General features: G+C 57.2%; 64 protein-coding genes and 1 tRNA gene (2 of these 65 cut by a window edge). 40 read left to right on the top strand and 25 right to left on the bottom strand.

Annotated features, from left to right (window positions below; all coding sequences use genetic code 11):
* Positions 1-1,163, bottom strand: partial view of a replication factor C large subunit gene (locus ACAM_RS04835; protein WP_022541699.1) — the 5' portion only. Its footprint begins 265 nt before the window's first position; the window shows 1,163 of its 1,428 coding nt (coding positions 1-1,163); the start codon lies at positions 1,161-1,163; the stop codon falls past the left edge of the window.
* 4 nt (positions 1,164-1,167) lie between these two features.
* Positions 1,168-2,127 (bottom strand): replication factor C small subunit, encoded by a 960-nt coding sequence (locus ACAM_RS04830; protein ID WP_148706525.1) that lies wholly within the window; start codon positions 2,125-2,127, stop codon positions 1,168-1,170.
* A 211-nt stretch (positions 2,128-2,338) separates the two neighbouring features.
* Here ACAM_RS04830 and ACAM_RS04825 point away from each other — a divergent pair, with 211 nt between their 5' ends.
* Both ACAM_RS04825 and ACAM_RS04820 read left to right on the top strand, forming a co-directional pair.
* A complete protein-coding gene (locus ACAM_RS04825) occupies positions 2,339-2,743 on the top strand; it encodes a secondary thiamine-phosphate synthase enzyme YjbQ (protein ID WP_232502333.1) in 405 nt (134 codons plus the stop codon).
* A 90-nt stretch (positions 2,744-2,833) separates the two neighbouring features.
* Entirely contained in the window at positions 2,834-3,166 is a 333-nt protein-coding gene (locus tag ACAM_RS04820; protein ID WP_022541696.1) for a hypothetical protein, read from the top strand.
* Here the strand turns inward: ACAM_RS04820 and ACAM_RS04815 are convergent.
* The 4 genes from ACAM_RS04815 to ACAM_RS04800 all read right to left on the bottom strand — a co-directional run bounded on the left by ACAM_RS04815 (position 3,163) and on the right by ACAM_RS04800 (position 6,777).
* Positions 3,163-4,341, bottom strand: coding sequence for an inositol-3-phosphate synthase (locus ACAM_RS04815; RefSeq protein ID WP_022541695.1), 1,179 nt, complete (start codon positions 4,339-4,341; stop codon positions 3,163-3,165). The two genes, ACAM_RS04820 and ACAM_RS04815, sit on opposite strands and share 4 nt — an antisense overlap.
* 157 nt (positions 4,342-4,498) lie before the next feature.
* On the bottom strand, positions 4,499-5,137 hold the full coding sequence (locus ACAM_RS04810) for a CDP-alcohol phosphatidyltransferase family protein (RefSeq protein WP_022541694.1): 639 nt from the start codon (positions 5,135-5,137) through the stop codon (positions 4,499-4,501).
* Positions 5,121-5,861 carry an NTP transferase domain-containing protein gene (locus ACAM_RS04805; protein WP_022541693.1) on the bottom strand — a complete coding sequence of 247 codons (741 nt, stop codon included), beginning with the start codon at positions 5,859-5,861 and terminating at the stop codon, positions 5,121-5,123. Before ACAM_RS04805 ends, ACAM_RS04810 begins: the two co-directional genes overlap by 17 nt.
* A 4-nt stretch (positions 5,862-5,865) precedes the next feature.
* On the bottom strand, positions 5,866-6,777 hold the full coding sequence (locus tag ACAM_RS04800) for a GHMP family kinase ATP-binding protein (protein ID WP_022541692.1): 912 nt from the start codon (positions 6,775-6,777) through the stop codon (positions 5,866-5,868).
* Between the two features lie 97 nt (positions 6,778-6,874).
* Between ACAM_RS04800 and ACAM_RS04795 the strand changes: the two genes are divergently transcribed.
* The gene (locus tag ACAM_RS04795; protein ID WP_022541691.1) at positions 6,875-7,654 is read left to right on the top strand and encodes a CBS domain-containing protein; all 780 of its coding nucleotides are present in this window, start codon (positions 6,875-6,877) and stop codon (positions 7,652-7,654) included.
* Position 7,655: 1 nt separating this feature from the next.
* Here ACAM_RS04795 and ACAM_RS04790 read toward each other — a convergent pair whose 3' ends face one another.
* The 4 genes from ACAM_RS04790 to ACAM_RS04775 all read right to left on the bottom strand — a co-directional run bounded on the left by ACAM_RS04790 (position 7,656) and on the right by ACAM_RS04775 (position 10,783).
* The gene (locus ACAM_RS04790) at positions 7,656-8,120 is read right to left on the bottom strand and encodes a PPC domain-containing DNA-binding protein (protein WP_022541690.1); all 465 of its coding nucleotides are present in this window, start codon (positions 8,118-8,120) and stop codon (positions 7,656-7,658) included.
* Positions 8,121-8,137: 17 nt separating this feature from the next.
* A complete protein-coding gene (gene guaB, locus ACAM_RS04785; protein ID WP_022541689.1) occupies positions 8,138-9,436 on the bottom strand; it encodes an IMP dehydrogenase in 1,299 nt (432 codons plus the stop codon).
* Between the two features lie 40 nt (positions 9,437-9,476).
* Entirely contained in the window at positions 9,477-10,223 is a 747-nt protein-coding gene (locus ACAM_RS04780) for a KaiC domain-containing protein (RefSeq protein ID WP_022541688.1), read from the bottom strand.
* Positions 10,224-10,288: 65 nt separating this feature from the next.
* Positions 10,289-10,783, bottom strand: a complete 495-nt coding sequence (locus tag ACAM_RS04775) for a class I SAM-dependent methyltransferase (RefSeq protein WP_062661810.1) — start codon at positions 10,781-10,783, stop codon at positions 10,289-10,291.
* A 282-nt stretch (positions 10,784-11,065) separates the two neighbouring features.
* Between ACAM_RS04775 and ACAM_RS04770 the strand changes: the two genes are divergently transcribed.
* The 3 genes from ACAM_RS04770 (at position 11,066) to ACAM_RS04760 (ending at position 13,764) form a co-directional block, all read left to right on the top strand.
* Positions 11,066-11,467, top strand: coding sequence for a RidA family protein (locus tag ACAM_RS04770; protein WP_022541686.1), 402 nt, complete (start codon positions 11,066-11,068; stop codon positions 11,465-11,467).
* On the top strand, positions 11,452-12,687 hold the full coding sequence (gene ilvA / locus ACAM_RS04765) for a threonine ammonia-lyase (protein WP_022541685.1): 1,236 nt from the start codon (positions 11,452-11,454) through the stop codon (positions 12,685-12,687). Before ACAM_RS04770 ends, ilvA begins: the two co-directional genes overlap by 16 nt.
* A 90-nt stretch (positions 12,688-12,777) precedes the next feature.
* Positions 12,778-13,764, top strand: a complete 987-nt coding sequence (locus tag ACAM_RS04760) for an Lrp/AsnC family transcriptional regulator (protein WP_022541684.1) — start codon at positions 12,778-12,780, stop codon at positions 13,762-13,764.
* A gap of 128 nt (positions 13,765-13,892) precedes the next feature.
* Here ACAM_RS04760 and ACAM_RS04755 read toward each other — a convergent pair whose 3' ends face one another.
* Entirely contained in the window at positions 13,893-14,129 is a 237-nt protein-coding gene (locus ACAM_RS04755; RefSeq protein ID WP_022541683.1) for a ribbon-helix-helix domain-containing protein, read from the bottom strand.
* Between the two features lie 290 nt (positions 14,130-14,419).
* Between ACAM_RS04755 and ACAM_RS04750 the strand changes: the two genes are divergently transcribed.
* Complete coding sequence (locus ACAM_RS04750) at positions 14,420-15,400, top strand: aldo/keto reductase (RefSeq protein WP_022541682.1); 981 nt, start codon at positions 14,420-14,422, stop codon at positions 15,398-15,400.
* Between the two features lies 1 nt (position 15,401).
* Positions 15,402-16,010 carry a hypothetical protein gene (locus tag ACAM_RS04745; RefSeq protein WP_022541681.1) on the top strand — a complete coding sequence of 203 codons (609 nt, stop codon included), beginning with the start codon at positions 15,402-15,404 and terminating at the stop codon, positions 16,008-16,010.
* Here the strand turns inward: ACAM_RS04745 and ACAM_RS04740 are convergent.
* The 4 genes from ACAM_RS04740 to ACAM_RS04725 form a co-directional block, all read right to left on the bottom strand.
* On the bottom strand, positions 15,978-16,700 hold the full coding sequence (locus tag ACAM_RS04740) for a uroporphyrinogen-III synthase (protein ID WP_022541680.1): 723 nt from the start codon (positions 16,698-16,700) through the stop codon (positions 15,978-15,980). The two genes, ACAM_RS04745 and ACAM_RS04740, sit on opposite strands and share 33 nt — an antisense overlap.
* Positions 16,678-17,340, bottom strand: coding sequence for a precorrin-2 dehydrogenase/sirohydrochlorin ferrochelatase family protein (locus tag ACAM_RS04735; protein WP_022541679.1), 663 nt, complete (start codon positions 17,338-17,340; stop codon positions 16,678-16,680). Before ACAM_RS04735 ends, ACAM_RS04740 begins: the two co-directional genes overlap by 23 nt.
* 14 nt (positions 17,341-17,354) lie before the next feature.
* A complete protein-coding gene (locus ACAM_RS04730) occupies positions 17,355-18,377 on the bottom strand; it encodes a pyridoxal-phosphate dependent enzyme (protein ID WP_198407776.1) in 1,023 nt (340 codons plus the stop codon).
* A gap of 193 nt (positions 18,378-18,570) precedes the next feature.
* The gene (locus ACAM_RS04725) at positions 18,571-18,837 is read right to left on the bottom strand and encodes a hypothetical protein (RefSeq protein ID WP_062661819.1); all 267 of its coding nucleotides are present in this window, start codon (positions 18,835-18,837) and stop codon (positions 18,571-18,573) included.
* Between the two features lie 140 nt (positions 18,838-18,977).
* Here ACAM_RS04725 and ACAM_RS04720 point away from each other — a divergent pair, with 140 nt between their 5' ends.
* Positions 18,978-20,987: a 3-hydroxyacyl-CoA dehydrogenase/enoyl-CoA hydratase family protein gene (locus tag ACAM_RS04720; protein ID WP_022541676.1), complete on the top strand. Its 2,010-nt coding sequence runs from the start codon at positions 18,978-18,980 to the stop codon at positions 20,985-20,987.
* 122 nt (positions 20,988-21,109) lie between these two features.
* A tRNA-Gln gene (locus ACAM_RS04715) sits at positions 21,110-21,185 on the top strand.
* A gap of 27 nt (positions 21,186-21,212) precedes the next feature.
* On the opposite strand, the gene ACAM_RS04710 is transcribed toward ACAM_RS04715, so the two are convergent.
* The 3 genes from ACAM_RS04710 to ACAM_RS04700 all read right to left on the bottom strand — a co-directional run bounded on the left by ACAM_RS04710 (position 21,213) and on the right by ACAM_RS04700 (position 23,639).
* Positions 21,213-22,052 carry a D-aminoacyl-tRNA deacylase gene (locus ACAM_RS04710; RefSeq protein ID WP_022541675.1) on the bottom strand — a complete coding sequence of 280 codons (840 nt, stop codon included), beginning with the start codon at positions 22,050-22,052 and terminating at the stop codon, positions 21,213-21,215.
* Entirely contained in the window at positions 22,021-22,566 is a 546-nt protein-coding gene (locus tag ACAM_RS04705; protein WP_232502332.1) for an NUDIX hydrolase, read from the bottom strand. Before ACAM_RS04705 ends, ACAM_RS04710 begins: the two co-directional genes overlap by 32 nt.
* 155 nt (positions 22,567-22,721) lie before the next feature.
* Positions 22,722-23,639 (bottom strand): DUF389 domain-containing protein, encoded by a 918-nt coding sequence (locus ACAM_RS04700; RefSeq protein WP_022541673.1) that lies wholly within the window; start codon positions 23,637-23,639, stop codon positions 22,722-22,724.
* Between the two features lie 94 nt (positions 23,640-23,733).
* On the opposite strand from ACAM_RS04700, the gene ACAM_RS04695 reads away from it, so the two are divergent.
* From ACAM_RS04695 to ACAM_RS04685, 3 genes are all read left to right on the top strand, one after another.
* A complete protein-coding gene (locus tag ACAM_RS04695; protein ID WP_158318596.1) occupies positions 23,734-24,615 on the top strand; it encodes a LysO family transporter in 882 nt (293 codons plus the stop codon).
* Between the two features lie 463 nt (positions 24,616-25,078).
* Entirely contained in the window at positions 25,079-27,007 is a 1,929-nt protein-coding gene (locus ACAM_RS04690) for a 2-oxoacid:ferredoxin oxidoreductase subunit alpha (protein WP_022541671.1), read from the top strand.
* Positions 26,997-27,926 carry a 2-oxoacid:ferredoxin oxidoreductase subunit beta gene (locus ACAM_RS04685; protein WP_022541670.1) on the top strand — a complete coding sequence of 310 codons (930 nt, stop codon included), beginning with the start codon at positions 26,997-26,999 and terminating at the stop codon, positions 27,924-27,926. Before ACAM_RS04690 ends, ACAM_RS04685 begins: the two co-directional genes overlap by 11 nt.
* On the opposite strand, the gene ACAM_RS04680 is transcribed toward ACAM_RS04685, so the two are convergent.
* The 6 genes from ACAM_RS04680 to lysW/argW all read right to left on the bottom strand — a co-directional run bounded on the left by ACAM_RS04680 (position 27,923) and on the right by lysW/argW (position 32,560).
* Complete coding sequence (locus ACAM_RS04680; protein ID WP_148706428.1) at positions 27,923-28,288, bottom strand: preQ(1) synthase; 366 nt, start codon at positions 28,286-28,288, stop codon at positions 27,923-27,925. The two genes, ACAM_RS04685 and ACAM_RS04680, sit on opposite strands and share 4 nt — an antisense overlap.
* Entirely contained in the window at positions 28,260-29,069 is an 810-nt protein-coding gene (locus ACAM_RS04675; RefSeq protein ID WP_022541668.1) for a 7-cyano-7-deazaguanine synthase, read from the bottom strand. The genes ACAM_RS04680 and ACAM_RS04675 overlap by 29 nt, the downstream gene beginning before the upstream one ends.
* A gap of 229 nt (positions 29,070-29,298) precedes the next feature.
* Positions 29,299-30,384, bottom strand: a complete 1,086-nt coding sequence (locus ACAM_RS04670; protein WP_022541667.1) for an N-acetyl-lysine deacetylase — start codon at positions 30,382-30,384, stop codon at positions 29,299-29,301.
* Entirely contained in the window at positions 30,344-31,501 is a 1,158-nt protein-coding gene (locus ACAM_RS04665) for an aspartate aminotransferase family protein (protein ID WP_022541666.1), read from the bottom strand. The genes ACAM_RS04670 and ACAM_RS04665 overlap by 41 nt, the downstream gene beginning before the upstream one ends.
* Positions 31,502-31,529: 28 nt before the next feature.
* Positions 31,530-32,378 (bottom strand): lysine biosynthesis protein LysX, encoded by an 849-nt coding sequence (lysX, locus tag ACAM_RS04660; RefSeq protein WP_022541665.1) that lies wholly within the window; start codon positions 32,376-32,378, stop codon positions 31,530-31,532.
* Positions 32,375-32,560 (bottom strand): alpha-aminoadipate/glutamate carrier protein LysW, encoded by a 186-nt coding sequence (lysW/argW, locus tag ACAM_RS04655; protein ID WP_022541664.1) that lies wholly within the window; start codon positions 32,558-32,560, stop codon positions 32,375-32,377. Before lysW/argW ends, lysX begins: the two co-directional genes overlap by 4 nt.
* A 149-nt stretch (positions 32,561-32,709) precedes the next feature.
* Here lysW/argW and argC point away from each other — a divergent pair, with 149 nt between their 5' ends.
* The 5 genes from argC to ACAM_RS04630 all read left to right on the top strand — a co-directional run bounded on the left by argC (position 32,710) and on the right by ACAM_RS04630 (position 37,196).
* Complete coding sequence (gene argC / locus ACAM_RS04650) at positions 32,710-33,777, top strand: N-acetyl-gamma-glutamyl-phosphate reductase (protein WP_148706427.1); 1,068 nt, start codon at positions 32,710-32,712, stop codon at positions 33,775-33,777.
* Positions 33,778-33,794: 17 nt separating this feature from the next.
* On the top strand, positions 33,795-34,604 hold the full coding sequence (locus tag ACAM_RS04645; RefSeq protein WP_022541662.1) for a [LysW]-aminoadipate/[LysW]-glutamate kinase: 810 nt from the start codon (positions 33,795-33,797) through the stop codon (positions 34,602-34,604).
* Positions 34,604-35,029 (top strand): HTH-type transcriptional regulator LysM, encoded by a 426-nt coding sequence (gene lysM / locus ACAM_RS04640; RefSeq protein WP_062661820.1) that lies wholly within the window; start codon positions 34,604-34,606, stop codon positions 35,027-35,029. Before ACAM_RS04645 ends, lysM begins: the two co-directional genes overlap by 1 nt.
* Positions 35,030-35,176: 147 nt before the next feature.
* Complete coding sequence (gene merA / locus ACAM_RS04635; RefSeq protein ID WP_022541660.1) at positions 35,177-36,562, top strand: mercury(II) reductase; 1,386 nt, start codon at positions 35,177-35,179, stop codon at positions 36,560-36,562.
* Positions 36,563-36,674: 112 nt separating this feature from the next.
* Positions 36,675-37,196 (top strand): ferritin-like domain-containing protein, encoded by a 522-nt coding sequence (locus tag ACAM_RS04630; RefSeq protein ID WP_022541659.1) that lies wholly within the window; start codon positions 36,675-36,677, stop codon positions 37,194-37,196.
* A 282-nt stretch (positions 37,197-37,478) separates the two neighbouring features.
* Here ACAM_RS04630 and ACAM_RS04625 read toward each other — a convergent pair whose 3' ends face one another.
* Positions 37,479-39,977: a heavy metal translocating P-type ATPase gene (locus ACAM_RS04625; protein WP_022541658.1), complete on the bottom strand. Its 2,499-nt coding sequence runs from the start codon at positions 39,975-39,977 to the stop codon at positions 37,479-37,481.
* A gap of 262 nt (positions 39,978-40,239) precedes the next feature.
* On the opposite strand from ACAM_RS04625, the gene ACAM_RS04620 reads away from it, so the two are divergent.
* The 22 genes from ACAM_RS04620 to nuoH form a co-directional block, all read left to right on the top strand.
* On the top strand, positions 40,240-40,917 hold the full coding sequence (locus ACAM_RS04620; RefSeq protein WP_022541657.1) for a 50S ribosomal protein L15e: 678 nt from the start codon (positions 40,240-40,242) through the stop codon (positions 40,915-40,917).
* 103 nt (positions 40,918-41,020) lie between these two features.
* Positions 41,021-41,491: an RNA-binding domain-containing protein gene (locus ACAM_RS04615; protein WP_232502331.1), complete on the top strand. Its 471-nt coding sequence runs from the start codon at positions 41,021-41,023 to the stop codon at positions 41,489-41,491.
* 11 nt (positions 41,492-41,502) lie between these two features.
* Entirely contained in the window at positions 41,503-42,138 is a 636-nt protein-coding gene (locus ACAM_RS04610; protein ID WP_022541655.1) for an RNase P subunit p30 family protein, read from the top strand.
* 163 nt (positions 42,139-42,301) lie between these two features.
* Positions 42,302-43,078, top strand: a complete 777-nt coding sequence (psmA, locus tag ACAM_RS04605; RefSeq protein WP_022541654.1) for an archaeal proteasome endopeptidase complex subunit alpha — start codon at positions 42,302-42,304, stop codon at positions 43,076-43,078.
* 141 nt (positions 43,079-43,219) lie between these two features.
* Positions 43,220-43,927, top strand: a complete 708-nt coding sequence (rrp4, locus tag ACAM_RS04600) for an exosome complex RNA-binding protein Rrp4 (RefSeq protein ID WP_022541653.1) — start codon at positions 43,220-43,222, stop codon at positions 43,925-43,927.
* A gap of 4 nt (positions 43,928-43,931) precedes the next feature.
* Positions 43,932-44,672 carry an exosome complex exonuclease Rrp41 gene (gene rrp41, locus ACAM_RS04595; RefSeq protein ID WP_022541652.1) on the top strand — a complete coding sequence of 247 codons (741 nt, stop codon included), beginning with the start codon at positions 43,932-43,934 and terminating at the stop codon, positions 44,670-44,672.
* Positions 44,669-45,499, top strand: coding sequence for an exosome complex protein Rrp42 (rrp42, locus tag ACAM_RS04590; protein WP_022541651.1), 831 nt, complete (start codon positions 44,669-44,671; stop codon positions 45,497-45,499). Before rrp41 ends, rrp42 begins: the two co-directional genes overlap by 4 nt.
* Before the next feature lie 16 nt (positions 45,500-45,515).
* Complete coding sequence (locus ACAM_RS04585; RefSeq protein WP_022541650.1) at positions 45,516-45,776, top strand: 50S ribosomal protein L37ae; 261 nt, start codon at positions 45,516-45,518, stop codon at positions 45,774-45,776.
* 115 nt (positions 45,777-45,891) lie between these two features.
* Positions 45,892-46,491 (top strand): Brix domain-containing protein, encoded by a 600-nt coding sequence (locus ACAM_RS04580; RefSeq protein WP_022541649.1) that lies wholly within the window; start codon positions 45,892-45,894, stop codon positions 46,489-46,491.
* A 1-nt stretch (position 46,492) separates the two neighbouring features.
* Entirely contained in the window at positions 46,493-47,206 is a 714-nt protein-coding gene (locus ACAM_RS04575; protein ID WP_022541648.1) for a DUF432 domain-containing protein, read from the top strand.
* A 1-nt stretch (position 47,207) separates the two neighbouring features.
* On the top strand, positions 47,208-48,056 hold the full coding sequence (locus tag ACAM_RS04570; RefSeq protein ID WP_062661828.1) for a mechanosensitive ion channel family protein: 849 nt from the start codon (positions 47,208-47,210) through the stop codon (positions 48,054-48,056).
* Positions 48,040-48,312: a KEOPS complex subunit Pcc1 gene (locus ACAM_RS04565; protein ID WP_022541646.1), complete on the top strand. Its 273-nt coding sequence runs from the start codon at positions 48,040-48,042 to the stop codon at positions 48,310-48,312. Before ACAM_RS04570 ends, ACAM_RS04565 begins: the two co-directional genes overlap by 17 nt.
* Positions 48,313-48,337: 25 nt before the next feature.
* Positions 48,338-48,709: a prefoldin subunit beta gene (locus ACAM_RS04560; protein ID WP_022541645.1), complete on the top strand. Its 372-nt coding sequence runs from the start codon at positions 48,338-48,340 to the stop codon at positions 48,707-48,709.
* A complete protein-coding gene (locus ACAM_RS04555; protein WP_022541644.1) occupies positions 48,687-49,019 on the top strand; it encodes a hypothetical protein in 333 nt (110 codons plus the stop codon). Before ACAM_RS04560 ends, ACAM_RS04555 begins: the two co-directional genes overlap by 23 nt.
* Entirely contained in the window at positions 48,973-49,983 is a 1,011-nt protein-coding gene (locus tag ACAM_RS04550) for a DHH family phosphoesterase (RefSeq protein WP_158318595.1), read from the top strand. The genes ACAM_RS04555 and ACAM_RS04550 overlap by 47 nt, the downstream gene beginning before the upstream one ends.
* Before the next feature lie 108 nt (positions 49,984-50,091).
* Positions 50,092-50,838: an ERCC4 domain-containing protein gene (locus ACAM_RS04545; protein ID WP_022541642.1), complete on the top strand. Its 747-nt coding sequence runs from the start codon at positions 50,092-50,094 to the stop codon at positions 50,836-50,838.
* Positions 50,839-50,888: 50 nt separating this feature from the next.
* Positions 50,889-53,099 (top strand): elongation factor EF-2, encoded by a 2,211-nt coding sequence (locus ACAM_RS04540; RefSeq protein ID WP_022541641.1) that lies wholly within the window; start codon positions 50,889-50,891, stop codon positions 53,097-53,099.
* Between the two features lie 170 nt (positions 53,100-53,269).
* Positions 53,270-53,686 (top strand): NADH dehydrogenase subunit 3, encoded by a 417-nt coding sequence (locus ACAM_RS04535; RefSeq protein WP_022541640.1) that lies wholly within the window; start codon positions 53,270-53,272, stop codon positions 53,684-53,686.
* 17 nt (positions 53,687-53,703) lie between these two features.
* Positions 53,704-54,303 carry an NADH-quinone oxidoreductase subunit B gene (locus ACAM_RS04530; protein WP_022541639.1) on the top strand — a complete coding sequence of 200 codons (600 nt, stop codon included), beginning with the start codon at positions 53,704-53,706 and terminating at the stop codon, positions 54,301-54,303.
* Positions 54,300-54,890: an NADH-quinone oxidoreductase subunit C gene (locus tag ACAM_RS04525; RefSeq protein ID WP_232502276.1), complete on the top strand. Its 591-nt coding sequence runs from the start codon at positions 54,300-54,302 to the stop codon at positions 54,888-54,890. Before ACAM_RS04530 ends, ACAM_RS04525 begins: the two co-directional genes overlap by 4 nt.
* Complete coding sequence (locus ACAM_RS04520) at positions 54,875-56,119, top strand: NADH-quinone oxidoreductase subunit D (protein ID WP_022541637.1); 1,245 nt, start codon at positions 54,875-54,877, stop codon at positions 56,117-56,119. The genes ACAM_RS04525 and ACAM_RS04520 overlap by 16 nt, the downstream gene beginning before the upstream one ends.
* Before the next feature lie 30 nt (positions 56,120-56,149).
* On the top strand, positions 56,150-56,538 hold the start of the coding sequence (nuoH, locus tag ACAM_RS04515; RefSeq protein WP_022541636.1) for an NADH-quinone oxidoreductase subunit NuoH. It continues 646 nt past the right edge of the window; the window shows 389 of its 1,035 coding nt (coding positions 1-389); it begins with the start codon at positions 56,150-56,152; its stop codon lies off the right edge, out of view.

The following is a 56,538-nucleotide window of genomic DNA, read 5'->3' as shown; positions in this document are numbered from 1 at the left end:
ATGTAATGTAGGATAGGGAGGACCTCGGTCTTCACGGTTCTCTTGCTTGTTAAAAGCCTCTTGGCGAGGACCTCAGCCAGCTTCTCCCTAGTCTCCCTAACCCCGCGGAGCTGGGCCATCATCCTGATCTTCTCAGGGTAGGAGTATCTAGTCTTGAGGACCTCCCCCTCCATCCTAGCATAGGCTACACCCGGTCCCATTAGGTCGAAAACGTACGAAAGCAGCTCCCAGTTACCCCCGAACTTGGCCCTTCCGAGGAATACAGTCGCTCTAGCCAGGGCGTCGAAGGCCCTGAACAGGTCTGAAGGCTCTCCATACTTCCTGGGTATGTTGTCGTTTATCCAGCCTATCAGCTCCTCATAGTCCTTCTCGCTCTGGCTTACCGCCTTCCTCGCAATCCACGCCTGCCTGGGCTTGTAGAACACCTGGTTTAGCGTTCTCCAAATGTCTATGCTCTTCTCCCTCCCCCTGACTATCTCCCTGGCTAGTGTTAGCGTCACCCTCCCGTAGCCCTCGGCAACTGCCTGGAGGTCGTTTATAGCCGACCTGAGGTCGCCCTCACTCCTCTCAGCTATGTAGCGTAGGGCGTCCCTCTCGCACTCTATCCTTTCAGCCTCGCATATCCTCTGGAGGACGGAGATTATCTGGGTAAGAGTTAGCGGTTTGAACTCGACCAGGAGGCTGGCCTCCCTCAGGGGCCTCAGAAAGTCTTTCCACGGGTCGTTGGCCGTCATCACTATGGGGTTCTCTGTAGTCTTTATGATGGAGAGGAGAGCCTCTATACCCCCCGCGTCCTCCCTGGGGTTTATGCCGTCCACCTCGTCTAACAGGATCACAACACCCCTCCGGAACATGCTCTTCTTGCGGGAGGCAGCACCGACTATACGCTCGATATCGCTCCTCCTCCTATAGTCGCTCGCGTTAAGCTCTATCATCTCCAGGTTAAACTCGTTAGCTATAGCTTCGACGAGGCTCGTCTTGCCCACGCCTGGGGGGCCGTATAGGAGGGCGGCCCTCTTATCGGGTTTCCTCCCCCCGAGCCACGCTTTAAACCAGGGGGCAAGGACCTTCTTAGCCTGATCCTGGTTGACAACGTCTTCCACACGCCTCGGCCTATACTTTATAACCCAGGGTACCCGGGTTGAGCGTGCCTGTATCGGCAACCCACTATACCTCCAGCTTCCTCGCCATCATCGCGAGCCACGCGAGGAATGCCGAGAGCTGTATGTCATCGTCGCTACCCTCAACCAGCCTGTAGTGAACCTCTCCCAGGTAGTCGGCGGCTAGGACCCTGAGCTCCTCGGGCATCTTAAGCTCGGTGGAGAACAGCTCCCGGTGTATCTGCCGCGCAACATCCTCCCCGCTCATCCCATACTCTATCATGATCTTCCTGAGGAGGCTTCTAGCTGCTGTGAAATCTCCTTTCAGAGCAGTGGCGAGCATCTCCCTAACCTCTCTAGGCTTGGCCATGCCCACCACCCTGTAGACGGCGTCTACAGTCACCTTGCCGAGATAGCTTGCCGCCTGCAGTACGTTTATCGCCCTCCTCATGTCGCCCTCGCTTATCTCGTATATAGCGTCTAGCGCCTCTTCCTCATACTCTACCCCCTCGTTCTCGGCGATATATCTCAGCCTCTCTATCACATCCTGCTTCGAGAGGGGCTGGAACCTGAAGAAGGCACACCTGCTCTGAATAGGGTCTATAATCTTGCTGGGATAGTTAGCTATCAATATGAACCTGGTCACGTTGCTATACAGCTCCATAAGCCTTCTAAGCGCCTGCTGGGCGTCGCTGGTCATGTTGTCGGCCTCGTCCAGGAGCACAATCTTGAACGGTATCTCCGGAGGAGTCCTGCTGCGGGCGAACTCCTTAACCTTCTCCCTTATAACGTTGATACCCCTTTCGTCGCTGGCGTTCAACTCGAGCATATACTGCCTGTAGTTCTCGCCGTAGAGGTCGTGGGCGAGGGCGTGTGCTGCAGTCGTCTTGCCCGTCCCCGGCGGGCCGGCGAATAGCAGGTGAGGCATGTTCCTCTGCTTCACAAACTGTTTTAGCCTCTCAACAACATGCTTCTGATCCACAATATCGTCCAGCCTCCTGGGCCTGTATTTCTCCACCCAGAGCATCTCCAGAACGCTTGACAACAGTATCGCACCCTCTAGAGAGTATTTTGAGCGTGTAGGGTGTTATATTAGGTAAGCGGGTGAGCAACCGCCGCAGTCGGGAGAAGAATCGAAAAACTATGCCGCCGGGCCAGCGGCGGGACCTACACCTGCTAAAGCCGCCTAAATACTGTGCAGTATAACAGTAGAGAGTCTAGGGTGGCCGTGTTTGAAGGTGGAGACAGGGCACTTCACTGTTAAGACTGAGAGGAGACTCCAGGTTCTCGATGTGACAGGCAGGGTTGAGGAGTGGCTCTCTACTGTTGGCGGTGTGAACGGCCTCCTAGTTGTCTACGTCCCCCACACCACGGCCGCGGTCGCGGTTAACGAGGCGGAGCCGAGGCTTATGGAGGATATAGTAGAGTTCATAAGGGAGCTCACTAAGCCCGGAGGCCCGTGGAAGCACAACACTATCGACGTCAACGCCCACGCACACCTGGGCAACACTATAATAGGGGACAGCCGTGTCATCCCTGTTGTGTCGGGAAGGCTGTCCCTAGGGACGTGGCAGAGAATACTCTTCATAGAGATGGATGGCCCTCGGGAGAGGACGGTCAACCTACTCTACGTAGGAGAGTAGGCTTCTGGGGTGTAGGGGAAGAGCTATATAAGGTTGCCGAGCATACGGTAGTGTTGACTCCTGCAGCGGTGGGTGGGGTGCCAACTCCTGTTGTCTAGAGGCAGTGATAATGGGAGGGAGTCTCTAGAGGAGGCTCTCGAGAGGACGTTGGAGGAGCTGAGCCTGCTTATAGGCAAAAGGCTCGTCGGCGTAGCCCTTAGCACATACGCCCTTGAACTCGTATTTGAAGACTGCCGGATTGTAGCAGTTAGCCCTTCACCCGGTATACCGGAGCTTAGGGTATCAACCCTTGAGGAGGGGGAGTGTAGGTGCCTCAGGGAGTGCCTTGAGAAACATGGTATTGGCAGGGAAGAGACCCAGGACTGCATGGATGCTTGCATCGAGAGCACGTATAAAGAGGAGGGTGGGGAGGGCGGCGTCTAAGGCTGGCCACCGTTGATTCCCGTGTTGAGAGCCCCTAGCCCCTGCAAGAGCTTCACCAGGTTGTGGAAGGCTGTTATCCGTGCCATGTTGGAAGCCTCCTTGGGTCCAGGGTTTTTCATGAAGAACGCGTTAACCTCGTACACGGTACCCTTGTACCCCCTCTCTAGCAGGCTATAGCTGATCCTTGCAAGGTCGACCAGGAGGCCGGCTAGGGCGGGGCTGTCATTGATCCTCATGTTAACGACTAGCTCGTCCTCCAAGCCGTTGAAGGTCTTCCAGGCTATGTGCATTGCGACGAACTTCTTGTCCCCCAGGGGCTCCAGATAGCCTGTGGGCTTTATGAAGTGGGGGACATCATAGCCTAGTATGTCCCTAACAACGCTGCTCTTAGTCTTCTCCTTCATGAGGTTCTTTTCCGGGAGTGTAAGCGCGAGGAAGTCGAGGTTTCCTCCTATGTTGAACTGTGCTATCGAGAGGACCCTCCTGTTCCTCTCAGCAAGATGCTCCAAGAGGTCTGCAGTTAGGGGCGTGGCTCCCGTGGCTCCATCATCCCCTAGGACAAGGCTCTCGGCACTCTCGTACATGGAGACGATAGCCGGGTCGTTGGCCAAAGGCGCTGGTATGGCGTTGACGAGCGCGACCCTCCTAGCCTCCCTCTCAGCATATCTGAGCACGGCCAGGGCGTAGGCCTGGCTAGCGCTTACAAGACCCTTACTCACCCTCTCCCTAACACTCCCGACGGTCTCGAAAGGCTCCGCCTTCTCGGTTGTTATCACGTTTATAACCACGTCGGGCTTTAGATGCTGAAGCCTATCGGCAACCTTCTCTACAGCCTCCTCCATACCCAGCTCCTCATCAAGACCACGGGCACCCGGTATAAGGCCCTTCACGCTGCCAGCGTGTATACCCCTCTCAACCCTAACCGCCTCGAGGCTTCTAGGGACTGGCAGTTGGCCGCCGAGCATGTCCTGGGCAACCTGGTAGAGGGTCTTACCCACCTTCCTGGGATCGACGTCGAAGGATCCCACGATCTCTAGCCTACCCACGGGAATCTCGTACTCGAACCTATCCAGAGGAACCCCGATGGGCTCAAGCTCCCCGGACTTTATCCTCTCAAGGCCAACGGCCAGGTGCGTGGCGACGAGGCCTTGCCCCAAGATTGCTATACGCACCACACAGCACCACCCCGCTGACTGGGTACCAAAGTTATTTTAGGCTAATCAAGATCCCATGAGGCTAAACCCGGGTTTTCCAGGATTTTTTGAAAGCCTTATAATAAAAGTTTTCTCTTCAAGGATTTAAATGTTTACCAGTGAGCAGGTGGGCGACCAGCTATGCACCTCGGGACTTGAGCAGGGAGAATATGCTGGCCGACTTCACCGCCACGTATACGTGAGAGAGAAACGCCACAGCGGCTAGAGCCTCGAACGGCCTGGCAACGGCTGTAAGTACTGCAATAACGAGGAGCCTGACATCTCTCGAGGCCAGAGAGTCTAGAGGTCCCACAAGCGACGGGTGGACGCCCGCGTCTCTCTCGCCCCTTGTGTGGAGATAGCTCACCAAGATGTCTCCCGACACAGCTGCTACAGCCGCCAGGACAGCCCACTTCTCAAGACCGGGGATGCCTGATGCGGCGTAAGCTATTGCAAGGTAGATAACAGTATCCGCATACCTGTCGAGCATGGTGTCCAGGAAGCCTCCAGCCCTTGATGCAACGCCCCTCTTCCTCGCTACAATACCGTCTACACCGTCAAGAATAGAGGAGGCCTGGACGAGAATCCCGCCGGCGAGAAAATGTCCTAACGCTATAAGCACGGCTGCGGCTGTGGCTGTTAGGAAGGATATTAGGGAGAGCATGTTAGGTGTTAGGGGTAGTTGAAGAGCTATTATTGCCGAGGCTATTGCAGAGGCTATCCTCCTGTTCAGGAGTCTGGAGACCGGGCCGTCCGTGGGCTTAGAATCCCCACTCACCTCTGACAGCCTCCAACACCCTGGATCCAACCCCACTCAGCAGCCTCTCTAGATCCTCGGTAGAGTCGACCTCCGTCCAGGGCCCTCCACCGACGTCCACTAGGCTAAACCTGTATCCCCGCTGTGAGGCGCAGGTTATGACTTGGGACACTCCGGCCTCACCTTCGGGAGAAGGGTCTATACATCCTAGGGCGGCCAAGCCAGTATCCAGTGTGTGGAGTCCAATGTCAACGCAGCACCCATCGAGACCCTTCCCTAGCCTCAAGCCGCCGGGTTCCATTGAGACGTGTGTAGCCTCCCGCAAGTCTATATAGGCGGGCCTGGAGTCTACTCCGAGAGCGTTGCAGCCCGCTTCGAGAACCCTCCTAGCTATGCTGGGAGGGTAGATGTGGTCCCCCATGGAGACAGCTAGGCAACCGTAGCCTCTGGCACCAGCCTCCATCAGGCCCTCGACGAGGCTAAAGCCGTTTCCGAGGATGGAGAGGGGGGAGAGTATAGTGTCTGAGGCCTCGTATGGACACTGCTCAAGGGCGGACTCCACAATGTTTAGGTTGAACTGGGAAGCAACGACGAAAACCCTCTCCACCCCCGCTAGGATGAGGCTTGCTAGGGGATAGCACAGCAGCGGGTACCCCTTCACGCTAACCGCAACCTTGTGTAAACCAACCTCCCTGCGGAACCTTTTCGAGAAGCCGGCCGCCAGCACTAAGCCCGCGCCAGCCACCTTCTCACCCCGCCTCCAGCTTCAGCCCCACGTTTCTAGGCTTGGCCACTAGGACCTCACCTTCAATTCCACGTGAGCGGAGTATGGCCTTGAGCATGCGGGCATCGGAGGGGGCTGTAGACTCGTGGGATATGGTGTATAGGGTAGGCCCCCAGCTGGATTGGGCAAGCTTGACGCCGTTTCTCGACGCCTCGTCTATAATCTCCAGCAGGTCACGCCTGTAAACACCCCCCTGGAACCTCTGGAACATGAGGCCTGTTCCAGCCTGTATGGATGAGAGACCCTCCAACGCAGTGTCAAGGTCTCTCCTCGCGATGCCGATTGCCAAGAGGAGAGCCCCCCGCACCCTCAGATCACCGCCTTTAGCCGCTCTCAGGGCGGCGGCCTCCAGTATCGAATCCTCCATCCCCCCCTCCTCCAAACCGGGCTCCACCCGCGGCAACACCACCACGAACCTCCAATCACCAGGAATACTCAGGTGGGCTACTGGACGCGCCGACACTTCTCCGGAGTCGAGGACGAAGCCGCCGTGAGCGGCCAGGAGCGTGCCAACCGCTGAGAAACGCCCCCTACCCAGCTTGAGTGCTAGGCTAGCTATATCGGGGTTTAACCCTTTCAGGGCTGAGAGAGCCAGGGCGGCGGCCAGGGAGAGCTGGGTTGTAGAGCCGAGGCCTACATGCCTGGGAGGCCCGCTCAATACCCTAAGGCAGCCCCACATAAACCCGGCCCTCTCAAGGAGCCTGGAGACATCCTCGTCAACCTCCCACCGAGGCTCTCCACAGTCCCAAGCCTCAACCCTGACCCTCGGCTCGTCGATGTAGAAGCCAGCCCCACCCCACACCCTGCGCTGCGGGTCTACAATGTGGAACCCTGCGTGCAGCCTAGAGCCCCCCTCCACCGAAATTCTGCTCACCACCGGGAAGCGCCCCTATCTCTAATCCCGTGTAGCTCTAGGGGGCTTAGGTAAATTAGCCTGGTGGGTAACAGTATTACATTGAGGTGTATCCTAGGCTTTGGGCCTTAACGATAAGGTTTCACTATATGCTTCAGCCCCTGCTATAACGTTCGAGCCGTCGACAAGCCTTGGCGAGGCCGTGTCAGCATTGCTCGTGCTGCACAAACACAGGATACTGGTAGGGAGGGGCGTCGCCGTCACGGGTATCATAGAGCCGGGTGACATACCCGTTGTGTTCGAGAGGCTCGGGATCGGCGCGTGGAACACCCCAATTGCAGCCCTCGCTAAGAGCAGGCCACCCGTCATAGGTGAGGACACTACTGTGGGTGAGGCGGCCGAGCTTATGGTCAGGACAGGCCTCTCCACCCTTCTGGTCGATATGCGCGGGGCCCTGGGCGTGTTCACGAGCTGGGACGTTCTGCAGGCGGTAGAGCCGGAGGAACTGCTTGCTCCTGTATCTGAGGTTGTAGGATCTCTTCACCCTCGAGTTTCGCCAAACGAGCCGGTGGAGACTGCTCTAGAGTCTATGGCCTCCTCTGGGAGGAGCGTGGTTCTGGTTGGTGTTGAGAGCCCCTGGGGGTTCCTAGAGCCCCTCTCAGCCCTGAAAGCCGCTGTCGAGGGGTTGACCGCAGGGGATGCGGCGGAGCCTATCGACGTTTTCACACACTGTGAGGGAGCCTTGTCGGAGGTGGTAGCAGCTATGGTGGACGCGGCTTCGAGGCTCGCGGTTGTCCACTCCGGCTGGAAACCCCTAGCTTCGCTGGACGAGTTTGACGTAGTGAGGGCTGCTGCTGGCTTCTGGGTTGGCCAAAGGCTCCGAAGTGGAGGGGGAGCCTAGGTTATTGGCTGAGGCTTTTGTAGGAGGCTTTAAACCCTTCTCTATGGTCGAAAACGCTCGTTCCTGGCGCCCCCTGCCCGGACACGATCTCGACTATGAACACCTCCATGAAAGGCTTTGCAACACCCCTAACCAAATGGCCGGCTACACTCTCTCTCGGGGATGTGCCGAGAGTCACGTGTAGGTGGACGTTATAGCCCTCCGACGTCTTCAATATGTTGCCAGCAAGGCTCGCAACCTCGATCACCCTCCCGTCCGGGGGCCTAACATCTACTGTATAGTAGGTCGCCTCCTCGGGACTATAGTAGGCAACCGTCGCCTCAGCCATGCCACCTATACCCACAACCATGGCGAAGCCCAGGTCCTCGGCCTCCGCCAGCCCGGAGAGGGTTTTATGAACATCCTCACCCTCCTCTATCTTAACCGCGAAGACCCTGCCTGTAGACGCAGGGAGCCTGCGGACCATCCAAACTCCCCACTTTATCAAAGCAGTATGTCGTGGGGCTTTATCTCCCTGGAGCCGCTTGGAGTGACCCTTGCCAGCCTGGCCCTCCATGCCGAGATTATGTCCTGGGCTCCGGCGTAGCCGAGCGCCGCCTTGAGCCCCTCGGCGAGCTCATACAGCGTCTTGACGACAGGCCCTGTGTAGGGGACTAGCCCCTCCACACCCTCCTCGACAGCCTTAGCCTGCCTGGAGTACCTGTCTACTGCGAACCTCCTCTCCATGGCCCCCCTGCTGGCCATGCCGCGATACGGCTTGTAAAGCCTATCGCCAACCCTTATCCTGGGCCCGGGGCTCTCCTCAGCGCCAGCGAAGATCCTCCCGCCCATAACTGCTGAAGCCCCTGCTATAATTGCCTTTGCAGCGTCGCCAGCGTTCCTGACCCCGCCGTCGGCTATTATGGGTATTCTACCAGCTAGGCCCAGCTCTTCCAGGGCCTGGGCCGCGTTCATGACGGCCGTTAGCGTGGGGACGGCGGCTCCCGCCACCTCACCGGTGCTGCAGATGCTGCCGCTCGATATACCCATCCTAAGCCCCGCCACCTCCTCAGCCCTGGAGAGCGTGTCTAACACGCCCTCCTTCGTGCCAAGGTTCCCGGCGACCACGTCTATGGAAACCTCTTTCACTAGCCTCGCTAGGCTGGAGAGGGCGTTTGTGTTGTGGAGGTGAGCCACGTCTACGACGAGGAAGTCGGCGCCGCTCTTCTCAAGTAGCCTCGCCCTTTCGATGTCAAAGGGGCTGACCGCGGCTCCCACTATAAGCCTGCCATCACCATCTATCGTGGGCAAGGGCCTGATCCTGAGTAGATATAGGCTGAGGTATCTAGCCTTATCCAGCCAGAACTGGGCGTCAGGCCTCTCGAGGACTAGATACCCCTTTATGCCCCCAGCCCCGAAGACAACCGCTGCTCCAGCCTCAACCTCCTCCATGATGAGGGAGTAGTTGTCGAGGCCGTCGGGAAGCTTGATCCTGGGTACCTCGCTCCACGGCGATGGGGACAGGCCCTTGACAATACGCACCTGCCGCGCCTGCTCCTCACGCGGCATATTTCTATGTATAACCCCCACCGCACCCAGCCTTGCAAGGGCCGCCGCCATCCTCCACTCCGTAACCGTGTCCATGGGGCTTGATACGAAGGGTGTGCTGACGAAAATCCTCTTGCTAACCTTGGTGGCTAGGTCTACATCGTGGGGCTCGACAGTGCTTAGCCCAGGTAGGATGGCTACGTCGTCGAAGGTGAGGAGTAGCGTGTCGATCCCGTGGTAGCTATTCTCTTCCAATACCACGACCACCCTTGACAGCCCGCCAACAGCCTGCCCGCTACTCTATGGATACGCGGCGGCCGATTCTAACGACCTTGTCATGATAGACTATTATACCCTTGTCAGTTATCTCGAAGGGATGGCGCCTCATGCTATGCTTCGTACCCCTCATCTTCCAGATTATAAGGCTCCTGATGAGTTCTCCGTCAACCTCGTCCAGGTCAAGCCTGATAATACCGTCGGCCGCGTGCTCGACACCAGGGCCTCCGAACCCCCTCTCCGTGACGGAGACCTGGCTCACCAGTATGCTGGTGGTTCCGAGGCCGGACAAAACCCTCTTCAACAGCATCACCGTCCTCCTAGCCAGAACGGGTTTAGCCAGGTAGAGGGTGGAGACGCTGTCTATAGCGACTCTCTTAGCGTCAACATCCCTTATGGCCTCCTTCAAAACGTCGATCAGAAGCCCGACATCCTCAGGGTCTGTAACGACATACCTCTCCTTCTTCGCCGCCTCGCCGATGCCGCTGGTAAAAGCGTCGACGACGGCGAACAAGCCCTGCCTCTCATACTCTCTAACGTCCCACCCGAACTGCGCCATGTTAATCCTAACCTGCACCGGATGCTCCTCCAGGGCGACGAAAACTCCAGGCTCTCCCTCTCTAAGGCCGTTCCAGAGGTATTGATATGAGAATATCGACTTGCCCGTCCCTGGGCCTCCGCTTAGGAGGACTACATTCCTCCGGGGGATGCCTCCATAGAGGATCTCGTCCATGCCTGGTATGCCTGTCTTAACTCTATCGACCAATATACTCATCCTAATATGGGAGACTGTATAGCCTCGGGGTTAAAAGCGGTAGGAATAAAAGGGCTCTATCCCCTGTCTGAGACCCCTTTGACGTAGAGGTACAAGCTTCTCTGCCAACCGGTTGTAGCCGTTTCAACCTTAACCGGCTTCCAACCGGGTATGGGGAAGTCTAGGGTCACGATCCTGGCACCTTCACGGAGCTCGCGGGCGAGCTTAGGCTTTAAACTCTCGTTGACGCTGGTGAGGAGGTACATGTAGACCGCTGTAGCGTCCTTAAGGGGAGTCTTGAAGAAGTCGTTGTTGACGAACTCTATCCTGTCGGCAACACCCTCCTCCTCAGCCTTCATCCTAGCCTCCTTCAACAGGTCCTCCCTAGTCTCCACACACACCGCCTTCTTCACCCTAGTCTTCTTCACGGCCTCGATCACAACCCTACCGTCGCCGCAGCCTAGATCGTAGAAGACATCGTCCTCTCTAAGCTCTAGAAGCTCGAGGATGCGGGGTATAAGCTCGGGCCTCGTCGGGACGTAGGGGACTAGGGGGTTGGAGCCGAGAGTCAAAGCTATCCACCCTAGAAACGCGAGATCCTCGTCGAAACCCCGTTCCAATCTCTATCCTAAAAGTACTATTGGTGGATTAAAAGGTAGAATAAGCTTTACATGGGAAGGTGCAGAGCGGCGGTTCCCGACGGCCTGTGCAATTTGTTCGAATCCGTACTAATTAACAACAATATCATTAAGAAAGTTAAACATCAAAATCTGCATATACATCGTTATTGTATATGTATCTGGCTTCAACATTATAAGGGCTTATACCCAACTGTAGGATAAGGTGTTCCCCTGTTGGACAACGGGGGTAAAAAGGGAATTCTAGTGGAGTCGGCTCCTAAGCCTGTAGGCCCCTACAGCCAGGCTGTCGAGTCTGGTTGTTTCATGTTTGTCTCGGGCCAGATACCCATAGACCCCGAGACAGGTGCCCTGGAGAGGGATGGGTTTAGGGAGGCTGCTAGGAGGGCCCTGGAGAATCTAAAGGCTATAGTTGAGGGCGCCGGCTACAGTATGGATGATATTGTAAAAGTTACAGTCTATATCACGGACATTGAAAGGTTCTCGGAGTTCAACGAGATTTATAAAGAATATTTTAACAGGCCGTATCCAGCTAGAGCTGTGGTGGGCGTCGCCGCGCTACCCCTCGGGGCGCCCCTCGAGGTCGAAGCGGTGCTTTACACTTGTCGGAAGAAGTAGAAGCCCTTAGGCTGGCTGACGAGATTTATAGGCTTAGCTCCGAGGCCAGGAGGTACGTAGCCAGAGGTGCCCATGTGACACCCCTCGACAAGAGCTCCACCCTCTCGGCGATAGCAGGAGTGGAGGTTTACCTCAAGCTCGAGAACCTCCAGAAGACGGGGAGCTTCAAGGTCAGAGGGCCCCTGTTCAAGCTTGGAAGGGCCCTCGAGAGGGGCAATGTAGAGGGGGTTGTGGCTGCCTCCGCAGGGAACCACGCCCAGGGTGTGGCGTATGCCGCCAGCTTCTACGGGCTGAAGAGCGTCATAGTCATGCCTGAGCTAGCCCCCCCGGCCAAGGTAAAGGCTACTAGGTCGTATGGGGCGGAGGTTGTGCTGCACGGCCGTGTTGTTGACGAGGCTTTCAAGCTCGCCGAGAAGATTGCTGAGGAGAGGGGCTATATGCTTGTCCACCCGTTCGACGATCCCGAGATCATGGCGGGCAACGGCACTATAGCCTGGGAATCATACGAGCAGGGAGGCAGGTTCGACACCGTCATAGTACCAGTCGGCGGGGGAGGGCTCATATCAGGGATTGTCTCGGTAGTGCGGAAGCTAATGCCCGGCGCGAGGGTTATAGGTGTTGAGGCTGAGGCTGCGCCCAAGTTCGTGGAGAGCCTCAAGGAGGATAGGCGTGTTGAGGTTGAGGTTACCCACAGCCTGGCTGACGGTCTGGTGACCAAGAAGCCCGGCAAGCTGACGTACCCTATAGTGAAGTATCTCGTGGATAAGGTTGTAACTGTGGACGAGCACGAGATAGCCAGCGCCATGTACCTCCTCCTAGAGAGGTCTAAGATACTGGCTGAGGGGGCTGGAGCTGCGGGCGTGGCGGCCTTGCTGGCTAGGGTTGTGAAGCCTAAGGGAAGGACCCTGGTTATTGTTAGCGGGGGGAACGCGGATCTCACGAGCATAGAGAAGGTCATACTGGTTGGTCTTGCCAGGGAGGGTAGGATAGCGAGGATTACGGGAGTTATACCAGACATGCCTGGCCAGCTGTATAGGGTGCTCGAGGTGATAGCTGAGAAGAGGTGTAACGTAGTTGACATTGTACATGATAGGCTCCACCCGAGGATAAGCCCTGGGATGGCGAGGGTGACGATAGTTCTGGAGGTTCCCGAGCGGATGCTCCTCTTCGAGCTGCTGGAGGACCTGAGGGACATGGGCTACAGGTTCGTCATAGACTGATCCAGTCCTAGCTATACTAGTGCACAACCGATACTTACTCAGGCTTAACAGCCCGACTCTACATCCGACTAGGATTAGGGCTGTTAGGGTATGTCGGCCGGTGCCACGCAGCTGTTGGGCGAGAGGGATATAGACCTCCTTATGGAGCTCCAGTACAACTTCCAGATCTCCCCAGACCCGATAGGCGATGCTGCTAGAAGCGTGGGCCTCAGCCCGGAGAGGGCGGTGGAGAGGCTGAAGGAGCTTGCCAAGGCCGGTATAGTCAAGAGAATAGGCTTCTACTACAACTACCGCGCCCAGGGGAAGACGGCGGCTCTCGTAGCGTTCGCCGCGGGAGAAAAGTACCGGGAGCTGGCCAACCTCTTCCGGGGCGACCCGGATGTGACGCACAACTACCTCAGAGACCATCCAGTCTATAATGTTTGGATCGTCATCAAGAGGCCCACTAGGGAGGAGCTCCTAAGGGCTGTTGACGAGGCGGCTAGGAAGGTGGGGGTTGACGGGTGGATAGCCCTGTTCAGCAGGAGGACCTACAAGCTCAGCGTCAAGTACGATCTCAGGGAGGGTATATCGAGGAGCGGCCGCTACTGGAGGGTTGAGGAGAAGCCCCCGAGGCCCGAGGACCTCGGGGTAGACCCTATGCTACCCAGGCTCGTGAGAGTCCTCCACCTCAACTTAAACCCCTACCGCCACGCTGCTGACAGGCTCGGCATCACCGTGGACGAGGTCCTCAGCCAGGTTAAGCTCCTCCTAGATAAAGGGGTGCTGATGGACCCAGGCCTAGCCCTAGACGGCCACAAGGCAGGGTTCACAGAGAACGCGATGGTTGTAATGGAGCCCGAGGGGAGCGGCGAGGAGACATGCGAGAGGGCGGCTGAGCTTCCTTACAGCACTCACGTCGTCCTCAGGGAGAGCTACCCCCCTGGGGCGTGGAGGCACATATGCTATTTCATGGTCCACGCCACCAGCAAGGACAGGATAAACATGGTGCTGGAAGAGGCTAGGGAGAAGTGTAGACCGAGGGACGCCATGGCCATATTCAGCCTCGAGGACCTCAAGCCAGGCTACGTGAGATAGCCCTCCGTGACAGGGGCCTGGGACCCAGTATAAGCTTTGCACAGGGTTAGGAGAGCTTACCGCAGGGGGTAGGCGTCCTAGAGGCCCGCTCGAGACCCGGGCCCTAGGCTGGAGAGGATATGGGGATCCTAAAACTCGGGCTGCTGGATATGCTCGCCCTCAACCCCAGCACCGAGGGGCTCCAGGCCTATCCTAGCCAGGGGAAGGCCCACCGCCGGCGCTGCAGTCCCCCATAGCTCTCTTTTGAGCAGCTCTCTAACAGCTATCCGGATTACCTCACTCCGGCTGCTGTACCTACCGGCTCGGACAAGCTCGTCTATTCCCTTAACGTACATCTCGGGCATTTTCACCGTTACGAGCCTCATCCCGGCGCTTCACCGTGGTGTTGTAAGGGTTCTTAGAGTTTTAGGGGAATCCCGGGCTGCTATACGAAGGTAATACCGGGTGTTTTGCTATGTACAAGAGTATGACTAGGCTATCGTTAGTGGTTGTAGGAGTTAACTTCTAGTGGAAACCACATGATGTCTACACCCCCTAACACCCTATATACCCGCATACCCTCCCGGGTGCTTGCGAGTGTTTAGCGGTGTTAATGCACATACTTACGGGTGCTAAACAGCCCGCCCCCTCTTATCTCCAGGGTGGGTAGGGTCTGTTGGCCGGCTTCACAGGGCTGCCAGAGTCTAAGCTGGCCTATGGGGTTTACAGCCTGACGGGGATGTATGGTAGTGTGGAGCCGGGTGAGGCTGTCGAGGTCCTCAGGTTCGCGAGAAGACTGGGTGTGGAGCACTTCGACACTGCGGACGTCTACGGCAATGGCTTGGGCGAAAGCCTAGTGGGCCAAGCCTTCCCCCGGGGGGAGGGTGTTTTCGTGGCGACCAAGATAGGCTACGATTTCTATGGTGGAGGCAGGCCTAGGAGACGCCACGACAGGGAGTATCTAGAGAAGGCGCTGAGGAGGAGCCTCGAGAGGCTGGGAGTCGATAGGGTTGACCTCCTCTACATACACAACCCTCCCCTTGAGGTCCTGGAAAAGGGGGAGATCTACCGCTTCCTCTCCTGGGCCAAGGGTGAGGGGCTCATAGGCCTCGGCGGGGTCGCTCTAGGCCCTGAGACCGACGTCGCTGAGGAGGCTCTCGAGGCCATGTCCCACAGCGAGGTTGAGGCGGTACAGTTTGTCTACAACATGCTGGAGCAGGAGCCCGGCTACACGATAGCATTATGGGCCAGGGAGAGGGGCGTGGCTGCTGTTGCAAGGGTTCCCCACGCAGGGGGGGTTCTAGACGAGAGCATAACACCCCGGGAGGCTGAGAGGCTCAGGGACCATAGAAGCCTGAGGAGGGGGGGCTGGTACAGGTGGGCCTTCAGAGTATACAGCAGGATCAAGCCCCTACTCGAAGACCTACCGGGGACGCCGGGCCAGAAGGCAATAGCCTTTATCCTATCGAGCGCGCCGATAGACTCTGTAGTCCTAATAGCGAAGACTAGGGAGAAGCTGAGGGAATACACCTCCCCTGAGAGCACCATACGGCTGCCCAGTAGTGTTGTCGAAGAGATCAGGAGGATATACATGGAGGAGGTGAGGGAGAGCCCGGAAGCCCCCCTCAAGAGCTTGAAGCTAGCGGGGGTGTTGTAGAGTGGGGAGGATAGTTATTGTATATCACGAGCCGGGGGATCCGGCGTCGGTAAAACTCGTTGAAGACCTGGCCTCTAGGCTGGAGGACAGGCTTGGAGTAAGAGTCGTTACTGTCCAGATGAAGGATGTGGAGAGCAGGGGCGCGAAAGCCTTCAACAGCGGAGACACCGTGGTCAGCCTGCTCCCGGCAAGGGGGGGCCACCTCCACACGGTGGCCGAGGCGGCGAAGAGGGCGGGCGCGAAGCATGTAGGCCCCATACCCCCGAGCCTGACGGCGAGGGCTCTGATACCGGTGTTAAAGGGCTGCAGGGAGGTGGGGATCGTATACTGGCCCGCCAAGAGGTTTAAAGCGGAGCAGAGGGAGGACCTGGAGGAGGTGGCGTCGAGGCTAGAAGAAGGAACGGGCGCCAGGGTAGAGCTCGTCAGCATCGGGGATATAAGGTGTCTAGAGTGTATGGCGTCCTCGAGCCTCCTACCCGGAAGGGCGTCAAGAGCTGTGGAGTCATGCAACCCAGCGAGGAAGGTGCCATACCTCCTGGCAGCAGCTAGGCACCTAATAGAGGAGTGGATAGAAGGCCTAGCCACCCTTGAGAAGCCTGCAGAGGGCTAGAGCCGCTCTAGCAAGATCCTCCCTCTTCACAGAGGGGGGTATGCAGAGGGGCCTTGGCGGGCATGCTGAGACCGCCAGCGCCGTTGAAACGCCTATCGCGACATACCCCCCTGCACCCCCGCCCCCCTTCTCCAGAGCCCTGCAGTACATCCTCGCTATCTCACTGCTCGTAAGCACCGCAACGTCGACCTTGAGCCTCGCCGCCTCCTCCAACATCTCCCCCCGTATGACGGGCTCGTATATAGCAACCTCGACAACCCTGAGCCCAGCCCCCTCCACGCCCCTACCTAGCCCGGCCCTGCTCCTCGCCAGCACTATGCACTTCTCGCCAGCCCCCTCCGCCTCTCTAAGCATGGAGGACACGCTATAGCCTCCCCGGGGGAGTATGGGCTTCACACCCGCCATCTCCAGTAGAACCCTGGCCGTCTGGGGGCCGACGGCATACACCCTCTCCGCAGCCTCGAGGACCTCCGGAGACCTGGCCAGGAGCTCGGCACCCCTGGGGCTTGTTATCCCTAGCACAGGGCATCTGCGGAGGGCACTCAGCAGGGACTCCCTCCACCCCTCCGCCTCCCTAAACCCCATGACCGGTATCCAGAAGGTGCTGCCACCCAGGAGCTTATGGAGCTCTATAGCGAGGTCCTCGCTCGGGGTGAGGACGAGGTAGCTACACACCGGCTCCCGCGACACATCTAGCCACCTCCACAGCCCTCCTATAAGCCTCTTCAACCCTGCCCTCGCTACAGAGCCTCCTATACTCTCTGTCCTTCCAGAGAGACGCGTGTATAGCCATCCTAACCTTAGGATCCCCTACGCTCTCGAGAAGCATCCTCTTAACCCTCCCATGGGTTTTTAGAAGGCACTCGACCTCCCTGTCGCTCTCAAGCATCTCGACTATCTTTTCTAGCGCCCTCCTAGCTGCAAGGCCCGATACGCCCAGGCTCGTGACGCCCACGATAAGCCCGCCAGCCTCACCGGCGAAGGGGAACACGAGGTTCCCGAGCCTGTGGTCGGCTGCCATGTTCACAAGCTTCCCCGCCTCCAGAGCATGCCCCACAAACTCCTCAGCCTCCCTCGTGAGGGGAGTAGCGACGACGACTATAGAAGCCCAGGGGATGTGTCTCCTCGCCTCGTCGAACCCGCCCTCTACCAGCTCGACTCCAAGCCTGCCAGCAGCCTGCTGTAACTCCCTCGAGAACTCGAGGGAGACAACCCTGACCTTCGCGCCCTTGGAGGCTAGGAGCAGGGCCCTCCTACCCCCGACGCCGCCGCCCCCCACCACTAGGACCCTAGCCCCTCTAACCCTCACCACGAAGGGGTGATACCCCATCTCCCACACCCAGCCTATATGGCGCCTGCAGAAAGCTTCTCAAGAAGGCTGGCGTACTTCAAACCGCTGCCCGTCAAAACCAGTATAGTATCCCCGGGGAGAATACCCTTCTCCCTGAGGACCTCTAGGGCTGCGAAGACGGCGGCACTGCTTGGCTCTATCAGGAAGCCTTTACGAAGCGCCGTCCTCACCGCTCCCGGCACGGCCTCATCCCCAACCACTACAACACCTCCCCCGCTATCCACCACCGCACGCGCCATCTCACCGAGCCTCGGCGGCCTTGCAAGGAGTAGCGCGTCGAGGAGTTTACCCTCGCCTCCCCCGGTCAAGCCGAGCTCGGGCACGAGCCCCTTGAGGGAGTAGGCTGCTGGCGACTGGACAGCGATGAGTCTAAAATCCCTCCCGGCCTCCTTGACCCCCCTGTATATACCGAGCAGGAGGGTGCCGCTGCTAGCCGGAACAAGCACGGTAGAACCGCTTCTAGCCTCACCCGCCATCTCCCTCCCCAGGCTCTTGACCCCCTCTAGGAATAGAGGGCTAGTCGGGTGGGCAACGTGGAAGCACCTCTCAGCCTCGGCCTCCGCCAGCCTTGCAGCCTCCTCCCTGCTAGCCGCCTCCACAAGCTCGGCCCCAGCTGCCCTAATCAGAACCTTCTTACCGGGAGAGGCTCTACGCGGGACGAAAACCCTAGCCCTCAAGCCGAGCCTAGCACTGTAGACAGCCGTGCTCAACCCCGTGTTACCGCTTGAGTCAACTACCACACAGTCGTACCCTAGCATACTGGCCAGTCTAAGGCTGTAGCCAGCACCCCTGTCCTTGAAGCTGCCCGAGGGGTTCAGGTACTCCATCTTGGCACGGACGCCGCCGCCAACCTCCACTAAGGGTGTTGAGCCTTCTCCAAGCACCGGGCCAAGCCGGGGGAGCCCCTCAGCCTCCAGGGGCCCCTTACAGCGGGGGCACCAAGGCCTATACTCCCCCTCCCTAAGCCTCACTCCACACCTAGGGCACCACAGGACAAATCCCAAAGAGTCCGCCAAACCCCATTGCACCACATCACAAGGAGTCTGCATCACAGGGAGAAATAGGCTGACAGGCTGGCCTTGTTCAGCGGGGAGGAGTGGTTTACTGGCTGAGGAGCCCCGGAGGGGTTCAAGCTTACAGTAGTGTTAATTATAAAAGTGTTGCCCTCTGAGCCGCCTTCTGGCCGCGGGCCGGATGTCTCGTTCCGTCCTAGGAGGACACCTGCTTCTCCTGCGCCTCCAGAACGTTTATGATAGTGTGGGCTAGGTGCTCAGGCTTAGTATACCACTTGTCGTAGGAGTATTTCTTCTGCTTGTAGGAGAGCTCGACGACCTCCTGGGCGTCTCTGATGGTCATGACGATCTCGCTGCCCCTGACTAGGCTGAACTGGCTCTGGCCCCTGGGGAGTATCTTGAGCCCGTACTTGGCGAGGTGCGGCCTGAGTATGTCCTTCAGCTCGTCTAGATACTTGCTCATATCTAGATACACCGGATTCTAAAGGGAGATCCTGGGGGCTATTAAGGGTTATTAAAACGTTTACCGTGGCCTGTTATGTCGAAGGGAATACGTTGGGATTTAGACCCTCGTAAACAACTTTTCTAGCTGGCTTGGTAGCCTTGGCTGGGGAAGTTAAGACCATAACTGTCGTTGGCGCCGGGACTATGGGGCACGGTATTGCTGAGCTCGCGGCTATAGCAGGGTTTAAAGTGTATCTGGCCGACATTAACATGGACATCCTGAACAACGCCCTCCAGAGGATAAGGTGGAGCCTCGAGAAGCTGGCTGAGAAAGGGAGGATAAGGGAGTCTGTCAACACAGTCATGTCGAGGATCACTCCGATAGTCAGCGTTAAGGATGGCGGCTACAGCGAGGAACTGGCGAAGGCACTCTCGGAATCCGACTTCATGATTGAGGCCATACCCGAAAAGCTAGAGCTCAAGCAGCAGCTCTTCGCCTTCGCCGATAAGCACGCCAAAGAATCCGCCATACTGGCCTCAAACACCAGCAGCCTGCCTATAACCGAGATAGCCGCAGCCACGACCAGGCCGGATAAGGTGGTTGGAATGCACTTCTTCAACCCCCCGGTCCTCATGCCCCTCGTGGAGGTGGTGAAGGGGGAGAAGACGAGCGAGGAGACTGTCGCGGCGACGGTAGACCTTGCTAAGAAGATGGGAAAGCAGACGGTGGTTGTGAAGAAGGATGTTCCAGGGTTCATAGTAAACAGGATACTCGGCAGGCTCATGGAGTCTGCCTGCCTCCTGGTTGAGAAGGGCGGCTACACGGTTGTTCAGGTGGACGCCACGGCCAAGTACCTACTCGGCCTGCCTATGGGCGTTTTCGAGCTCGCCGACTACAGCGGTATAGACGTGTTCTACTACGTCTTCGAGGCTATGAGCAGGAGAGGCTTCAAGAGTGCGAAGTGCAGCATATTCGAGGAGAAGTTCAAGGCCGGAGAGTACGGCGTCAAGTCGGGCAAGGGCATCTACAGCTACCCAGCCCCCAACAAGTACGTGAAGCCTAGTATACCGAGGGACGAGGCTAAGGTTGACCCGCTGCTCCTGATGGCCCTGCCGATAAACGAGGCCGCATGGCTGCTTAGGGATGACGTTGCGACCAAGGAGGATATTGACAAGGCGGTGAAGCTCGGGCTGGGATGGCCAAAAGGCGTCTTCGAGTATGCTGACGAGTTCGGCCTAGACAAGGTGGTCGAAGCCCTACAGAGGATTAAGAGGGACTTCGGCGTCGAGCATGCCGAGCCCGACCCGCTCCTCCGGCAGATGGTTGAGGAGGGCAGGCTTGGGAGGAAGACTGGCAAGGGCTTCTACGAGTATGGAGAGGTTGAGGAGAAGAAGATGGAGACGCTCCTGGTAAGGGTGGAAAAGCCCATAGCCTGGATAGTCCTGAACAGGCCGGACAAGCTCAACGCCATATCACCCAAGATGATAACAGAGCTTTCCCAGGCTCTAGACGAGCTGGAGGAAAATGACGATGTTAGGGTTGTAATATTGACGGGCGCCGGGAGGGCCTTCAGCGCGGGGGCTGACGTGACGGCCTTCGCCCAGGTGACACCCATAGATATACTCAGGTTCTCCAGGAAGTTCCAGGAGGTCACGCTCAAAATCCAGTTCTACACTAAGCCCGTGATAGTCGCGATAAAGGGCTACGCCCTAGGAGGAGGCCTCGAGCTGGCTATGTCGGGCGACATCAGGATAGCGAGCGAGGACGCCATGCTAGGCCAGCCCGAGATAAACCTGGGCTTCATACCCGGCGCCGGCGGGACGCAGAGGCTCGCGAGGCTCGCAGGCCCTGCTAGGGCGAAGGAGCTGATAATGACTGGCGACATGATACCCGCCAGGGATGCGGAGAAGATGGGTATAGTCAACAGGGTGGTGCCTCCCGAGCTTCTGGAGCAGGAGGCGAGGAGCCTTGCCCTGAAGCTGGCTGAGAAGCCTCCGATAGCGCTTGCAGCAGCGAAGTACGCCATAGACTTCGGCCTGGAGAGCAACATATGGGCTGGCCTGCAGCTAGAGGCCTCCCTCTTCAGCGTCCTCTTCAGCACTGAGGACGTTATAGAGGGCGTCACAGCGTTCCTGGAGAAGAGGAAGCCAAGGTTCAAAGGAAGGTAAAGCGGGTGAAGACAGGACCCACCTTCCTTTCTTTTTAGGGTCTTCACCAGCCCCCTATTCTAATACCAAAGACCCTTTAGGCCCGGCAGCATCTATGGTAGACATGGCCCCAGAGGGGCTGTAGCCGGGTCGTCTAGCGGCCCAGGATGCGGGGTTTTGGCCCCCGTGACCCGGGTTCGAATCCCGGCCCGGCTACCACACGTTTACACTCAAGCCGGCCCGGCGCTAGATGTACTCAACCCTGGCGCCCGCCGCCTCGACGGCCTTCTCCACCATCCTCCTCTGCGGCGACTTCAAGCTCTTCTTCTCCACTAGCGCCACCTCCGCCCTCCCTGGGTAGCTCTTAAGCACGGCGTCCCTGAGGACCTCGGCCGTCGTGCCCCGGTCGAAAGCGTACCTGGGTATAGCGTGTCCTATGCAGTAGCTGCTCTCGAGCTGGAGCTTAGTGTGCTTGGGCACGTAGTGGGTTCCCCCAAAGCCGGCTGCAGGGGTACACCCCCTTTTGATCCTGGGTAGCATATCCAGCGCTGTTTCGACAGCCAGGGCCAGTGTCTCCCACCCCCGGGGGTTGCGCCAGTCCTCCTCCGTGCTACCGAGCTCCGCGAACACCACCGGCTTACTCTGGCTGGTCGGGCCGTGGTGGGTCGCCTCTAGAGTCACCTCATGAGTCTCCGCGAGACCCGTCTCCCTGGAGACCCTGGCTAGGGATATCAGGAGTGCCTTGGCGAGGGCTGGATAGGCTACCGCCAGCTCTCTAGGCCTCCCACCGAGGCTGTTGTCACTGGTTGGGTTGCCCGGGTGGTGGACTGTTAGGCTCTTCCTACCGCTCTCGGCCCTATGCTTGGAGAGCACTATAACAGCCTCGGCTTGCGGGTCCGGTGTGGCATCGAGGATCTCCAGCTTGACGGCCTCGGCCTTGAAGCCGGCGATCGCCAGGTCCTCGTGTCTAAAGCACTCCACGGCCATCGGGCAGTGGGCGGGTTTTGCGGATAGGAGGCGGGCCAGCGCCTGGGCGGCTCCGCGGCCAGCCGGGTCACCCGTGCTGTACGCCACCGCCAGCCTCAAGCCCTTGCACCCTCAACGCCGCTATCGTGACGAGGGCTATGGTTTTAAGATCCTCTATAACACCTGTTTCGATAGCCTTGAGTGCTTCCGAGAGGGTCATGTCAACGACTCCCTCAATAACCTCGTGCTCCTCGGGGCTCATCTCACCCTTATCCAGGGAGTAGGCTAGGAATAGGTGGATATACTCGGTGGAGTATCCCGGCGAGACGTGGCCTCCTCCGACCCTAACCAGAGCCTTAGCCTTAAGACCGGCCTCCTCCTCCAGCTCCCTCGCCGCAGCAGCCTCCGGCGTCTCACCCTCTTTAAGCGTCCCGGCGGGGGCCTCCAGGGTCCATTTCCCTATGGAGGGTCTAAACTGGCGCACAAGGATTACCCGCCACTCCCCGTCTTTCTCCACGAGGGGTAGGACGGCGACGCTATCGGGGAACATAACCCTGTCCACGAGTATCTGCCTTCCGTTCGGTAGAGTTTCTATCCTAGCCTCAAACCTAACCCTCCTACCCCTACACTCCACATTCAACCCTCTATACACCTCCCGAGCCGCTGAGGCGTGACCAAAGGGGGGTAGAGCCCTAGGTGAATCTACACAGCGGCCCTCTCTCCCGGTTTAATGATTGAATGACAGCTTTTATCTTTCCCTATACTCCCCCATGGAGCTGGGTGTAGGGTTTAGAACAGCCTCCTGAGAATGTTGAACGTTAGTGTGGAGCCAGCTAGAAGGCCCGCCGCGTTGGCTAGGGCTTTCGCCAGTGCAGCCAGGCCCAGCTTGTAGTCTAGTAGTGCTATCCCTAGTCCGAGGGCGGCGAGGGGCGGTATTAGCGCTGCGGCCACAGCCACCCCTATAAGAGGCTCGTTGAGCCTCGCCACTGCTGCAAGAGATACAGCCGCCCCCAGTGCGAGGCCTATAACCAGGTCTGCGGCGCCTGGGCTGTAGGTCTGGCGTAGGTGTTCTAGAGGCTGTGTTGCGGCCGACCCAGGCCATAGCGTGGAGACTATAAAGGCCGCCGCCGTGGATGAAGCTAGAGCTATGAGGGCTAGTATAGCCAGGGAGGCGGCGCCTCCTCCTGCTACCCTAAGCCTACCGAATGAGAGGCCAACGGCGACAGAGTATATTGGGGAGAGGATGGGCGAGAGGAGCATAGCCCCGACGAGGAGGGGGGTACTCCCCATAGTTAGGCCGGCTAGTGCCACGACGCCCGCTATAGCGGCTAGAAGCGCCTGCAAGAGGTCTATGGAGGATCTATCCTCAGCCTCATCCAGCACCTCCTCAAGAGGTCTACCCCTCAGGATCCTCACCCGTCTAAGGAACCTCCTGGATAGTATCCTCCTAGAAGCTCCTATACCCGCTTCAACCTTCTCCATGTAGACGGCGTTCTCCCTCCTCCTCAAGTCGACAGCCCTGTAGAGGCCGGGTAGAACGTCCTGGAGAGCCTCCTCGGGCGCATATATCTCGAAAGCGATGGCAGACCCTTCACCGTTGAATGTTGCGGCGGACTCATACCAGTAGAGTCTAGCCTCCCTGAGGACCTCTCTCACCCTCTCAGCCTCAGCCTCCGAGGCGTAGACCGTAACCCTGTAAAGCGGCATCGATTTAACACCCCACGAGGCCTAGGGACCACTTAGGGACTACTCATGTTTATATTCGCGGAATTCAAAGGGACTCCCTCTCCGGATGCCGGCTATGGAGCTTGCGCTACCAGCGGTTGCAGGTCTGCTGGCCGGGTTTTACATGAGAGGCGCCTACTCTCACCTAGTCGAGCGGCTTATATACCCTGTTGTCTGGGCTCTAGTTTTCACCATAGGCACGGGCGTAGGCTCGAGGATAGAGCCTGATGTCGCTGCAGAGATCTTATACGGCTCCCTCCTTGTGGCACTTCTCCCCGGCGCTGCAAGTGTAGCAGTTGCCTTTGTCCTGACTAGACTGGCCTCCCAGGGGGATGCTGAGGAGGGTAGACTAGTCGCCAGCAGCTATGGGGGGATAAGGAGCCCCGTTATTATTCTAGTTTTCCTCATTGCAGGCACTGCTGTGGGGCGGCTGGCGGGACACCCGCTGTCGCAGGATATATCCACTATGCTCCTCTACGTTCTCCTCCTCCAGGCTGGCTACCTTGTCGGGGGTTCTGTTGGGCTGAGAGGGATAATAAGCGGGGGTAGAGTGGGAGGCCTACTAGCCCTCTCATGCATTATCGGCGGCCTACTGGGCGGGGCGGCGGCCGCCCATATTGCCGGTTGGAGTGTGGGGAGCGGCGCCGCTATGGGTATGGCCTCCGGCTGGTACTCTCTCGTGGGCCCGATCCTCTACACGGAAGACCCCTATCTCGGTGTTGTTGCCCTACTAGGCAACATGCTGAGGGAGACTCTGCACATTATAGCCTACCCTATCTTAGCTAGGAGGATGCCGATAGCCGCGGTAGCGCTAGGTGGAGCAACAACCATGGACACGGGCCTCCCGGTAGTCCTGGCATCTGCTGGTGAGAGAGCCGCCCTCCCCGCCTTCGTTCAGGGGGCGATGCTCACTCTAATCCTAAGCGTCATCCTCCCCCTCTATGTCTCGATAATATAAGCCGGCCCGGCGATAGAGAGGGGCGTGAGCCCTGCTCGCCCAACGTATATTCACCATGATATACGCCCTCCACGCTACACAAGGTTGACTAGGGACTCTAGGGCTTGCCGTCGAGCTATGGCGGGAAAGCCGGTGGCAAGGAATCCTGCAGCCAGTGCTTCTACTGGTGGCCCCATGCACTATACCCAATCGTCGGCTACTGCAGTCTACACCGGACTGTGACCTTCGAGGACTACTGGTGCGAACGTTTTAGGGAGATGAGGGTTGAGGAAGGGCGTTTTTACTGGTGTCTAACGTGTAGAACACGTCTCTCGTGGGAGGAGGCTGAAACACATCTCAAACGCGGGCATAAAGTGTATAGATCTGCATATCTAGAGCCCGATATTAGGGAGGAAATATATGACGCGTTCTAGTAGAATTAAAAAGTAGGTATCGTGTCGCACGCCTAATAGGGTGGTATGTATTGGTCGACATTAGCCTCATAATAGGGGGTCCCCAGGGCGGCGGTATAGAGAGCGCCGGCCAGATTGCGGTTAAATCCATGGTGCTCCTGGGCTACGAGGTCCTCGGCTCGAGGGAGTACCATAGCAACATAATGGGAGCCCACAGCTACTACCACCTGCGCGTCCAAGAACACCGGCCCCGAAGCCTCAAGCTACCTGTCGACGGTGTTCTAGCTCTCGATGCGGAGAGCGTTTTCACCCACTTCCGCGACGTCAGGCCGGGGGGCATCCTAGTCTACGACCCCGGTACTAGGTCTACGAGGGTGGACGCTATACAGCCTATGGCAGCCCCTTTGAAGAAGAGGTTGAAAAGCCTCTTCGAGTCTAAGGGAATGCAGCCCATTGTCGAGTCCGCCGTCAAGCTGGCTGAGGAGGCGGGGGCTAGGATTGTCGGTCTACCTCTGAAGGAGATGCTCAAAACCCTATCCGAGAGGACGGGCGCCCCAGTAGCAAGGGTATCGAGGGCGCTGAACACGCTGGGCCTGGCGTCAATGCTCTACATGCTGGGGGTCCCCGTCGAGTATGTTGAGAAGGCTATAGCCCTCCAGTTCGCCGGTAAGGAGAAGGTCGTGGCCATGAACATTGAGGCTGTTAGGATAGCTGTGGACTACGTGAGGGAGGCTTTCGGCGAGCCTGTGGAGAGGCTTCCTCCAGGCCCGAGGCGCGGGCAGACTATGATAGTGGCTACGGGTAACGATGTCGTGGCTATGGGGAAGATTGTTGGAGGCCTAGGGGTGATAACATACTACCCGATAACACCCTCCTCAGACGAGGCCCTGTACATCGAGAAGCACAGCTACATAAGCATCGACGGCCCCCTAGCCGAGAAGCTCGGATACGATAAGATAGCGGTGGCGATAGTCCAGATGGAGGATGAGCTTGCGAGCATAAACGCGGTCCTGGGCGCCGCGGCTGCGGGCGCCAGAGCCTCGACAACAACAAGCGGCCCCGGCTTCAGCCTTATGAACGAGGCTATCAGCCTCGCCGTGGAGGCTGAGATCCCGGTAGTGGTTACACTCTGGATGAGGGCTGGACCCAGTACTGGGATGCCCACTAGGACCGGCCAGCAGGACCTTCTGCACAGCATATTCTCAGGCCACGGTGACGCTCCCAAGATAGTTGTTGCCTCCGGTGACCATGTGGAGGCGTTCTACGATGCAATCAAAGCGTTCAACTGGGCTGAGGAGTTCCAGACCCCTGTTATTCACTTACTAGACAAGTACCTCGCCTCAAGCATGGTCAGCCTGGCTAGGGAGGACCTCGACCCGTCGAAAGTATCCATAACCCGCGGGAAGCTCCTGGAGAACCCGCCCGGAGACTATAGGAGGTATGAGGTTGAGGAGGACGGTATCAGCCCTAGGGCTAGGCTAGGCTCCGCCACTATGGTGATAACGGGGTTAGAGCACGACGAGTATGGCTACGCCACGGAGGACCCGGTTATGAGGGAGATCATGATGTTTAAGAGGGAGAGAAAGTTCAAAGTTATCGAGGAGAGGATTCCGGACGAGGAGAAGGCCGTGCTCCACGGAGACGCGGACGCGAGTATAGCCCTCGTATCATTCGGCTCCACCAAGCAGCCAGTGCTTGAGGCCCTCGAGATGCTTAGGGCCGAGGGCGTGAGGGCCAGGTTCGCCCAGATACGGCTCCTCTACCCGTTCCCAGGCCGCCTGGTGGAGGAGATGGTAGAGGGTGCTGAGAAGGTGATAATTGTGGAGCAAAATATCCTGGGGCAGCTGGCAATGCTTCTCAGGGCACATACTTCAATTAAACCCGATTCGAGCATAGTTAAGATAAACGGTAGGCCTCTGTACTCGTTTGAGGTGGCTAGCGCTGTGAAGAGGATACTTGAGACCGGGGAGGAGCGGGTGGTGGTTAGCCATGGCTCGTAGCTGGCTCGAGTATAAGACCCAGGCCTGGGTACAGTGGTGCCCAGGCTGCGGCGACTTCGGCATACTCAACAGCATCTACAGGGCTGTCTCGGAGCTGGGCATAGACCCTGAGAATCTCGCGGTGGTTGGGGGGATAGGCTGCAGCGGGAGGACTACCTACTATGTGAAGGGGAGCAACTTCCACGCCCTCCACGGCCGTGCAATACCTGTGGCAACCGGGGTAAAGCTGGCTAACCCCAGTCTAAACGTGATTGTGGCAGGCGGGGACGGAGACCTCATGGGGATAGGCGGCGGCCACTTCGTAGCCCTGGGCAGGAGGAACCTCAACATAACGGTGTTGCTGTTTGACAACGCCGTCTACGGCCTCACAAAGGGCCAGGCAGCGCCGACACTGCCGGCTTGGATCAAGACTAAAGCGTTGTCTATGCCGAATATCCATGACAACATAAACCCTGTGCTTCTGGCCTTCGCCGCCGGCTATACCTTCATAGCCAGGGGTTACGCATACCACACGCAGCAGTTGAAGGAGCTTATAAAAACCGCTGTTAGACACAGGGGTGCGGCCCTCGTCGACATACTGCAACCCTGCCCGACGTATAACAACGTAATGACTAACAAGTGGTATGAGGAGAGGATATACTATGTCGACCAGGAGGATGGTTACGACCCTGTGATAAGGACCCCGGAGGAGTTCCAGAAGAAGGCCCCCACGATAGCTGCGAAGCTGATGGAGTTCGGGGACAGGATACCTCTCGGTATACTGTACTGGAACCAGACCCGGGAGTCTTTCGAGGAGAGGTTGGAGAAGATAATGCCGGGCTATATGAGCGCGCCTCCCGCCACTAGGAGGATAGAGTTGGATGGCAAGCCCTTCCTACACCCCTTCGACGTCTTCAAGGACAGGCTAATAGTCCCCTAGATGGGGCTCATCTCCTCAGCCGGGCTCGTGTCCTCACACTTTTCAACCACCATACCCACCCTCCCATGGCTGCCCGTCAGCTTCACGCAGACGTACTCGGGGTTCAGCAGCTCCTTTAGAGTCGACACTATCTCCTGCGCCAGCTGCTCCTGGCTTATCCTGACACCCCTAAACTTCTCGAGCCAGCTGGCTAGGCTCAAAGCCTCTAGGCAGGCCTCCCTGCTCACATACTCTACTTCAATGTCGTAGCTGTCGGGTGCTCCTGTGAAGGGGCATACAGCGTCTACAGAGGCCTCCAGCATTATGTGGAGGCCGCGTGGACAGGGGAATGTGTCAGGCTTCCCTGCAGCTCCTGTGGACATAGTAGTCGCCCCTAGCCTCAAACTCTTCCTCAGGGCCCGGCGGGTTTTCGTATCTGGTGCAGTCCGGTATCCCGGCTTCCTTGAAAGCGCGGTGCCTGTTTATGCAGGATTCACACCTGCCACAGTGATATCTACCGTTGAGGTAGCAGCTCCAGGTCTCGTAGATGAGGCTCCCAACATTGTTGTAGGCCCACCTGAGGAGGTCTGGCTTGCCGAGGCCCTCTCTCGAGGGGCTCCAAACCTCGAGCCTCCTCATACCCCGGAAGTGGCAGAGCCTGAAGGCTGTCTGGAGGGACTCTATACACTCTGGGCTGCAGTCCGGGTAAAGGGGCTCGCCCGTGTCGGGCCTCGGCCTTATATCACCCCTGTGGGCCCCGTACGTAACTACAACCCTCTCCACATCCTCCTCCTCGAGGATGCTGTAGGCATATGCTGCTGCTATCGAGAGCATGACCACATTCCTAATAGGCACTACAACGCTGGGCGTATAGTCGGCCTCTACCTCAACCTCCTCATCAGTAAGCTGCGTTCCCCTCCACAGGCTCTTCATGAAGCTTATATCAACAAGCCTATGCTCCAGAACCCTGCCCCAACCACGCTTTCTCGCCAGCTCATCAGCCTCCTCAAGAAGCTTCTTAGCTGTGTGAACCTCGCGTGTAGCCTTCTGACCGTAGTTGAAACTGAGAGCGTGCACGCTACAGCCGCGGGAGAGCCACAATAGGGTGTAGGTAAAGCTGTCTGGTCCCCCACTAACTATCGAGACCGCCCTGCAACCCGTCAACAAGACCGACCCTCTAACTCGGTGCGTTAGCGAGGACTCTAAAATCTAAACTTCGCAAAGCAGTGAGAGAATTCTCTCTGATCCTGAATAGATGATCAATTACATTAATACAGTGGGGGTTGTAGGGGGGCGTCAGTGCTTGAGACCCTCCCCATAGCCCGAGTTGCGGGGGCTTCGGAAGCAGAGACTCTCCATCCCCCCATTCTACGTTTCCTGGTGAGCTGTGGGTTTAGCTGTTAGGACCTAGTTTGCTTCGGCGGTCTTTCGTTAGGCTACACAGGCTGATCAGGGTTCTGGAGTAGACTCTCGCTGCTTTAACAATGTCGCCAACTCTTATGTGCTCGCGCCTGGTGTGGCTAAGCCGGGGGTCGCCGGGGCCGTAGGCTGCTATGCTCCTTGTCGCTAATGCTAGAACGTTCATGTCGCTTGTACCCCTCTTAACCACTATTCTCGGATTCAAGCCCTCGCTCCTCAGGCTCGTGACGAGGGCTTTTGCAGTAGGGTTTGACAGGCTAGTCTTTACAGGGTGGAGCAGGCTTATCCTAGAGCAGAAGCAGCCACGAGTATAGGTGGAGTCGCACAGCTCAGCCGCCGCTCGTAAGGCTTCTATAGCGGGCTCTTCGAACCTAAGGTTTACTGTTGCAGCCGCCCTTCCGGGTGTGACATTGGCTGCAGTACCGGCCTCGAGCCTGGTGACTGTGGCTCTGGCGTCATTATGGAGAACGTTGGAGAGGATCATTACAAGCGAGTCCGCCGCCCCCGCCCCGGGGTTTGAGGAGTGGCCCTCTTCACCCCGGCACTCTATCTCGACTGTTAAACTCCCCCTGTAGCCTATGGCTATGCCATCACCCCCCGTAGGCTCTCCCACCACTACGTGGAGAGGAGTAGCACCACGTGACACAAGACCCCAGGCCCCTGTGCTATCTCCCTCTTCACCCACAAGCCCGAGCACGGCTGAGCTACACGCTAGACCCTCTCTAGAGGCTATGTGAAGCCCCAATATCATAGCGGCGAGAGGCCCTTTAGCATCCACCGCCCCCCGCCCCCATACAGTGTCGCCCTGAAGCCGGGGCTCTAGCATCCCGGGGACCGTGTCCAGGTGGCCCACTAGCCCTAACACGGGGAGGCCGTCGGGGCCTGCCGATAACGTGGCGTTGCCACACGCATCCACCGAGAACCCAAGCCCCAGCTTAGACGCCCACTTCTCGAGGACGGGGTGCAACCTCTCCTCACCGCCTGTAGGGGTGTAGACTCTAAGAAGGTCTAAGGCTAGCCTAGCAGCCAGCCTCCCGGCATATACACTGCTCGAGGCCATACGCCACCATCTCCACGTCCCGACGTGATATAGCATAGGGTGGCAGGAGCCTCACTACCGTGGCTCCAGCCTTCAGGGCCAGGACGCTTTGAGACTCCTGTAGACACCTCAGCACCGGACCCGGATCAAACCTAAGCTCCACACCCAGCATCAAGCCCTCGCCCCGGATATCCCTTACGGGCCTTAAACCCCCGAGCCTCTCCTGGAGGAGCTGGGCAAGCAGAGCCCCGGCCCTTCGCGCCTTATCAGGGACGCCCTCCCCCCTCAGGAGTCTTGAGGCCGCTGCTACTGCAGCCATGGAGAGGGGGTTGGCCGCGTGGGTTGAGCCATGGCGCCCTCCGGCGAGGCTCTTGAGGACTCCATCCCTCGAGACAACCGCGCTGGCTGGTAGCCCGCCGGCTATGCTCTTTCCAGCAGTCATTATATCGGGCTCCACCCCCAGCTCTAGGTGGGCCCAGGTCCTCCCGGTACGCCCGAACCCGGTTTGGATCTCGTCGAAAATCAGAAGCGCTCCAACCCTGTCAGCTGCCTCCTTTAGAGCTTTGGCGAGCTCCGGGCTAACCCTTGTTAACCCCCCTTCACCCTGTATCGGCTCTATGATGATGGCTGCGGTATCCCTCGGAACCCTCTTATCAACATCCCCTGGGTCGATCGTGGGGCTTATGAAAGTCGCGTCGAGAACGGGCGCTCCGCTCCTATATCTCGGGTTCCACGTGACGCTGAGGCTGGCAAGAGTTCTCCCGTGGAAGGAGTTTTTCAGAGCGACAACCCCCCTTCTGCCTGTGGCCAGCCACGCCGCTTTCAAAGCGGCCTCGACAGCCTCGGACCCGGTGTTCAGGAACACTATTTCCTCCGCCCAGGGAGGGGCAACGCGGGAGAACTCGGCTAGAGCCTCCTCTAGGCTCGGCGTTGAGAAGCTTGATGAAGCTGCTATCAGTTCTCGGGCCTGGCTAGCCACCGCCTCCACTATGGTGGGGTTCGAGTGGCCTAGGAACGCAGCCCCGTGGCCGGCGTGACAGTCGATAAACCTCCTGCCCGTGTCGTCCCACACGTACTGCATGCTACCTTTAACGATCCTTAGACCCCTATAGCCGTAGAACCTCACAAGCTTCAGCATCCTCCAGGACACCCCATGGGAGGGGTTGCTAGCGCCTTGCCCTGGAGACAGCGTGCTCGGCGATGAGGGCCGCCACGTTAACCCCTGTAACCTTCACGGTGTTCTTAAACTCTGTGGAGGGGTTTACCTCTAGAACCAGGAGTCCCCTGTCGGGTGACTCAACTACATCCACACCCCCGACTTCTACGCCAACCGCTTCGCAGGCCTTAAGGGTGAGGTCCTCAAGCTCTCCTGTGACAGGGGCCGGAGCTGCTTTGCCTCCGGCGGCCATGTTTGTGGTGAGACTGCTGGCGTACCTGTAGATAGCTGCTGGGACTGTATCATCTATACAGAACGACCTTATATCCCTGCCGGGCTTCTCAACATACTCCTGCACCAGCCCCAGCTTTAGGTCGCCCTGAACATAGTCGAGGGCCCCGGCTAGGAGGGAAGCCTCGCCCTCGTCCCTAAGGAGGGAGACAAGCTTGCCCCAGCTGCCTCTAGCTGGCTTGTACACCGCGGGAAACCCTAGTGTGCTGGCAGCTTTGGGTAGGGCGGCCGGGTCTAGAACAGAGATGGAGCGGGGGGTCGGTACTCCACGGCGGGTCAGGAGCATGTGAGTCCACGCTTTATCCTGGGACGCCGCTATCGCCTGGCTGCTATTTATAGCTTCCAACCCCCAGCTCTCCACCGCCAGAGCGCCGTATAGCAGCCTTCTCCCGCTAACACCCCGTACAACCGCTAGATCAGCCTGTAAAGGAGGCTCGCCTAGGGGTAGGTATGCTGTGGAAGTGTGTATAGCCTCAACCCTAGCCCTCTTCCCCAGCTCCTCCAGCAGCATCTTCTCGTCCAGCCTTGCGATATCATACATGAACAGGATGGTGGCAGTACCGCTCATTCCCCCCAGTCCTCCTCAACGCCTCCAAAGACTCTTAGAGCAAACTGGCCTCCGCTCTCAACAACCTCAAGCACAACGCCGCAGTCATGCTCGATCAGCTCGCCACTCACAGCATCCTCGGGCAGGCTGACATCGAGGCCGCAGACGGGGCATCTTACAGTAGTCATGGTCCTCGCCTCCATCGGCTAGACCCTTGTTGTCCGCACCCTCCTGTTAAGCCTTCAATCATGGAGCATGGAGAGATATGGTTCCCGTTTCGAACCTTCATCTAGAATTTAGTGCGAACACAATAAAAACTGGTGTGTCTTCTAGAAGCCTTGGGTACTAGTGTATGGCGAGTCGGGTTCGAGTGGGTATTCTTGGAGGCTCGGGGATGACTGGTGGAGAACTCCTCAGAATACTGGCTACGCACCCAGGTGTGGAGGTGGCGTGGGCTACCAGCAGAGAGTACATAGGCAAGCCTATCCACGCGGCTCATCCACATCTAAGGGGGTTCTACCAGGGTCTGAGGTTCGAAGCGTTAGAGGATGTCGATATGGGGGTTGTCAACGTCGTTTTCAACGCACTACCACACAGTGTAGGCACTGTGATAGTTGCCGAGGCCTTTGAAACGGGGATTAGGGTTGTAGACTTGAGCGCGGACTACAGGCTCAAGGATCCAGACCTTTATCCCGCCTTATACGGGTTCAAGCACCCCAGGCCAGACCTCCTAGAGGAGGCCGTGTACGCGCTGCCCGAGATCTACGGGGAGAAGCTTAGGGGCGCCAGGCTGTCGGCTGTGCCCGGGTGCAACGCTACCGCAGCGATATTGGCCGCTGCGCCCCTGGCGGCGTCGAACATGATAGAGAAGGGTTACGGACTGATAGTTGATGTGAAGGCTGCGAGCAGCGAGGCGGGCTCCAGGCCCGGCAGGCACAACATCCACCCCCTCCGAGAAGGCTCCGCCAGGCCCTACAGCCCCTGGGGCCATAGGCACGCCGCCGAGGCCGCCCAGGTACTGAGGGAGCTCGCTGGCGAGGGCATCAGGGTGAGCCTGGTGCCCCACGCCGTATCGATGACCAGAGGCGTTCTAGCGAGTGCCCATGCCTGGTTACGGGAAGGCTATGGGTTCAGAGAGGCCGCCACGGCTTACGCATCCTTCTACAGCGGCTCGCCAATGGTTAGGATAAAACCTATGGCCCCAGGCCTGCCAGGCGACCCGCCGGACGTTAAGAACGTGCTGGGAAGCATGTACGCCGAAGTGGGGTTCGCCGTAGAAGAGGATTCCGGAAGGATCACAGGGTTTGCAGCTATAGACAACCTAGTCAGGGGGGCGGCGGGCCAGGCGGTCTACGCTATGAACGCCATGCTAGGCTTCGACGAGTGGATGGGCCTCCATACTCCACCCATCAGGCCTTAAAACGGGGGTTGTAGGGCTTGGCCAGGGCTAGTGTGGCCGTTGTCAAGATTGGAGGCTCTATAGTCTCCAGGCTTGGCGGGATTGCCGACGAAATAGCCTCCATAATCCGTGGAGGCTGGAAGCTGGTTATTGTGCATGGCGGGGGGCGTGTTGTCGACGAGTATTCTAGGAGGATGGGGGTGGAGCCTAGATATGTAGTCCACCCCTCTGGAGTCAGAAGCCGCTACACCAGCCGGGAGGAGCTTCAGGTATATGTTATGGTCATGGCGGGTCTACTGTCCACCGCAATCTCCGCCGAGCTGGCGTCCCGGGGGGTTAGAGTGGTAAGCCTCACCGGCCTTGACGGGCTCTCCGTCTATGCTAGAAGGAGGGAGCGGATCGTGGTTGTTAACGAGAGGGGGAGGCCGCAGGCGGTCCCCGGGGGTTATACAGGGAGGATTGAGAAGGTGGACCGCGGTTTCCTCGAGTCCATTCTCCAGGGGGTGGACGCTATCCTATACTCACCCATAGCCTACGGCGTCGTAGATGGCAGGGTTACAGTGCTGAACGTCGACGGCGACCAGATGGCCGCTGCCCTTGCCGCGTCACTCAGAATCCCCCTTGCCCTTGTCGCAGGCGTGCCGGGAGTGCTTTTGGGGGGTGAGGTTGTCGGGAGAATCCGTGTCGCCGATGCGAAGGGAATTGCCGCCAAGGTTGGCATCGGCATGAACCGGAAGATACTTATGGCAGCCAAGGCGGTAGCCGAGGGCTCCCCGTACGCGGTTATAGGGGACCCCCCACTCCACAGCCTCATAAACGGGGACAGGGGAACGCTGGTGACGATATGATGAAGCTGGCAGGGCTAGATGAGAAGGACCTCAGACTGCTATCCATACTCAAAAGGAACTCTAGAACTAGCTACAGCTACATCGCGAGGGAGCTGGGGATTACGGAGTCGGCGGTTAGGAAGAGAATCAAAAAGCTGGTGCGGTCCGGAGTTGTGAAGAGGTTTACAATCGAGTATAGCCTCCCAGGCAGCTTCACAGCGGTGATACTGGTGAGAACGAACAACACTAGACCCGTGCCCCAGGTGGCCGAGAGGATAGCCGCCTACACCCATGTTGAGAAGGTTATGGAGGTTACTGGGGACTATGACATCATAGCTATCGCGGCGGCACAGGATATCGAGGATATAAACAGGCTAATAGACTATATTCGGGGCATCGAAGGAGTGCACAGCACCTACACAATGATAGTCCTGAGGGAGCATTGATCAGGTGGGTCAAGACAAGCTTCGTCTCATATCAGGAGGTAAACATGAGTTTAAGGCTTATTTTCCCTGTGAGATCAAGACGGTGTAATCTATAGGGCCGTCCAGTATATGCATGTAACCCGGTAAACATAGTGTCTGGTGGCTGTTTTGCTGCGAAGCGAGTACGACATCATAGTTATAGGTGGAGGAGCGGCCGGCTTTTCAGCAGTCGTAGCCGCTGCAGAGCGCGGCGCTAGCGTCCTGTTGGTGAGCGAAGGACCCCTGGGCGGGACTTGCGTGAACTTCGGGTGCGTACCATCGAAGCACGTCCTCTACAGCCTCGCGACAGCCCGCAAGGCCGGCCTCAAAATTAGCCTCTCGGAAGCTTTAGAGGCGGCCCGCAAGATATCGGCTGACCTCCGGAGAGATAAGTATGAGTCCCTGTTGGAGAGCCTTGGTGTTGACTACCTCCGCGCTAAAGCTAGGTTTAAAGGGCCGGGGGTTGTTGAGGCCAGCGGCCGGGAGTTCAGCTACAGAAAGGCTGCTATAATTGCAGTAGGAGCTAAGACGTGGAGGCCGCCTATACCTGGGATCGCCGATGCCGAGAAGGCGGGTAGAATACTCGACAACGAGAAGCTGTTCAGCGAGGGACCTCCGCCTGACATGGAGAGTGTGGCCGTGATAGGGGGTAGGGCCCAGGGTGTTGAAGCAGCGCAGATATTCGCCAGGAGCGGCGTCAAAACGGTTCTGCTCCAGCGCAGTGGGAGGCTCCTGCCTAAGGACGAGCCGGAGGCTGGATTCTACATGAAGAAGGTGCTCGAGAGGGATGGTGTTGAGGTGAGGACCTCGGCTAAGCCCCTTAGAATCGAGCCCCTGGAGAGTGCGGTGAGGATAGACTACGAGACTCCAGCTGGCCCTGCATCCGTGGAGGCGGACCACATTTATCTCGCCACGGGTAGAAAGCCTGTTCTCCAAGGGCTCGGCCTCGAGAAGGTTGGGGTTCAGGTCGGTGGCGACGGTTTTATTGTTGTCGACGAGAGGCTGAGGGCGGCGCCCGGGGTCTACGCAGCGGGAGACTGTATAGGGGGGGTCCAGCTAGAGCCGGTAGCGGCTAGAGAGGGCTACATCGCTGCTCTCAACGCGCTTGGGGAGGACATTGAGATGGACTACACGGTTATACCTAGAGCGGTGTTTACAGACCCAGAGTTCGCTAGCGTGGGGCTAACTGAGAGTGAGCTAGCTAGGAAGCTCGGAGTATGTGCCTGCAGAACCGTTGACCTGACGCAGATACCCAGAGCCAGGATAATGGGCTATGACACGGGGTTTGTGAAAATGGTGGTGGACCCGAGGACCAAGAAGGTTGCGGGACTCCATATGATGGCGCCCAACGCTTCCGAAGCTATACACGGGGCGGCATACATACTGAAAGCTGAGATGACGGTGGACGACGTCATAGACACTATACACGTCTTCCCATCCATAGCTGAAGGAATAAAATATGCCGCTCTAGCCTTCTATAGGGACGTCTCTAAAATGCCCTGCTGCCTCCTTTAAACACCACCAACCCACTGCAACCAGCCCCCATGCGGCTGGATAGACGCATTAATACTTTGGCATTTGGCGTCCATAACAGCCGCCACTACGCCACAGTATTTCGGTGGCATCTATGGACAGCTGGTTCGGCGTCGAGCTCTCGCCCGGTGCGAATAGGGAAGAGATCGTTAGGAAGCTTCTCTCGGCCTTCGCCGACGAATGGGTGGCTGGATACTACTACATGTATACGGCAATGGCAGTGAAAGGACCCCATGCGGAGACCATTGCTGAGATATTCATGAAGGAGGCGCAGGAGGAGATAGGCAAGCATGCAAGAATGATAGCGGAGAGGCTGCAGGACTTTGACGTTGACCCGCCCAGAGATTTCGCCAGGCTATACGAGATATCTGGCTGTAAGTATCCTCAGCTTCCGGAGGATCCGTACGACGTCGACGGGTTCATAATAGCCGCGGTTAAGGCCGAGATATGCGCTATAAAAGCGTATAAGGATCTCTTCGACCTCACACACGGAGTAGACCCCGCCACCGAAGAACTCGCCGAGGACCTGTTGAGAGACGAGGTTAGACATAGGACTGAGATGGTTAACCTATTAACGAAGGATGGTATAGAGAGGCTGAGGAGGGAGCTGGGGTAGCCTACTTGGCCGCAGCCTCACCCCACGATGCACGCTACGCAGGGACCATTGCTGAGGGCTTTAGAGGGAGGCTTATCTCGCTAATCCTACCTCTTATAGCCGCTCTTGTCGTTGCCATTGTCATATCCTTGTTAACCCAGGGTTGAAGCTCGATCTCGAGGCACGTTTTCACATGTCACAGGGTGCCGGTGCACTATCGGGACTCTGGCCGCTGGGACATTAGGCTACCAAGCAGCATTACCAACATGCCATTCTTTTGTGAGGATTAAAGGTCCTGGCGCCTTACACTAGAGTTTCGGCAACGGCTTCCTCCTCCTGAACCGCCTTCGGCTGCTCCACCTGCCCCCCCTGCCCAGTTGGGGCCCGGTCGCCGGGAAGGCTTGGTTTCCACCTGCTCAGCCTATAGCTTATGCTTGTGACCGTTATGCTGCTTAGGGCCATGGCTGCTGCCGCGAGCTCTGGCCTGAGGGCCACTCCAGCCCAGGCGAAGGCTCCCGCGGCTACCGGTATTAGTGTTACGTTGTATATGAAAGCCCAGAATAGGTTGAACTTTATAGTGTTATAGGTTTTTCTCGATATCACTATGGCCAGGGGTACACGGCGCAGATCCCCCTTTATCAAGACTATATCGCCTGCTTCGACGCTAACGTCTGTCGCGTTCGCCACTGCTATGCCCACGTCAGCTCTGGCGAGACTCGGCGCGTCGTTGACGCCATCGCCAACCATAACTACAACATGCCCATTCTTCTGTAGCTCCCTTATAACATCGGCCTTACCCTCCGGGCTCACTCCAGCCCTATACTCATCTATCCCCAGCTCCCTCGCTACAGCCCTGGCTGTCCCCTCTGAGTCGCCAGTGAGCATCATAACCTTCAAGCCGAGCTTCTTGAGCCAGGCTATAGTATCTCGTGCCTCAGGCCTGGGCTCATCCCTTATCGCTATCACACCAGCGGGTTTACCGTCGACTGCTATGAACACTGTTGTCGCGCCCCTAGACTGCCATTTCTCAGCTATAGGCTCTAGTGGCCCTACGTCTACTTCAAACCCCTCCATAATCCTCTTGTTACCCACTATGACTGTGCGGCCCTCCACCTCAGCGTAGACGCCCATCCCCGGGAAGATCTCCGCGTTCTCAGGATCCCTCGGGCCCCTCCCCGCAATCTCCACGTAGGAGTCTATAATAGCCCTTGCCAGCGGGTGCTCACTCCACTTCTCAGCCGACGCCGCCAGCTCCAGGACCTCACGCTCGCTAAAGCCCTCCACAGTCTCTACAGCCGAGACCCTCGGCCTACCCTGCGTTAGGGTGCCAGTCTTGTCGAACACCACTATAGAGGCCTTTGCAAGCCTTTCGAATGCAACCACGTTTCTAACCAGAATGCCAGCCCTAGCCGCGACGCCCACGCCAGCGGAGCTTGCGGTGGGCGTCGCAAGTCCTAGGGCGCATGGGCAGGATATGAGGAATACGCTTGCAGCCCTTATTATAGCGGTCTCAAGCCCCCCGAGGATTAGCCATGCTGTGAATGTTAACGTGGCGATGCCGAGCACCGCCCAGAAGAACATGCCGGACACTCTGTCAGCCAGCCTCTGTATATCCATCTTACCCGCCTGGCTATAGGCTATCAGACTGGCTATCCTGTCTATAGCAGTGTCCCCAGAGGTTCTAGTCGCCGATATGTGTAGCCAGCCTGAGGCCACCATCGACCCAGCCAGCACTAGATCTCCAGGCTTCTTCTCAACAGGAACAGGCTCTCCAGTGAATACGCTCTCGTCTACATACGCCCTCCCCTGCACAACATAGCCGTCCACCGGTATTCTCTCGCCCTGCCTAACAACCACGAGGTCGCCAGGCTTGACCTCTCCAACATCAACTTCAACCTCTCTCCTGCCCCTCATAACCCTGGCCTTCTGGGGCTTGAGTCTTGCGAGGCTCTCGACCGCCTTGCCAGTTCCCTTCTTCACCCTGGACTCTATGTATCTCCCGATTAGCACAAAGCCTATTATGAGGCCGATGCCCTCATAGTAGAGCTCGCCCTTTATTATGTTGAGGGTCGCTGCTAAGCTGTAGAGGTATATGGAGAGGGTGCCGAGGCTGACTAGAGCGTCCATCCCGGGGGTGCCGTTCCTGAGGCTCCTATACGCCCCAACCAGGAACCTCCTGCCGGGGCCCAGCAGGACGGCGGCAAAGGCCACGGCGCCGTAGTATGGTAAAACGGCTCCCGCAACCTCCACCCCGGCAAGCCTCTCCAGGGCGAGCAGTATGTAGTATGCAACGCTTGCGGCGATGCTAATTATACCGTCCCTCAGGAGGCGCCGCTCATCCTCCACCTCGAGCGCGGCGAGGCTCCTACCCTCGGCGATCTCAGCCTTGTAACCGGCCTTCCGCAGCCCCTCCAGCACGTCATCTGGAGAAGTGGTGTGGGGGTTGTACCTGACAACCACAGTCCTGTTCGTGTGGGAGGCATAGGCCTCCGCCACACCCCTCATACGGAGAAGCGTCTCCTCGACAACCCTCTCATCGTCGACACTGCTCATCGAGGGAACCCTTATTATAGCCTCCGCCAGGACCACATCATAGCCCACAGCCCTGACAGCCTTCACAACATCCGAGAGCTTTACAGACCCGGGTTCGTATGCAATCACCGCTTCACCAGTCACAGGGTCTGCCGACGCCTCCACGACGCCTGGAAGGCTCCTCAGAGCCTTCTCCACCGTTAGACCGCAGGTGGCACAGTGCATCCCCTTTATCGAAAGCTTCTCCTTAACCAGCGTCACTCCCGACATTTCAACAGCACCCCACTACATATTTTCCGCTACTTCTATTAGCTCTGTAGTATTAAAAAATTTTTAGTAGTACGGTCTGTTGTCAAAATGCGTTGATGATGTAAAATCGGGGTCCTCAACGCCCGAGCTACCGTTCTCACTCAACTACTAGCCCCAAGCCCAAGCTTTGAAAACGGTATTGTTGGAACCCTACTGCAGCTGTGACTAGTTTTTAAGGCTTAGAGGCCGGAGTCTCTAGGTTTGGGTTTGCGGGGTGTAGTATATGGCCCTATCCATGTACCATTACATCGCCAAGGAGTGGAAGAGGCCTTACGATGGTCTTCACGGCGAGCTGATGAAAGCTAGGCTTCTTGAATGGCGCAGGCAGCCCGCTGTACTCAGGGTGGAGAGGCCCACTAGACTAGATAGGGCCAGGGCTCTGGGCTACAAGGCTAAGCAGGGGGTGGTTGTAGTCAGGGTCAGGGTGAGGAAGGGGGGTAGGAGGAAGCCTAGGCCAAATAAGGGCAGGAGGCCCAAGAGGATGGGAGTCTACGGCTTCGCCCCTGCCAAGAGCCTCCGGCTAATAGCTGAGGAGAGGGCCCAGAGGAAATTCCCGAACCTCATAGTACTCAACAGTTACTACGTGGGTGAGGATGGTAGATACAAGTGGTACGAGGTCATACTCGTCGACCCCCACCATCCAGCCATAAAGAGCGACCCTGAGCTGAGCTGGGTGGCAACGGGCAAGCACAAGGGTAGACCCTTCAGAGGCCTCACTAGCGCTGGCAAGAAGATGAGGGGCCTGAGAAAGAGCAGGGGCCTCAAAGGCACCCACAACTACAAGTGGAAGAAGAAGGAGAAGGAGAGGATGCTCAAGAAGAGGCATGAAGCCAGCAGGGGCGCCAGGCTAATAGAGCCTGACGAGATTCGAGAAAGGTTCCACAAAGGCGACCTACAATAATAAAATGCCAACCCCCGCTGGCTAGAATTCTTCAAGCCCCGCTCCCCTTCCTCCCCCTCCACAGGGAAGCGTTGGAGGGGGCTGTGGATTCCTATGATTGTCGGTGTCTGGCATGATGGGTGTTTCATGGCTCGAGGCCAGGGTCTCTGTACACGCCACTGAGGATAGAGATAAGGTAGTGAAGGCTCTCTCCAGCATCCTCCCCCTAACCGGCGGCGGCTTCGAGGTTGTTGAGGATGTTTTCGAGGGGCACTATGGCAACCAGATTAGGGTGATAACAGTAAGGCTAAGGGATGGTCGGACGGCGTTGAAGGTGTTGGAGGGTATATTGTCGAGGCTGCCGGTCCACGATAGGCGATACCTCCTGGATACACTTGAAGAGAGGGTTGACAAGAACGGGGTTCTCTACCTCAGGGTTTCCAAGCAGGACGCGTATCTAGGCGATGTGAGGGTGTATGAGGGTGACGATGTGATAAGGATTGCAGTCGGCTTTCAGGGAGGAAGAAAAAGAGCGATCCGCTTCTACAAAAGCCTTCTTGAAAGGCTTATCGATAGTGAGGGGAACCCGGGGTAGGGGCTCGAGTCTTGGGGCTTGTAGACGCCTCGATCAACCCCCCAACGGGATCATGCGGGGAGGTCCTCAGAGCCGCTAGGAGGCTCGGCTTTACAGCCGTTGCAGTTCCCGTAGAGTCTGCTGGAGAGTGCACAGGCCAGGAGACGGGGGATGCACCACGGGTTTACAGGCGGGGCTACGTTGAAGCCTCTACTAGGCGTGAGGTAAGGAGGGCTGTGGACAGTTTGTTTAGAAGTGTTGACTTCATAGTTGTCAAGCCTCTCACACTTGAAGCAGCTAGGTACGCGGCCGCCAGCAAGAGAGTTCACATGATTAGGGTGGATGGATCCAACCTCTGGGCCGCCGACCGGGGCACTGCGGAGATAATGTCGCAGAGAGGATGGGGGGCTCTGGAGGTGTCGCTAAAACCGCTAACCCTGGATCCAGGCTCACCATCGGCATGGAGGGTTCTAGCTGTGGCTTTGAGGAGGAGCTTCGCATATGGGGTCCACGTGTTCCTTGTGAGCGATGCGGCTAGGGCTCACGAGCTATGGAGCCCTTACTCTGGGGCCTCAGTGGCCGCCTTACTCGGCGTGCCCTGGGACCAGGCGATGCTGTACTTTAGCGAGGAGAGGCTCAGAATACTTCAGGAAGCCTCCAGGAGTTAGGATTGGAGGGCCTCGGTGGAGAGATAGAGTCGCCACGAGCCCGCTACAGCAGGCTTCGGTGGTCGGTCTCTCCCTCATCGGCCCCATTATGGTCGAGTATTAAATAGGGCTCAAAGAGCCTTTTAGGGAGAGGAGTTTGAACTGTTAGGAGGGTGGACTGCGAATGGCTTTCCCCATGCCGCCTCACCAGACCGCGTATGATAGGGCTGCCACAATCTTCTCCCCCGAGGGAGACCTGTACCAGGTGAGGTATGCTTTCGAGGCGGTGAAGAAGGGGTGGACAAGCCTTGGCATCAAGACTAAAGACGGGGTGGTCATAGCGGCTGAAAAGAGGTTCATAGGCCCTCTCGTCGATATCGATGATATAGACAAGATATATAAGATAGACGATCACATAGGAGTCGCTTTCGCAGGAATGGGAGGCGACGGGAGGATACTAATAGACTATGCAAGAATGTTCACAGTAAGGCACCGCCTCCTATACGGCGAGCCGCCGCCGGTCGAGCTCGTTGCCAAAGTGGTTGCAGATGTGAAACAGGCCTACACACAGCACGGCGGGGTGAGGCCCTTCGGAGTAGCCCTGATATTCGCCGGTGTAAATCCCGATGGTACTACCAAGGTCTACAGGACAGACCCGGGAGGCCAGTACTTCAGCTTCAAGGCTATAGCCATTGGGAGCGGGGAACAGGTTGCAAACGAGATGTTCGAGAAGCACTACCGCAGTGATATGAGCCTCGAGGAGGCCATCAAGCTAACTCTCAAGATACTGTACGCCATAATAAGGAAGACTGTTGAGGATACTGAGAAAGCCATAGCATCCTTGCCGGAACAGGTCGAACTCGCCTACATAACTGTTAAGGACAGAATGTTCATCAAGATGACGAAAGAACAGGTTAAGGAGGTTGTGGACAGCATTAGAGACGAGCTTATGCAGCTCTAGAGTCAGCCCCCACAACCATGACCTAACCCACACCCCACCACAGATCCTAACCCACATTCTGCAGAACAGTCTCTAACCCAGAGGCTTTCCATGTAAGCCAATAAAAGCCTCTACCCAACGGCTTCACTATCGGGTGCTGGAATGAGCGGCGAGAAGCAGCTAGCCGGCCATATAGTGGTCCCGGGCGAGCAGTTGCCGGACGAGGTTGAGGCGTCGCCCCCCTACGTTATCGACGATGAGGGGGTTAAGAGGGCTACTGTTGTTGGCCTGCTGAGAGAGAAGAGTGATGGCGGAGGCAAGGCTTTCGTAAAGCTCAAGGAGATATACATCCCCCAGCCTGGAGACGTGGTTATAGGGCTTATACAGGGTATTGGAATTATGAACTGGTTTGTCGACATCAACAGCCCCTACGTGGCAGTGCTCTCAGCGCAGGACTTCTTGGGCAGACCTTTTAACCCGTCTGTCGATGATATGCACTCCCTGCTGAAGGTCGGGGACTATATTAAGGCTAAGGTGGTCGCTTTCGACAAGACTAGAAGCCCCTTGCTCACGGTTCAGGGAGAGGGTCTAGGGAGGATCATAAGGGGGAAAGTCGTGGAGATATCACCTGCGAAGGTGCCACGTGTTATTGGGAGGAAGATGAGCATGCTGAAGACCCTCGAGGAGAAGACAGAGTGTAAGATATTCGTGGCGAGGAACGGAAGAATACATCTCGAGTGCCCAAACGAGGACTTGGAGGCAATAGCTGTCATGGCGATAAAGATCATAGAGGAGGAGGCGTACACCTCGGGGCTTACTAAGAGGATTATCAAGTTTATAGAGGAGGAGAGGAGGATAAGGGAGGTGTAGTGTGGTGGCGGGCCCAGTACCCGAGGGTGTTGAGCTGCTTCGAGATGGTAGGAGGCATGACGGGAGGCTGCCTGAGGACCTCAGGCCCATTAGAATGCAGGTCGGCATCCTCAACAACGCCGATGGAAGCGCTCTCGTAGAGTTCGGGAGGACGAGGGTTCTGGCGGCCGTATACGGGCCGAGGGAGCCTCACCAAAGATTCTACATACTGCCGGACCGGGCCGCCCTCAGGGTTAGATACCACATGGCCCCATTCTCCACCGACGAGAGGAAAAGCCCAGCCCCCAGCAGGAGGGAAATAGAGCTTTCGAAGGTCGTTAGGGAGGCGCTAGAGCCCGTTGTCCTGGCAGAGGAGTTCCCGAGGACTGTTATAGACGTTTTTCTCGAGGTGCTCCAGGCTGATGGCGGAACAAGGACTGCAGCGGTCACAGCCGCCAGCCTGGCCTTGGCGGACGCTGGCATACCTATGAGGGCTCTCGTGGGTGGCGTTGCAGTTGGGAAGATACAGGGTGTCCTTGTGGTTGATGTTGACGAGCTCGAGGATATGTATGGGGAGGCGGATATGCCTGTAGCCGCCGCGCCTGATATAGGGGAGATTACACTGCTACAGCTTAACGGCGTTCTTACGAGAGAGGAGTTTAGGACGGCGCTCTCTATGGCGTTGAGGGCGATAGATAGGGTTGTAGAGTTTGAAAAGGAGGCTATTAGGAGGACCTATCTCGAGGTTGGAGGTGGTCAGGAGTGAGTATAACGCCCCACAGGCTACCCGTGGCCCCAGTTATCGTGAGGGAGGCGTACCTCTCCCTCCTGCGGAAGGGGTGGAGGCTTGAGGATAGGGATTTGAAGACGCCGAGGAACGTTAAGATAGAGACAGGTATAGTGGAGAAGGCTGAAGGCTCCGCTCTGGTGAAGCTTGGGAAGACCCAGGTGATAGCTGGTGTTAAGGCTAGCGTGGGTGCTCCCTTCAGGGATACTCCGAACCAGGGCGTTCTAACTGTACACGCAGAATTCGTTCCCCTCGCCAGCCCTGTGTTCGAGCCAGGGCCCCCTGACGAGAACGCTATAGAGCTGGCCCGTGTTGTCGACAGGAGCCTCAGGGAGGTCGGTGCAATCGACCTAGAGAGCCTTGTCATAAGACCGGGCGAGAAAGTCTGGGTCCTATGGGTCGACCTATACATCATTGACCACGACGGCAACCTGTTCGACGCCAGCATGCTTGCAACCATGGCCGCACTCATGACGGCTAGGCTACCCAAGTATGAGGAGAGCGAGACGGGAGACATAGTGATTAAGAAGGGGGAGAAGGGAGAGAAGGTAAAGGTTAAAACCAGGGTAGTCACTGTCACCACCGCAAAAATAGACCGCTACATTGTGGTGGACCCGAGCCTCGAGGAGGAGACTGTAAGCGACGTGAGGCTTGCAACCGCTATAGACGGGGAGGGCAGGATAGTTGGAATGCAGAAGACGGGCATGGGAAGCCTAACGGAGGCAGACATAGAGACTATGGTGAACTACAGCCTAGAGGCCTCGAAAGTTTACTTTAAAGCCCTCGAAGAGGCAATCAAGCCCTAGTGGGGGTCGGTAAGGTATGGGCAGGACAAAGGTCGTGGGCCCCGCCGGGAGATATGGACCTAGGTATGGGGTCAGCGTGAGGAAGAGGGTTAGAGACATACTCATAAGACGCTACCAACCCCACGAGTGCCCCTTCTGCGGCTCCACCGGAACCGTGAAGAGGGTGTCAGTGGGTATATGGTCATGCCGGAAATGCGGAAACATGTGGGCGGGAGCAGCCTACACACCGAGAAGCGGCCTCGCTAAATACTTCAGGAGGTATATTGTGAGAACATAACTCAACAACGCTAGCCTCCACACCCCTGCCCATTGGAGTTTAAACACCGCATTACTACACCTCCCGACCCGCTTTAAACTCCTAGACTAACCCATGTTCTAACAGGCTACTGAGGTTGGGCGGGGAATCGTCGATAGATACTGGCGGCTATAGGATACTAGTCACAACGAGCAGGAGGCCCAGCCCGAGGGTTAGAAGCTTTGTGAAGGACATCTCAGCCACCATACCAGGGGCCTTCCGCTTCACAAGAGGCCACTACAGTATGGAGGAGCTCGCCAGGGAAGCCGTAATTCGAGGCGCTGACCGTGTGGTTGTTGTTGGTGAGAGGAGGGGAAACCCGGGTATTATGAGGGTCTACTCAGTGGAAGGCCCTGGCAAGCCCGAGAACATTGTTAGCTTTATAGTTAAGGGGGTAAGCCTATCGCGTGAGCGCAGGAGGGGGCTGCCCCAACTAAGGGGGGATGAGGTCCTCGTCGCCATGCCTCTCGACACAGGGGTTGCCTCGGAGTTTGCAGACGCATTCATAATAGCCTTCCACGCCCGCTTGAAGCCGCCGGCTAACAAGGGTTATGTTGAAGCCGTTATAGAAAGTCTAGACAGCAGGACGGCCGTCGTGACATTCCGCTTTAGAGGAGTCGAAGTCGGGCCCAGGCTCAAGCTAGGGAAGCCCGCCGAAATGGTAAAGAAGAATTTGGGGGGCAAGGAAGGGTGGTAATTTGGCGGCGGGTTATGGAGTCCCTCTAACATATGGCAGACACGATTTCGGGGCGTACAGGGTTGTTGTTGAGCCTGTTGACAGCGGGTTTGTGAGATACAGGCGTGAGGGCGGGGGCGCTGTAGAGCTTCTTCTCGACGGGGGCCTAGACATCCGGCCTATGCCTATGTATCCCATATTCAAGCCGATCTATGTCACCAGATTCATACTGCTGAGGGTAAAACCGGAGATAGTAGTCTCCCCCGGCTCCGAGAGAACCTTTTATACTCTCATCCCGGTGGATACCGCTGTCTACGCCTCACCAGGAGACGAGCCGAGTGTGGTTGACGTTATCCCTATGGACGATAAGCCTGGTCTCGTGCTCTACGGGACACCAGAGGCAGGTGTCGTGGCGAGGCTCGCAGTATGCAGCCCCTCCCCACGCCCGCTCGAGCCCAGGCTGGGGCGGGCTCTAGCCAAGATAGTTGTGAGGAACACCTCGGGAACTCCTGTCACAGTATCAAGGATCCTCCTAGACTCGGCTCCGCTAAAGCTCTACTATGAGCCCGGGGGGTGGAGGGCCTATACCCAGGAGCTGGTGGTGGAGGTGGATAGGTACCGGGGCGTCGTCATGTATAGACAGCCCTTCGTGGAGAAGGCGGTCCCGATAGCCGACCCGCCGGAGGTAAGACCACCTAGGTTCTTCCAGCGGACCGACATGATGTGGGGTGTATAGGGTGGCTATAGGCGGGTCTGCGGCTGAGGTCCTCTCTAGCCTCGCAAGCCTGCCTCTTGAGAGGGTGGGTCTGGCCCTGCTGATACTTGCCGTAGGGCTGGTTGCGGCTGTTGCTGCGAGAAGGGCTATCGAGAGGTATGGGTCGAGGGTTTTCCCCCGCGATATTACAGTTCTGCTGGCTAGGTCAACCTACTATATGGTACTGTTTCTAACGGCGGTGGCTGTACTCCAGGCTCTGGGGATCGAGCTTACAGCCCTCCTCGTCGCGGGAGGTTTCGCAGGTCTGGTGCTGAGCCTTGCTCTACAGCCCCTCTTCTCAAACTTCTTCTCAGGCCTCTACCTCTACGGGGAGAAGAGCCTTGTCATCGGGGATCTAGTCTCTGTAGGCGGTTTCATGGGGAGAGTGGTGGAAGTCTCCACAATGTCCACCAGGATCAGGACGATAGACGGCGAGGTGGTAAGGATACCTAACTCGAAGATAATAAACGACTACATGGTGAACTATAGCAAGAGTGCGGTTAGAAGGCTTACCTTCAAGGCTTCGATAGCCTATAGAGAGGACATAGGTAAGGCTATAGAAACTATCTCGAAAGCGCTCGGCGATGTCTACCTTGTCCTCAAGGATCCTGAGCCGGAGGTGTATGCTTCCGAGCTGGGGGACAGCGGTGTCATAATAGACGTTAGGGTATGGGTGCCCACAGACTATTGGTACCAAGCGACAATGCAGGTTATCAAGACTGTTAGGGAGGCTCTGGCTAGGGAGGGCATTGAGATACCGTTTACGCAGGTGGATGTGTGGTTCAGAACACCCCTCAGCATCGGGGGAGAAGGGCGTGAGATACAGGGCTAAGCTCAGGTTCTGCCTGGGCGAAGACTCCGAGACTGTCTATAGGAGCCTGGAGGCCGAGGCCAGGCAGAGGGGGCCTGCGAAGGGTGTCGTAAGACTGTCTATGGATGGTGGTTGTGTGGGGCTAGACATTGAGGCACGCGACCTGGCGGGTTTAAGGGCCATAGCAAACAGTTTTATCCTCCTCATACACGCCTCAGTATCAGCAATACGTGGATCGTATAGGGGTGGGGGGCTCAAGGATAAATCTCCCCATTAGGAAAGTGTATCCCGGTTGAACGGCTATGGTAGAGAGGCTACCGCCGGAGGTTGAGGCTAAATACACTAAGTATCTCAAGCTTAGGGAAACCCTTAGCGTTGTCATGAGGGAGAAGGCCACTGTAGAGGCTGGGCTTGCTGAGGTCGAGAGCGTGCTCAAAGAGCTTGAGGGGCTGCCGGACGACGCAGAACTCTATAGGCTCACAGGTTTCGTGCTCGTGAAGAGGAGTAAGAATGAGATAGTCGATGATCTCAACAAGAGGAAGGAGGATCTAGAGCTGAAGCTGAAGGTGCTTAAGAGCCAGGAGGAGCACCTTAAGAAGGAGCTTGAGAGGATAGAGTCTGAGCTGAGGAGGCTCTTGCAGGGAGGGGCACTTGGAGGGGCGAAGGGAGCATAGCCCGCAAAGCCTAGAGGAGGCTTTGGTGGAGTTAGAGGAGAGGATAAGGAGGAGGCTTCAGGAAGCCCTGGGCTCCTCTACACTGCATTTTACAATAGTGGTTAAAGCCTCGGGCGATGAAGCCGGGATATCCAGCCTTAGCGTGGAGGTGGAGGCGGTTAGGCCTGGTCTTGAAGGTCTGCAGGATATTGTGGATGCCATAGTTGAGGAGGAGGTTAGGAGGCTTGAGGAACGCCTCAAGACTGGTGGAAGCTTTAAGAGCGTTGGCAGGCGGCGGGGTAGGGAAGAGGTCGGCGGTGATAACGCATAGAAACGCCGATCCCGACGCTGTGGGGGCTGCTCTGGTTATTCGCGAGGTCCTCAAGACCCTAGGACACATCCCCTGCCTCTACAGCCCTGAGGGGGTTTCAAGGCTTTCTAGGAAGCTCCTTGAGGCTGTGGGCGAGAGGTTCGAACCCCTGTGTAGTCTGGATGAAAAGCCTATAGCAGCTATTGTGGTCGACGCGGCCAATCTAAGCCAGATAGCAGGGGCGGAGAAGCTCTTCGAGACGGCACGGTTTAAGGCCGTCATCGACCACCATGAGAGAGGATCCATACATGAGGCAGTAGATGTAGCGGTTGTAGACCCCGGTGCGGGCAGCTCAAGCGAGCTCGCAGTCAAAACGGCTGTCGAAGCGGGGGTTAAGATACCATCCCCTGTGGCAACCGCAGCCCTGGGAGGCATAGTATACGATACTGGCCGCTTCCTGAGGGCCTCTAGGCTTAGCTTCGAGGCCGCAGCACACCTGATAGCCCTCGGGGCGGACTATGGGAAGGTGCTTGACACCAGCCGGCAGAAGGGTAGGAGGGACAGGGGGGATCTATCCCTCAGGCTGGCTAAGTTGAAGGCTTACTCCCGCCTCAGGGTGGGGAGGGCGTGTGGCGAGCTGTTGATAGCTGCAACATACATTGGTAGTTTCGAGAGCACTGTTGCAAAGAGCCTAGTGGACGAGGCCGCGGACGTTGCCATAGCTGTGGCCGAGAGGGCCACGGAGTTCAGGGTGTCCGTGAGGGTCTCACACCTAGCTCTAGAGAATGGGGTTACAGCACAGGCTATAGCATCCATGCTGGCGGAGAAGTTTGGAGGGGAGGGTGGGGGGCATGATGAGGCTGGTATGGCCCACATACCCTACTCGGCGGCGGCCAGCGCGGAGGAGATGGCGGAGAAAGCGTTTAACCTTGTCTCGGGGAGGCTCGGCTGGATGTGCGTGTCAAAGCGTGAAGAGAGGAGATAATGATTGTGTAAACGCTGGGCAGGCGACGAGTGGTCTCCCACCTCTTATCCTCGCCATCTAACTAGTTGGGTTGAGGAGGTGTTCGGGGTATACTTTGGGGCGTGAGTGTTGGAGAGTGGAGGGGGCAGAAGCGGCGGTCAGAGACCTAGGGTTTATGCTGATGTCAGGGAGGAGAAGAGCCCTGTGCCAGCTATACTGGAGAGTCTAGGTGTTAGGGTTATAGTAAGGCAGCTTCCTATGGGTGATTATCTAGTTTCCGACTCCATAGTGGTCGAGAGAAAGACCAGTAATGACTTTGCCAGGAGCCTCTTCGACGGTAGACTCTTTGAGCAGGCCTCGAGGCTCGCCGAGCACTACGATATCGTCTTCATTATAATAGAGGGACCTCCTGTTCCAAGGCGCTATAGGGGGAGGGAGAGGAGTCTCTATGCATCCATGGTCTCCCTCCAGCTGGATTATGGGGTTAGGATAATGAACACTATGGATCCGAGGGGCACGGCACTCGCGATCGAGAGCCTGGCCCGATTCTCCTCCAGAGGCGGCGGCCAGAGGATAGTTATTCATAAGAAGCCTAGGCTGTCCGACATTAGAGAGTGGCAGCTCTACATACTCCAGTCTTTCCCCGGGATAGGGAGGAGAACGGCGGAGCGGATACTTGAACGGTTCGGTAGCCTAGAGAGGTTCCTCACCGCTTCTAAGGCCGAGATATCCAAGGTTGAGGGTATAGGTGAGAAGAGGGCGGAGGATATAAAGAGGATTCTCATGACACCCTACAGGACCTCCCCGAGTGGGGCTAAAAGGCCTGCTAGTCTGGAGGACTTCTACAAGAGAGGCGGGGAGGGGGATTCTGGATAAGCTAAAAACCCCCGGCACTCACCGGCTAATCTTGGAAGGTGTCGCACACCATGGGAGCTAGAGTAAAGGTTGTATCTGAGATAGAGAAGATAATGAGGAATATAGACCAGATAAGGAACATAGGCATAATAGCCCACGTCGACCATGGAAAGACGACCACGTCAGATAGCCTCCTGGCAGCCGCTGGCATTATATCCGAGAGGATCGCTGGCGAGGCCCTTGTACTGGACTATCTGAACGTGGAGAAGCAGAGGGGAATAACCGTTAAGAGCGCTAACGTCAGCCTCTACCACGAGTACGAGGGTAAACCCTATGTCATAAACCTCATCGACACCCCAGGCCACGTCGACTTCTCGGGCAAGGTCACCAGGAGCCTCAGGGTGCTGGACGGCGCCATAGTTGTTGTTGACGCTGTTGAGGGTGTGATGACCCAGACTGAGACAGTCATACGCCAGGCCCTCGAGGAGAGGGTCAGGCCCATACTGTTCATAAACAAGGTTGACAGGCTGATAAAGGAGTTAAAGCTCCCTCCCGAGAAGATACAGCAGCGCTTCGTAGAGATTATCAAGGAAGTCAACAACCTCATAGACCTATATGCAGAGCCCGAGTTTAGGAAGAAGTGGAAGCTAGACCCCAACGCTGGTATGGTAGCCTTCGGCAGTGCAAAAGACAAGTGGGGGATCTCGGTCCCGCAGGTCAAGAAGAAGGGTATCACATTCAGGGAGATTATACAGGCCTATGAGAAAGGCAAAGAGGCTGTGGCCGAGCTGTCGAAGAAGATGCCTCTCCACGAGACCCTGCTTGACATGGTAATAAAATTTGTCCCGAACCCGCGGGAGGCTCAGAGGTACAGGATACCCAAGATCTGGAAGGGCGATATTAACTCTGAGATCGGCCAGGCCATGCTCAATGCAGACCCCGACGGGCCTCTCGTGTTCTTCATAAACGACGTCAGGATTGAGAAGGCAGGGCTCGTTGCTACTGGTAGAGTGTTCTCCGGCACCCTCAGGAGCGGAGAGGAGGTTTACCTACTTAACGCTGGCAAAAAGTCCAGGCTGCTCCAGGTCAGCATTTACATGGGACCCTTCAGAGAGGTTACCAAGGAGATACCCGCTGGTAACATAGGTGCTGTGATGGGCTTCGAGGATGTGAGGGCGGGTGAGACTGTCGTTTCGCTCGGCTACGAGGAGAACGCTGCTCCCTTCGAGAGCCTTAGATATGTTAGCGAGCCGGTTGTAACCATTGCGGTAGAGCCGGTTAAAATACAGGATCTCCCTAAGATGATAGAGGCTCTGAGGAAACTCACAATAGAGGACCCCAACCTGGTTGTGAAGATCAACGAGGAAACCGGAGAGTACCTCCTCTCTGGAATGGGTCCGCTGCACCTCGAGATAGCCCTTACAATGCTTAGGGAGAAGTTCGGCGTCGAGGTCAAGGCGAGCCCACCCATAGTGGTATACAGGGAGACGGTTAGACAGCAGAGCAGGGTGTTCGAGGGTAAGAGCCCTAACAAGCATAACAAGCTCTATATAAGTGTAGAGCCCCTGAATGAGGAGACGATAACGCTTATCCAGAATGGGGCCGTCACCGAGGACCAGGACCCGAAGGATAGGGCGAGGATCCTTGCCGACAAGGCGGGTTGGGATTATAACGAGGCTAGGAAGATATGGGCGATAGACGAGAATATAAACGTGTTCGTCGACAAGACGGCGGGAGTCCAGTATCTTAGGGAGGTTAAGGACACTATAATAGCGGGGTTCAGGTTGGCTCTCAAAGAGGGCCCGCTGGCGGCGGAGCCTGTGAGGGGTGTCAAGGTAGTCCTCCACGACGCGGTGATACACGAGGACCCGGTTCACAGGGGCCCCGGGCAGCTGTATCCAGCAGTTAGGAACGCCATATGGGCCGGGATACTGGACGGCAGGCCGACTCTTCTCGAGCCGCTCCAGAAGCTTGACATAAGGGCGCCTATGGAGTATCTAAGCAACATTACAGCGGTCCTAACCAGGAAGAGGGGCAGAATAATCAACGTCGAGACCACAGGGGTGATGGCCAGGATAATAGCAGCCATCCCTGTGGCCGAGAGCTTCGACCTAGCCGGGGAGCTGCGAAGCGCCACCGCCGGGAGAGCCTTCTGGGGCGTCGAGTTCTACGGCTGGGCTCCAGTGCCGGACCAGATGCTCCAGGACCTTATTTCCAAGATAAGGCAGAGGAAGGGCCTACCGCCGAACCCGCCCAAGATCGACGACCTGATCGGCCCCTAACCAACGAGGTAATGAGGCCCCCTTCTCTTCCCCTCATACTTTATTAGCATTATGACAGTTTATCAAGTGTTTACACGGGTAATGGAGGGCTTCCGGCTCGAGCGGGACTCGAGGTATATTCACCCCATATTTTAATGTTACATAATAGTGATACGCCTAGGGTTCGGATATTGGGGCTCATAGAAACGCTATACAGCCCCGGCGTGATGCTCTTAGTTTCACTTGTACTCATACCCCTACTCGTTATAGGGGCTACAGTAGCCCTCGTTATACTGCTCAAGCTAGTCACCTCCGGCAGGCCGGATGTGGAGAAGATAGAGTATAGGAAATATCTAAGGTATGACGCGGGCAACCCCCCCAGGCCGGGCGACTTCCGGCGGAAGGTAAGCATGCAGTATCTCGGCTATCTCATACTCTTCCTGGCCGTCGAGCCTATAGTAATATTGATGGCCCTCATACTGATAGCGCCGAGGGAGGCGCTGGCGAGGGTGATATTTCTATATATCGCTATATTACTGATCTACGCTCCACTCCTATACTATGGCATTAGAGAGTCCAGGCGGCTCGAAGCCTGGATACTCGGGTAAAACTGGGGGTGACTGCATTGGCTCTCGAGAGCGAGGATAAGGTCTACGTTGGAAATGTTGATGTCGCGGCCAAGAAGGCTAGAGACATTCTCCTCGGCAAGGTACCTCTGGATAAAATAGTTGACTGGGCCACGAGCTTCAGCCTATGGCCAGTCCACCTGACTACAAGCTGCTGCAGCACCGAGTTCGCCGCAACCTTCGGCCCAAGGATTGACGGCGAGCAGTTCGGGGCCCTCCCCTGGGTCGGCCCTCGGCAGACGAACCTGATCATAATAGAGGGCACTGTTACCAAGAAGATGGCGTGCGCCGTGAGACTGACCTGGGAGCAGATGCCCCACCCCAAGTTCGCAATTGCCATGGGGGCGTGCGCCCTGGACGGCGGCCTATTCTACAACAGCTACAATATAGTCAAGCCGTGGCAGGTACTCCCCATAGACATATATATCCCAGGATGCCCGCCCAGGCCGGAGGGCGTGGCTAGGGCTATCGTAGAGCTCCAGCGGAAGATTAGGAGTAGGAAGATAGCCAGCGGCTGGGTAAAGGAGGGCTGGAGGCCCGACAGGGAGCCACTAATACCGACGGAGGATCTTTGCGGGTGGGCTGTGAAGAAGGTGTGAAGGAGAGGGGAGGTGCCTTGGCGTCTGGTGATGTTGCCGAGGAGGGTAGGCTAGCGTCCCAACCCAGGGATGCCGAGTCTACCCTGGCGAAGGCAGTGGAGATGGCTGAGAAGGCTCTTAGGGAAATAGGTGTCGAGTTTAGGCGGGATGAAGGCAAGGGGTTTGTGGACTTCATAGTCAGCGTTGACGATCTAGTAAAGGCTGCTGAGGCCCTTAAGGCGGCTGGTTTCGACCATGTAGTCAGCGTAACTGCAGTGGACTACCCCAAGGAGAGGAAGTTTAGAGTCGTATACCACGTCTCAAGCTACCTCGACCCCCACCTTAAGGGCGCTATAGTCGGCTTGGGAGTGGAGATCCCTAGAGTAGAGAAGCCCTCGATGCCTAGCCTCTCCCAGGTTTGGGTAAGCGCAGAGTTTCAGGAAAGGGAGGTTTACGAGTTCTTCGGGATAGAGTTCGAGGGCCATACGGATCTTAGGCCTCTTCTCCTGACCCCTCCTGTGGCTGAGAAGAGGCCCTTGAGGAAGGACTTTGTTGTTAGGGAGGAGAGCATTTACGAGGGGGTGCCTAAGGAGTGGTCGAAGGCGTAAGGGTTTACGGCGGCTGGAGGGACGATCTGGGCCTTAAGATCATACCCTCGAAGAAGGTTGCCAAGGACCTGTACGAGATATACATAGGCCCACAGCACCCTGGCTCGGGCCATATGAGGATAACCATAAGGGTCGACGGCGACATAATTGTAGAGGCCGATCCCGACATAGGTTATGTCCACAGGACAATGGAGAAGCTTGGCGAGATCAGGGGCTGGATAAGGCCTATACCGCTATTCGAGAGAATGGCTATACACGACGCCTGCAACATAACACTACCCTACGTTCTGGCTGTCGAGAAGCTTATGGGGGTGGAGCCTCCACTCAGGGCTAAATACCTGAGGACGCTCCTCTGCGAGATAAACAGGATAGGTGCGCACCTCTACGGCTTCGCGATATTCGGAGTATTCCTTGGCCACAGCACCATGTACATGTGGGCTATGGGAGATAGAGAAGTGTTCATAGAGCTCGCAGAGGCTCTCACCGGTGCAAGGCTAACCCACTCATACCCCATACCGGGTGGCGCCCGGAGGGACATACCAGCCGACTTCCCAGACATGGCGAGGAGGGCTGTAAAGTATTTGAGGAGAAGGCTGGATGAATACGCGAAAATATTCCTTAACAACCCGGTTATAAGGAGTAGGCTGGAGGGGGTTGGTGTTATACCGAAGAGGGCTGCTGCGGAGATGGGCCTCGTAGGCCCTAACGCACGGGGCAGCGGGATAGATTATGACGTGAGGCTCGTTCACCCCTACGATGCCTACCCCGAGCTCGACTTCGAGGTCCCCGTGTTCGAAGAGGGGGACGCCCTGGCTAGGACCTATGTTAGGGTGGAGGAGATCAAGCAGAGCCTAAGGATTATAGAGCAGGCTGTTGAGTGGCTCGAGAAGCATCCAAGGGAGCCTATAGTTGATAAATACCTTTATGGAAAGTATCCTCCGCTGCATAAGAAGGTTCTCGAGTCTGAGGGGAGGGCGAAGCTGCTTCCTACCGTAGCGGCCATGAAGGTCCCGGCAGGAAGGGCTATAGGTAGGGCTGAGACGGGCAGGGGCGAAACGGTCTATTACGTTGAGAGCGATGGGGGGGTGAACCCCTACAGGGTTAGAATAGTGACGGCCAGCGCTAGGAACGTGATAGCGTTCAAGTACGTGCTCCCAGGCCATAGGGTTATGGACATACCAGCCATCTACGGCAGCCTAGACTATTTCCCACCGGAGGCTGATAGGTAGACCCCTGGATGGTTCAGGGGTGAATATGGGATGTCACTCCTTAGTGCGCTGCTCGCTATCATCTTCTACCCGCCCATATGGCAGCTGCTCATACTAGGCTTCGGCGGAGCCCTTCTCATAGCTATAGTCGCGGTATGGTTCGAGAGGAAGGCGGCTGCTAGGGTGCAAAGGAGGATAGGGCCATATTGGGCGAGCCCAAGGCTCGGCGGCCTCCTACACCTGGTTGCCGATATGATGAGATATGCGTTCCAGCAGGTGATAATCCCCAGGACTGTAGACTACTTCCCCTTCCTCGTAGCCCCGATAGTGGGTATGGCGGTATCGATACTGCCATTCGCAGTAGTACCCCTCACCTCTAACCCCAGCTACTGGCCCCTCCCGCCGGGTCTTATCGAATATAGCCTCCTACTCGCCCTAGC

The sequence above is a fragment of the Aeropyrum camini SY1 = JCM 12091 genome, assembly GCF_000591035.1.
Taxonomy (GTDB): Archaea; Thermoproteota; Thermoprotei_A; order Sulfolobales; family Acidilobaceae; genus Aeropyrum; species Aeropyrum camini.
This window is presented reverse-complemented; position numbering and strand designations above follow the sequence as displayed.

Excerpts from the sequence above, each read along its gene's own strand:
- ACAM_RS04830 (WP_148706525.1), bottom strand. The coding sequence starts at position 2,127 with ATGCTCTGGGTGGAGAAATACAGGCCCAGGAGGCTGGACGATATTGTG.
- ACAM_RS04790 (WP_022541690.1), bottom strand. The coding sequence starts at position 8,120 with ATGGTCCGCAGGCTCCCTGCGTCTACAGGCAGGGTCTTCGCGGTTAAG.
- ACAM_RS04760 (WP_022541684.1), top strand. The coding sequence starts at position 12,778 with ATGTCGGCCGGTGCCACGCAGCTGTTGGGCGAGAGGGATATAGACCTC.
- ACAM_RS04755 (WP_022541683.1), bottom strand. The coding sequence starts at position 14,129 with ATGAGGCTCGTAACGGTGAAAATGCCCGAGATGTACGTTAAGGGAATA.
- ACAM_RS04735 (WP_022541679.1), bottom strand. The coding sequence starts at position 17,340 with ATGGGGTATCACCCCTTCGTGGTGAGGGTTAGAGGGGCTAGGGTCCTA.
- ACAM_RS04725 (WP_062661819.1), bottom strand. The coding sequence starts at position 18,837 with ATGAGCAAGTATCTAGACGAGCTGAAGGACATACTCAGGCCGCACCTC.
- ACAM_RS04700 (WP_022541673.1), bottom strand. The coding sequence starts at position 23,639 with ATGCCGCTTTACAGGGTTACGGTCTACGCCTCGGAGGCTGAGGCTGAG.
- ACAM_RS04695 (WP_158318596.1), top strand. The coding sequence starts at position 23,734 with ATGGAGCTTGCGCTACCAGCGGTTGCAGGTCTGCTGGCCGGGTTTTAC.
- ACAM_RS04685 (WP_022541670.1), top strand. The coding sequence starts at position 26,997 with ATGGCTCGTAGCTGGCTCGAGTATAAGACCCAGGCCTGGGTACAGTGG.
- ACAM_RS04680 (WP_148706428.1), bottom strand. The coding sequence starts at position 28,288 with ATGTCCACAGGAGCTGCAGGGAAGCCTGACACATTCCCCTGTCCACGC.
- ACAM_RS04670 (WP_022541667.1), bottom strand. The coding sequence starts at position 30,384 with ATGGCCTCGAGCAGTGTATATGCCGGGAGGCTGGCTGCTAGGCTAGCC.
- ACAM_RS04665 (WP_022541666.1), bottom strand. The coding sequence starts at position 31,501 with ATGCTGAAGCTTGTGAGGTTCTACGGCTATAGGGGTCTAAGGATCGTT.
- lysX (WP_022541665.1), bottom strand. The coding sequence starts at position 32,378 with ATGAGCGGTACTGCCACCATCCTGTTCATGTATGATATCGCAAGGCTG.
- lysW/argW (WP_022541664.1), bottom strand. The coding sequence starts at position 32,560 with ATGGAGGCGAGGACCATGACTACTGTAAGATGCCCCGTCTGCGGCCTC.
- argC (WP_148706427.1), top strand. The coding sequence starts at position 32,710 with ATGGCGAGTCGGGTTCGAGTGGGTATTCTTGGAGGCTCGGGGATGACT.
- lysM (WP_062661820.1), top strand. The coding sequence starts at position 34,604 with ATGAAGCTGGCAGGGCTAGATGAGAAGGACCTCAGACTGCTATCCATA.
- ACAM_RS04630 (WP_022541659.1), top strand. The coding sequence starts at position 36,675 with ATGGACAGCTGGTTCGGCGTCGAGCTCTCGCCCGGTGCGAATAGGGAA.
- ACAM_RS04625 (WP_022541658.1), bottom strand. The coding sequence starts at position 39,977 with ATGTCGGGAGTGACGCTGGTTAAGGAGAAGCTTTCGATAAAGGGGATG.
- ACAM_RS04620 (WP_022541657.1), top strand. The coding sequence starts at position 40,240 with ATGGCCCTATCCATGTACCATTACATCGCCAAGGAGTGGAAGAGGCCT.
- psmA (WP_022541654.1), top strand. The coding sequence starts at position 42,302 with ATGGCTTTCCCCATGCCGCCTCACCAGACCGCGTATGATAGGGCTGCC.
- rrp4 (WP_022541653.1), top strand. The coding sequence starts at position 43,220 with ATGAGCGGCGAGAAGCAGCTAGCCGGCCATATAGTGGTCCCGGGCGAG.
- ACAM_RS04585 (WP_022541650.1), top strand. The coding sequence starts at position 45,516 with ATGGGCAGGACAAAGGTCGTGGGCCCCGCCGGGAGATATGGACCTAGG.
- ACAM_RS04560 (WP_022541645.1), top strand. The coding sequence starts at position 48,338 with ATGGTAGAGAGGCTACCGCCGGAGGTTGAGGCTAAATACACTAAGTAT.
- ACAM_RS04540 (WP_022541641.1), top strand. The coding sequence starts at position 50,889 with ATGGGAGCTAGAGTAAAGGTTGTATCTGAGATAGAGAAGATAATGAGG.